Annotated in this window: 51 protein-coding genes (2 of these 51 cut by a window edge); 23 read left to right on the top strand and 28 right to left on the bottom strand. The window is 36.7% G+C overall.

The annotated features are described in order from the left end of the window. The 3 genes from recJ to BM361_RS07405 all read right to left on the bottom strand — a co-directional run. On the bottom strand, positions 1-942 hold the 5' portion of the coding sequence (gene recJ / locus BM361_RS07415) for a single-stranded-DNA-specific exonuclease RecJ (RefSeq protein ID WP_074977964.1). 765 nt of this gene lie to the left of the window's left edge; 942 of the gene's 1,707 nt are visible here — the first part of the coding sequence; its start codon is at positions 940-942; the stop codon falls past the left edge of the window. Between the two features lie 157 nt (positions 943-1,099). Next, positions 1,100-3,013 carry a peptide-N-glycosidase F-related protein gene (locus BM361_RS07410; RefSeq protein WP_074977963.1) on the bottom strand — a complete coding sequence of 638 codons (1,914 nt, stop codon included), beginning with the start codon at positions 3,011-3,013 and terminating at the stop codon, positions 1,100-1,102. A 144-nt stretch (positions 3,014-3,157) separates the two neighbouring features. Further along, complete coding sequence (locus BM361_RS07405) at positions 3,158-3,580, bottom strand: OsmC family protein (RefSeq protein ID WP_038267669.1); 423 nt, start codon at positions 3,578-3,580, stop codon at positions 3,158-3,160. A gap of 62 nt (positions 3,581-3,642) precedes the next feature. Here BM361_RS07405 and BM361_RS07400 point away from each other — a divergent pair, with 62 nt between their 5' ends. Next, positions 3,643-4,233 (top strand): carboxymuconolactone decarboxylase family protein, encoded by a 591-nt coding sequence (locus tag BM361_RS07400; RefSeq protein WP_074977961.1) that lies wholly within the window; start codon positions 3,643-3,645, stop codon positions 4,231-4,233. A gap of 1 nt (position 4,234) precedes the next feature. On the opposite strand, the gene BM361_RS07395 is transcribed toward BM361_RS07400, so the two are convergent. The 3 genes from BM361_RS07395 to BM361_RS07385 form a co-directional block, all read right to left on the bottom strand. Beyond that, positions 4,235-5,155 (bottom strand): alpha/beta hydrolase, encoded by a 921-nt coding sequence (locus BM361_RS07395; protein ID WP_074977960.1) that lies wholly within the window; start codon positions 5,153-5,155, stop codon positions 4,235-4,237. Positions 5,156-5,163: 8 nt separating this feature from the next. Next, positions 5,164-5,838: a 16S rRNA (cytidine(1402)-2'-O)-methyltransferase gene (gene rsmI, locus BM361_RS07390; RefSeq protein ID WP_038267675.1), complete on the bottom strand. Its 675-nt coding sequence runs from the start codon at positions 5,836-5,838 to the stop codon at positions 5,164-5,166. Between the two features lie 80 nt (positions 5,839-5,918). Further along, positions 5,919-6,614: a hypothetical protein gene (locus BM361_RS07385; RefSeq protein WP_038267677.1), complete on the bottom strand. Its 696-nt coding sequence runs from the start codon at positions 6,612-6,614 to the stop codon at positions 5,919-5,921. A 213-nt stretch (positions 6,615-6,827) separates the two neighbouring features. Here BM361_RS07385 and BM361_RS07380 point away from each other — a divergent pair, with 213 nt between their 5' ends. The 12 genes from BM361_RS07380 (at position 6,828) to BM361_RS07320 (ending at position 21,421) form a co-directional block, all read left to right on the top strand. After that, on the top strand, positions 6,828-7,484 hold the full coding sequence (locus BM361_RS07380) for a thymidine kinase (RefSeq protein WP_038267682.1): 657 nt from the start codon (positions 6,828-6,830) through the stop codon (positions 7,482-7,484). Next, complete coding sequence (alr, locus tag BM361_RS07375) at positions 7,477-8,586, top strand: alanine racemase (protein ID WP_074977958.1); 1,110 nt, start codon at positions 7,477-7,479, stop codon at positions 8,584-8,586. The genes BM361_RS07380 and alr overlap by 8 nt, the downstream gene beginning before the upstream one ends. Before the next feature lie 68 nt (positions 8,587-8,654). Continuing rightward, positions 8,655-9,071 (top strand): large-conductance mechanosensitive channel protein MscL, encoded by a 417-nt coding sequence (gene mscL, locus BM361_RS07370; RefSeq protein ID WP_074977957.1) that lies wholly within the window; start codon positions 8,655-8,657, stop codon positions 9,069-9,071. Between the two features lie 221 nt (positions 9,072-9,292). Further along, on the top strand, positions 9,293-10,279 hold the full coding sequence (locus tag BM361_RS07365; RefSeq protein WP_038267690.1) for an aspartate-semialdehyde dehydrogenase: 987 nt from the start codon (positions 9,293-9,295) through the stop codon (positions 10,277-10,279). Between the two features lie 154 nt (positions 10,280-10,433). Further along, positions 10,434-12,590 (top strand): prolyl oligopeptidase family serine peptidase, encoded by a 2,157-nt coding sequence (locus BM361_RS07360; protein WP_038267692.1) that lies wholly within the window; start codon positions 10,434-10,436, stop codon positions 12,588-12,590. An 897-nt stretch (positions 12,591-13,487) separates the two neighbouring features. After that, the gene (locus tag BM361_RS07350; protein WP_217643764.1) at positions 13,488-14,057 is read left to right on the top strand and encodes a dioxygenase family protein; all 570 of its coding nucleotides are present in this window, start codon (positions 13,488-13,490) and stop codon (positions 14,055-14,057) included. 337 nt (positions 14,058-14,394) lie between these two features. Further along, positions 14,395-16,575 carry a tetratricopeptide repeat protein gene (locus BM361_RS07345; protein WP_083425885.1) on the top strand — a complete coding sequence of 727 codons (2,181 nt, stop codon included), beginning with the start codon at positions 14,395-14,397 and terminating at the stop codon, positions 16,573-16,575. Between the two features lie 9 nt (positions 16,576-16,584). Next, the gene (locus BM361_RS07340; RefSeq protein ID WP_074977951.1) at positions 16,585-17,322 is read left to right on the top strand and encodes a LytR/AlgR family response regulator transcription factor; all 738 of its coding nucleotides are present in this window, start codon (positions 16,585-16,587) and stop codon (positions 17,320-17,322) included. Between the two features lie 131 nt (positions 17,323-17,453). Beyond that, entirely contained in the window at positions 17,454-18,020 is a 567-nt protein-coding gene (locus BM361_RS07335) for a hypothetical protein (RefSeq protein WP_074977949.1), read from the top strand. A gap of 204 nt (positions 18,021-18,224) precedes the next feature. Then, entirely contained in the window at positions 18,225-18,914 is a 690-nt protein-coding gene (locus tag BM361_RS07330; RefSeq protein WP_074977947.1) for a LipL32 family surface lipoprotein, read from the top strand. Between the two features lie 219 nt (positions 18,915-19,133). After that, on the top strand, positions 19,134-20,036 hold the full coding sequence (locus BM361_RS07325) for a hypothetical protein (RefSeq protein ID WP_074977946.1): 903 nt from the start codon (positions 19,134-19,136) through the stop codon (positions 20,034-20,036). A gap of 227 nt (positions 20,037-20,263) precedes the next feature. Next, on the top strand, positions 20,264-21,421 hold the full coding sequence (locus BM361_RS07320; RefSeq protein ID WP_083425884.1) for a serine hydrolase domain-containing protein: 1,158 nt from the start codon (positions 20,264-20,266) through the stop codon (positions 21,419-21,421). Between the two features lie 201 nt (positions 21,422-21,622). Here the strand turns inward: BM361_RS07320 and BM361_RS07315 are convergent, their stop codons facing one another. Further along, positions 21,623-22,576 (bottom strand): M20/M25/M40 family metallo-hydrolase, encoded by a 954-nt coding sequence (locus BM361_RS07315; RefSeq protein ID WP_074977942.1) that lies wholly within the window; start codon positions 22,574-22,576, stop codon positions 21,623-21,625. Positions 22,577-22,658: 82 nt separating this feature from the next. Between BM361_RS07315 and BM361_RS07310 the strand changes: the two genes are divergently transcribed. Together BM361_RS07310 and BM361_RS07305 are read left to right on the top strand one after the other, a co-directional pair. After that, entirely contained in the window at positions 22,659-23,195 is a 537-nt protein-coding gene (locus BM361_RS07310) for a DUF1697 domain-containing protein (protein WP_074977941.1), read from the top strand. 28 nt (positions 23,196-23,223) lie between these two features. Next, positions 23,224-24,189, top strand: coding sequence for an ABC transporter ATP-binding protein (locus tag BM361_RS07305; protein ID WP_074977939.1), 966 nt, complete (start codon positions 23,224-23,226; stop codon positions 24,187-24,189). Positions 24,190-24,254: 65 nt separating this feature from the next. Here the strand turns inward: BM361_RS07305 and BM361_RS07300 are convergent, their stop codons facing one another. From BM361_RS07300 to pdxA, 13 genes are all read right to left on the bottom strand, one after another. Next, a complete protein-coding gene (locus BM361_RS07300) occupies positions 24,255-24,782 on the bottom strand; it encodes a DUF5004 domain-containing protein (RefSeq protein ID WP_083425883.1) in 528 nt (175 codons plus the stop codon). 125 nt (positions 24,783-24,907) lie between these two features. Continuing rightward, the gene (locus BM361_RS07295) at positions 24,908-25,738 is read right to left on the bottom strand and encodes a hypothetical protein (protein ID WP_038267721.1); all 831 of its coding nucleotides are present in this window, start codon (positions 25,736-25,738) and stop codon (positions 24,908-24,910) included. Between the two features lie 126 nt (positions 25,739-25,864). Then, the gene (locus BM361_RS07290) at positions 25,865-26,638 is read right to left on the bottom strand and encodes a LytR/AlgR family response regulator transcription factor (RefSeq protein WP_074977935.1); all 774 of its coding nucleotides are present in this window, start codon (positions 26,636-26,638) and stop codon (positions 25,865-25,867) included. Then, on the bottom strand, positions 26,635-28,377 hold the full coding sequence (locus BM361_RS07285; RefSeq protein WP_074977933.1) for a tetratricopeptide repeat-containing sensor histidine kinase: 1,743 nt from the start codon (positions 28,375-28,377) through the stop codon (positions 26,635-26,637). The genes BM361_RS07290 and BM361_RS07285 overlap by 4 nt, the downstream gene beginning before the upstream one ends. A gap of 67 nt (positions 28,378-28,444) precedes the next feature. After that, the gene (gene mtgA, locus BM361_RS07280) at positions 28,445-29,152 is read right to left on the bottom strand and encodes a monofunctional biosynthetic peptidoglycan transglycosylase (RefSeq protein WP_074977932.1); all 708 of its coding nucleotides are present in this window, start codon (positions 29,150-29,152) and stop codon (positions 28,445-28,447) included. Continuing rightward, entirely contained in the window at positions 29,145-30,269 is a 1,125-nt protein-coding gene (locus BM361_RS07275; protein WP_074977930.1) for an NAD(P)/FAD-dependent oxidoreductase, read from the bottom strand. The genes mtgA and BM361_RS07275 overlap by 8 nt, the downstream gene beginning before the upstream one ends. Before the next feature lie 96 nt (positions 30,270-30,365). Further along, positions 30,366-30,755, bottom strand: a complete 390-nt coding sequence (locus tag BM361_RS07270) for a GreA/GreB family elongation factor (RefSeq protein WP_235444290.1) — start codon at positions 30,753-30,755, stop codon at positions 30,366-30,368. Positions 30,756-30,895: 140 nt separating this feature from the next. Continuing rightward, on the bottom strand, positions 30,896-32,245 hold the full coding sequence (gene accC, locus BM361_RS07265; protein WP_074977926.1) for an acetyl-CoA carboxylase biotin carboxylase subunit: 1,350 nt from the start codon (positions 32,243-32,245) through the stop codon (positions 30,896-30,898). Positions 32,246-32,321: 76 nt separating this feature from the next. Beyond that, a complete protein-coding gene (accB, locus tag BM361_RS07260; protein WP_074977924.1) occupies positions 32,322-32,822 on the bottom strand; it encodes an acetyl-CoA carboxylase biotin carboxyl carrier protein in 501 nt (166 codons plus the stop codon). Between the two features lie 36 nt (positions 32,823-32,858). Continuing rightward, positions 32,859-33,848 carry a beta-ketoacyl-ACP synthase III gene (locus BM361_RS07255; RefSeq protein WP_074977922.1) on the bottom strand — a complete coding sequence of 330 codons (990 nt, stop codon included), beginning with the start codon at positions 33,846-33,848 and terminating at the stop codon, positions 32,859-32,861. Between the two features lie 172 nt (positions 33,849-34,020). Continuing rightward, the gene (gene rpmF / locus BM361_RS07250; protein WP_038267752.1) at positions 34,021-34,218 is read right to left on the bottom strand and encodes a 50S ribosomal protein L32; all 198 of its coding nucleotides are present in this window, start codon (positions 34,216-34,218) and stop codon (positions 34,021-34,023) included. A 9-nt stretch (positions 34,219-34,227) separates the two neighbouring features. Beyond that, the gene (locus BM361_RS07245) at positions 34,228-34,764 is read right to left on the bottom strand and encodes a YceD family protein (RefSeq protein ID WP_038268013.1); all 537 of its coding nucleotides are present in this window, start codon (positions 34,762-34,764) and stop codon (positions 34,228-34,230) included. Between the two features lie 89 nt (positions 34,765-34,853). Beyond that, positions 34,854-35,900, bottom strand: a complete 1,047-nt coding sequence (gene pdxA / locus BM361_RS07240; protein WP_038267755.1) for a 4-hydroxythreonine-4-phosphate dehydrogenase PdxA — start codon at positions 35,898-35,900, stop codon at positions 34,854-34,856. Positions 35,901-36,019: 119 nt separating this feature from the next. Here pdxA and BM361_RS07235 point away from each other — a divergent pair, with 119 nt between their 5' ends. Beyond that, complete coding sequence (locus BM361_RS07235) at positions 36,020-36,607, top strand: riboflavin synthase (RefSeq protein ID WP_038267757.1); 588 nt, start codon at positions 36,020-36,022, stop codon at positions 36,605-36,607. A 4-nt stretch (positions 36,608-36,611) separates the two neighbouring features. Here the strand turns inward: BM361_RS07235 and BM361_RS07230 are convergent, their stop codons facing one another. Further along, positions 36,612-37,937 (bottom strand): S28 family serine protease, encoded by a 1,326-nt coding sequence (locus tag BM361_RS07230; RefSeq protein ID WP_074977920.1) that lies wholly within the window; start codon positions 37,935-37,937, stop codon positions 36,612-36,614. Between the two features lie 82 nt (positions 37,938-38,019). After that, on the bottom strand, positions 38,020-38,988 hold the full coding sequence (locus tag BM361_RS07225; RefSeq protein ID WP_074977919.1) for a GlxA family transcriptional regulator: 969 nt from the start codon (positions 38,986-38,988) through the stop codon (positions 38,020-38,022). A gap of 119 nt (positions 38,989-39,107) precedes the next feature. On the opposite strand from BM361_RS07225, the gene BM361_RS07220 reads away from it, so the two are divergent. Further along, on the top strand, positions 39,108-39,614 hold the full coding sequence (locus tag BM361_RS07220) for a DinB family protein (protein ID WP_074977917.1): 507 nt from the start codon (positions 39,108-39,110) through the stop codon (positions 39,612-39,614). A gap of 21 nt (positions 39,615-39,635) precedes the next feature. Here BM361_RS07220 and BM361_RS07215 read toward each other — a convergent pair whose 3' ends face one another. Then, on the bottom strand, positions 39,636-40,103 hold the full coding sequence (locus tag BM361_RS07215) for an Lrp/AsnC family transcriptional regulator (RefSeq protein WP_038267767.1): 468 nt from the start codon (positions 40,101-40,103) through the stop codon (positions 39,636-39,638). Between the two features lie 150 nt (positions 40,104-40,253). Here BM361_RS07215 and BM361_RS07210 point away from each other — a divergent pair, with 150 nt between their 5' ends. Then, a complete protein-coding gene (locus BM361_RS07210) occupies positions 40,254-41,378 on the top strand; it encodes a histidine decarboxylase (RefSeq protein WP_038267770.1) in 1,125 nt (374 codons plus the stop codon). Between the two features lie 89 nt (positions 41,379-41,467). Here BM361_RS07210 and BM361_RS07205 read toward each other — a convergent pair whose 3' ends face one another. Continuing rightward, a complete protein-coding gene (locus tag BM361_RS07205) occupies positions 41,468-41,995 on the bottom strand; it encodes a YceI family protein (RefSeq protein WP_038267773.1) in 528 nt (175 codons plus the stop codon). Positions 41,996-42,198: 203 nt separating this feature from the next. Continuing rightward, positions 42,199-44,016 carry an endonuclease/exonuclease/phosphatase family protein gene (locus BM361_RS07200; RefSeq protein ID WP_074977915.1) on the bottom strand — a complete coding sequence of 606 codons (1,818 nt, stop codon included), beginning with the start codon at positions 44,014-44,016 and terminating at the stop codon, positions 42,199-42,201. Positions 44,017-44,140: 124 nt separating this feature from the next. Here BM361_RS07200 and BM361_RS07195 point away from each other — a divergent pair, with 124 nt between their 5' ends. The 4 genes from BM361_RS07195 (at position 44,141) to BM361_RS07180 (ending at position 48,717) form a co-directional block, all read left to right on the top strand. Further along, positions 44,141-45,151 (top strand): Gfo/Idh/MocA family protein, encoded by a 1,011-nt coding sequence (locus BM361_RS07195; protein ID WP_074977914.1) that lies wholly within the window; start codon positions 44,141-44,143, stop codon positions 45,149-45,151. Next, entirely contained in the window at positions 45,151-46,608 is a 1,458-nt protein-coding gene (locus BM361_RS07190) for an SLC13 family permease (protein ID WP_074977912.1), read from the top strand. The genes BM361_RS07195 and BM361_RS07190 overlap by 1 nt, the downstream gene beginning before the upstream one ends. Before the next feature lie 52 nt (positions 46,609-46,660). Then, positions 46,661-48,346, top strand: coding sequence for an AraC family transcriptional regulator (locus tag BM361_RS07185; protein WP_074977911.1), 1,686 nt, complete (start codon positions 46,661-46,663; stop codon positions 48,344-48,346). A gap of 119 nt (positions 48,347-48,465) precedes the next feature. Continuing rightward, a complete protein-coding gene (locus BM361_RS07180) occupies positions 48,466-48,717 on the top strand; it encodes a hypothetical protein (protein ID WP_074977910.1) in 252 nt (83 codons plus the stop codon). A 39-nt stretch (positions 48,718-48,756) separates the two neighbouring features. Here the strand turns inward: BM361_RS07180 and BM361_RS07175 are convergent, their stop codons facing one another. The 3 genes from BM361_RS07175 to BM361_RS07165 form a co-directional block, all read right to left on the bottom strand. Then, positions 48,757-51,888 (bottom strand): glycoside hydrolase family 2 TIM barrel-domain containing protein, encoded by a 3,132-nt coding sequence (locus tag BM361_RS07175; protein ID WP_074977908.1) that lies wholly within the window; start codon positions 51,886-51,888, stop codon positions 48,757-48,759. 162 nt (positions 51,889-52,050) lie between these two features. Then, on the bottom strand, positions 52,051-55,089 hold the full coding sequence (locus tag BM361_RS07170) for an aminotransferase class III-fold pyridoxal phosphate-dependent enzyme (RefSeq protein ID WP_254785759.1): 3,039 nt from the start codon (positions 55,087-55,089) through the stop codon (positions 52,051-52,053). 20 nt (positions 55,090-55,109) lie between these two features. Next, positions 55,110-57,140 carry an MGH1-like glycoside hydrolase domain-containing protein gene (locus BM361_RS07165; RefSeq protein ID WP_254785757.1) on the bottom strand — a complete coding sequence of 677 codons (2,031 nt, stop codon included), beginning with the start codon at positions 57,138-57,140 and terminating at the stop codon, positions 55,110-55,112. A gap of 239 nt (positions 57,141-57,379) precedes the next feature. Here BM361_RS07165 and BM361_RS07160 point away from each other — a divergent pair, with 239 nt between their 5' ends. Continuing rightward, on the top strand, positions 57,380-57,671 hold the 5' portion of the coding sequence (locus BM361_RS07160; RefSeq protein ID WP_038267784.1) for an RNA polymerase sigma-70 factor. 275 nt of this gene lie beyond the right edge of the window; 292 of the gene's 567 nt are visible here — the first part of the coding sequence; it begins with the start codon at positions 57,380-57,382; the stop codon falls past the right edge of the window.

Raw genomic sequence — 57,671 nt, 5'->3', positions numbered from 1 at the left:
TATCTCTGATGCAAATCCGATGGCAACATTAAGATCTTTTTCTGTAAGCAAATTTACTGCGTGCTGTCCGTGTTTCATTCTACCCGCGGCGTTGATACGTGGGGCTACAATGAATACAACATCTGTAATGGTTAATTTCTTTTTATTAAGCTGATGGGTTATTGCTTTTATTCCTGGTCTTGGATTGGTATTGATCACTTTCATGCCGTGGTAAGCCAACACCCTGTTTTCTCCTGTAACGGGCACTATATCTGCTCCGATGGCGGTTGCTACCAAATCAAGATAAGGAATTAAATCGTTTATTGTCTGTCCTCTCCCTGATGCCAGTGCCTGAATAAGCTTAAAGCCAACACCACAACCACAAAGTTCATCATAGGGGTAATGGCAATCAATTTGTTTGGGATCTAAAACGGCAATGGCTTGAGGTATTTCATCACCAGGCCTGTGATGATCGCATATAACAAAATCGATTCCTTTTTCACTGGCATACGCTACTTTATCAATTGCCTTAATACCACAGTCGAGCGCAACTATTAATGAGAAGTCATTATCTTCTGCAAAATCAATTCCCTGATAAGAAACTCCATAACCTTCATTATATCGATCGGGAATGTATGTAGCCACATTAGGATAGATTGACAAAAGATATGAACTCATGAGAGAAACCGCAGTCGTTCCATCTACATCATAATCTCCATACACCAGAATGTTCTCATTATTAGTAATCGCGGCCTCGATACGACTTACCGCCTTATCCATATTCTTCATCAGAAAAGGATCATGCAAATCATTAAGTGAAGGTCGGAAAAACCTTTTTGCATCGTCGAACGTTTCAATACCGCGCTGCAATAGCAGTGTGGCTATAAATGTATCAACATTTAATTGTTGAGCCAGTTCTTTTATTTTAGCTATTTCCGGTTTGGGCTTCAGCGTCCAACGCATAGGTTTAACTTATTTATTTTTAAAGCTATTTTCAGCCTCTTTTTTATAAAAATCTAATAAAAAAATCAATAATTCTGTAGTGATATGTCACTTTCGGTTATAGGTTTACATATTTTATTGCCTACCCGTTTGAAACGGGCAGGCAACTCAACCTATATTATTCTTTGAGGCGGATTCTATTTTTAAATATTGTTTCTCCGTTTACCACTACCATAATGGTATATCTCATTTTTGGCAGGTATGACAAATCATATTCCAGAATACCTTCTTTAAAGTTTTGGTACATATGCGCCTGAACAATGTTTTTTGGATTCTCCTGTTCAGTAATATAGATCTTTACCTCTTGCGCTTTGTTGGCAAAATAATCAACAATAACCGGTCCATCGGTGCGCGCTCCAAACATGCTTACTGATGGATTAGGATCGAGTGAGTATTCTTCTCCATTTCTTACTACAAAGTTATAGGTGATGTTTTTACCGAAGTCTGATTTAAATTGTTTTATGGCCTGTCCGAGGGTATCCAGTATTTTAACATTTCCTGCGCCTTCTTTAGCATTAAACCAAAATTCCAGTCCGTTGTTACCTGTGTCATCAACGATAAAGCTATAGCTGCCGTCTTTCAACTTTAAAGTATCCATATGAAGATGATCCGGCATTAAATCGGTGCTATCCTTTTTAAACACCACATTACCAAAGCTATCTTCAACCCGATAAGTGTTTTGTCGAGGTTTTTTATTTGTTTTAAAACGCAATACAATATCCTGAGGTAAAATATCAGGCTTTTGATAGGTTGATGAAAGTGTATTATCAGCTTCAAAACCATCGCGCTTTCCATTTGGTCTTTCCAGTTCTACTGTGAATTTAAGGTCATCTTCAGCAGCATATACTTCCTCCGGAAGAGTGATTTGAGCTTCCTGACCGAAGGCTATATTACCAGTCCATTTATATTTTTTCGCTTTTTGACCTTCCAGATAATATTTGATTGTCATTTTGGTCAATGGCTTGCTCCCGTTATTTTTGACTTTGATTACGGGCAAGCCTCCTGTTGGATTAATTCTGCTATAATTTAATTTAGCAGATGGTTTGATAATATCAAGCAGGGTTACATCATTTGCCGAAGCAATCTCTCCATATTCTATTACGTAGGCCACCAGAAGTTCCTTCGCACTTGGTTTCTCAGTTTCATAAGACTGCATATTGATGTCTACGGTATACTCTTCTCCGTTTTTAGCAGCTATAAGCACTTCATCCGGTTGTAATAAATACCCAGGGCACCAGTTTGCACGATCGAAAATCCAGGTTCCCGCTTGTGGATAAAGCGGGTTATCTCCACACTTCATCCATATATCTTTATGGTTTACCACCTCTCCGTTAAAAAGGATATCGCGCCATTTATCGCAGAATTCACCACAGCCATTTTTATCCATTCCATGACCTGTCTGGTGTACTTTAACTTTTGAAAAGGCAGTTGCAGCATTCGCTTTTAAGCTGATGGGTTTCAAATGGCTTTCTATTGGATCGTTTTTATCTCCATAGGAATAATTTCCATCATATATTTTATGAATGGCGAGAGGTTTTGCGACTGGAGTTCCATAGGTGATTTCAAAATCTACCGTTACTTTCCACCCTCTTGTTTTATTATCCTCATACCCGGTATGTATGTAATCAACTACCACTTCATCGCGGAGAATTTCACTAAAATCGGTTACATCAACCTCCCATTTAAAAATCCAGTCTTTCTGAAAACGACCTCCATAAGGCGTTAACATCCTTGCGATCTCGTAGGTCGTCGTATCGTTTTTTGGGATCACATTAATATGATCCACATAATCCCAATCGGCACATCTCATTTTATCTTTATCCGGACACTCGAAAGTCAACAATAACTTAATCTGACGAATGTCTTTATCAGAAGATGGAAACGTAGTGGTTCGTTTGTAACTGTTAGCTCCTTTTGAGGGATCGGTAACAATTATTTCTTCATTATGGGAAATAACATGCTCTTTGGTTTGAGCATTAGAGAATAGTACTGCAAAAATTGCAGCATAAAAAAACAGGCTAACTTTACTCATGTGTTTAATTTTTTTGTTTGCACGAATCCTGCAAAACATCATAATAGATTCCGGAAGGTTCATGCTATTTTACATCATATTCCAGGGATGGTATATGAATTATAAATCTCATGACCGCTTCACTTTACTAGTTAATTTTAAGGGTTACTTATTGAAAAATATATTGATTTTAACCTCGGCGAATTTCTGAAACATCGCCATTACTCCGCAGTATTTTTCAACGGAAAGATCTACCGCTTTGGTAAGTTTTGTCTCATCCAGATTATCGCCTTTAAAATGAAAGTCCATAGTTACTTTATCGTAATATTTTGGATGTTCTTCCGTAAGTTGAGCGTCTATCTTGATTTCAAAATCATCGACATCCAGGCGCATTTTTTTTATCAGGGAGGCTACATCGAGACCCGAACAACCTGCCAACGCAGAAAGCATTAATGCTTTTGGCCTGTAGCCATCACCTTTTCCTCCACTCTCTTCACCGGCATCTATAAATAAATTATGCCCAGAAGGGTTATCGCTTTCGAATTTCATATCGCCTTTCCAGGTAGTTGTAATATGATTATTTGCCATGATTTTAAATTTTCGTTAATTGTAAATTCAAAAATACAGATTAATTAACGAATAGAAATATTATGCCTTTAGTAAATCCACTGCCTCCTAAACACGATCCTGAGACCAAAGAATTGGCGGATTTTTTTAATGAAACCTTAGGGTTTTGTCCGAACTCGGTTTTAACCATGCAAATCAGGCCTGAAATCGCCAGGGCTTTTATTAATTTGAACAAGGCTGTCATGAATAATAAAGGCAGGGTCACCTCCTCGCTTAAAAGAATGATTGCCTGGGTTAGTAGCAACGCAACGGGGTGTCGATATTGTCAGGCACATGCAATCAGAGCTGCAGAACGTTATGGAGCGGAACAGGAAAAGCTGGATCATATATGGGATTATAAAACTCATCCGGCCTTTTCGGATGGTGAACGTGCAGCTTTAGACTTTTCGCTGGCTGCTTCCGTTATTCCAAATGCTGTTGATGAATCGATTAAAAAAGAGCTTCATCGCCATTGGGATGAAGGCGAAATTGTAGAAATGTTAGGAGTAATTTCATTATTTGGCTATTTAAACCGCTGGAATGACAGTATGGGTACTACGCTAGAGGAAGGGGCTATTGAAAGCGGGAATCAATATTTAGGAAAACACGGTTGGGAAGTAGGAAAACATCAGTAGGTTATTGAGTTTGAATCCATTCATAGAAACGCTCTATCCAGGTTCTCAAATGCGGATTTTTTTGGGCTAATCCAAATCCATGACCTCCCTTGGGGTAGATATGCATTTCGGCAAGTACCTCCTTTGCTATCAGGGATTCATAAAAAACAAGACTGTTTTCTACGGGCACAGCCTTATCATCTGAAGCATGTACTATAAAGGAAGGAGGCGTATCTTTGGTTACCTGTAATTCGGGCGAATAGAAATCAATTGTCAGTTTGCCTGGTGATTCCCCCAACAGATTCCTGACAGAACCGGCATGTTTAAATGATGATTGCATAGTGATAACCGGATAAATCAAAGCTACAAAGTTTGGTTTTGCGCTCTGGGTATCCGTTGCATCCTGAGGTTCATAGAAATTCGTATCATGGTGTACCGCCAAGGTCGCTGTAAGGTGTCCGCCTGCCGAAAACCCAATTACCCCTACGCCATTTTCATTGATATTCCATTTTTTAGCATTAGCACGAACCATTCTGACAGTTCTTTGAAGATCTTGTATTGCTACTTTTTCGTTCTCTTTTACTGATTTTGAAGTGGGTAGTCTGTATTTCAGCACAAAAGCTGCTACTCCTCTTTTTTGAAGCCATTTTGCTACTTTGGTTCCTTCGAGATCATAAGCAACTCCTTTATAGCCTCCTCCCGGACAAATAACAACAGCATCAGTAGCATCATAGGTGTTTTCGGGCAAGAATACTTCTACAGTAGGCACCTGAACTTTCTCAATCCACCTATCAGGTCTGCGCTCTACCAGTTCTTCTTCGTTGGTTGCAATTTTATTTGGTATGGGATCTCCCCAAATCGGCATACCTCTCTCCTGAGCATTCAATAGACATGTTCCGAATATGATCGCATAAAGGCTAAAAATAAAGAAGCTACTTCTCATTGAGTTATTTATTTACCATTCCCGCCAACCACCATTACAATTTCTCCTTTAGGAGGTTTGGCTTCATAATGTTTTAATACTTCTGTTATCGTTCCGCGAATTGTTTCTTCATGAAGTTTGGTTATTTCACGTGAAACTGAAACGGACCTGTCTTCTCCGAAATATTGAGCGAATTCTTTTAAGGTTTTAAGGAGTTTATAGGGAGACACATAAAAAATCATGGTTCGGGTTTCGTCTGCCAGTAACTTTAACCGTGTCTGTCGGCCTTTTTTGTCAGGCAGGAATCCTTCAAAAACAAATTTATCATTAGGGAGTCCGCTATTCACCAAAGCAGGCACAAAAGCTGTCGCACCCGGAAGGCAATCTACTTCTACATTGTTTTCAATACACGCTCTACTCAGTAAAAATCCGGGATCTGAAATAGCAGGAGTACCTGCATCACTGATAAGGGCAATCGTTTCTCCTGCCAACATTCTTTTGACCAAGGCATCAACCGTTTTATGCTCGTTATGCATATGGTGGCTTTGCATTGGAGTGTTGATATCAAAATGCTTAAGGAGTTTACCACTGGTACGGGTATCTTCTGCAAGAATTGTATCTACCTCTTTTAACACCTTTATAGCTCTGAGGGTGATGTCTTCTAGATTCCCTATTGGTGTTGGAACCAGGTATAGTTTTCCCATAGTAATTAATTATTCCTGTAAAAATAAAGAGCCGAAAGCTGGGATACAACTTTCGGCCAAGTATAAATATATTTTATCGTTTATGAAAACTTGCTTTCGACGATTTCAATGAATCGATCGGCAAAAACTTCTTTCCCTTCCCAGTTATTATAATCAGGCTTGACCATGTTTTCAACGAAATTTTGTGCTTCACTCCACTCTTGTATGGTGCTTAGCTGTGAAACCACTCTGTTGTAGTCTTCTGTACTTCCACCGAACAGGTGTTTAACAAAGGCCAATTTATCGTTTAGACCGATGTTCAGGCTGTTTGCTTTCAAGCGGTCGTTTAGGGACCTGCTTCTTGTTTCAGTTTTCTTTTTTACTTCTATGTCGGGGGAAATATGATCGGCTTCTGCCTTTATAAAGGTGGGTTGTGGAAAGACTCCTGAAAGGATATCATCTAATGATTCTTTTTCCGGCATTTCCTGTACCATCCCTTTTATGGTTTCGATACCCGGGATCATGAGGTCGTCTTCTCCTTCATGAGGGTTTGACTCAGGAACATGTCTGTTTTCATCGAGTACTGAGTTTGCTAAACCTTCAAATTTGTCAGCAACTTCTTGTCGGCTTGATGTTGGCTGAAATGAGCCTAGTTGCTCTTCCACAAATTTCAAAATGGTTAGTTTCTCGTAGATTTTGAGGACTTCATTGTGCAACGCACTTATATCTTGTTTTCCTTCGAGCTTTAAGATTCTTTGAGCTATGTTTACTAACTCAGCTTCCAATTTCTTCTTCATAACTTTTGCAATTTAAGCCTGACGGCTCGTTGGTTTTTTGATAAATTTGCCGTGAATAAATTAATTTATTATTTGTTAATTTGAACACAGATAATTGCCATATAATTTTAGTCTTTCAATTTATGTATTTTTGAATCATAAAATTATGATGGTTTATCTAATTTTATATCCTAAGGAAACAGGATTACTTGTTTCCGTTCTGAAAAATACAAAATGTTTCTCGAAAATACGGTAAATCATAAAGAGCAATTTGGGTGGATTGAGGTAATTTGTGGTTCAATGTTCTCTGGAAAAACGGAGGAATTGATTCGCAGACTCAAACGAGCGAAGTTTGCAAAGCAAAAGGTAGAAATCTTCAAACCTGCGGTAGACGTAAGGTACGATGATGAAATGGTGGTGTCTCATGATGAAAATGAAATACGATCTACTCCCGTTCCTGCTGCGGCAAATATCAGATTGCTTGCCGATGGATGCGATGTTATTGGAATCGATGAAGCGCAATTTTTCGACGATGAAATAGTTTCTGTTTGCAATGACCTCGCCAATAAAGGCGTTCGTGTCATTGTTGCCGGCCTGGATATGGACTTTAAAGGCAACCCTTTTGGCCCGATGCCATATTTAATGGCCACAGCAGAATATGTGACTAAAGTACATGCTATTTGTACTCGCACCGGGAATCTGGCCAACTACAGTTTTAGAAAATCGAACAATGACAATCTAGTCTTATTGGGTGAAACTGAAGAATATGAACCTTTAAGCAGAGCAGCTTACTTTAAAGCAATGCTACAGGATAAGGTGAACCGCCTTGATGTTCGAGAGGCGGAAAACCTAACAACCGAAAAAGATACAGACAAAGAATCTAATGCATAAAGCTAATGAAACTGTTCTGGAGATCAACTTAACATCGCTGGAACATAATTTACGTTATCTGCGTTCTAAAATAGAACCAAGCACAAAGCTCATGGCTGTGGTAAAGGCCTATGCATATGGTAATGATTCTTGTGAGATAGCAAAATTCCTGGAATCCAAGGGTGTTGAATATTTTGCGGTGGCGTATGCTTATGAAGGAGTTGCCCTCAGAAAAGCAGGAATCACTACTCCTATTTTGGTTTTACATTCTATTCCAGCGCAATTTGAAGAAATTATTGAATTCCATTTAGAACCGAACCTTTACAACAAAAAAGTGTTGGAAGAATTCATGTCATTGATGAAGCATAAAGGAATTCAAAACTACCCTATTCATCTTAAATTCAATACAGGCCTGAATAGACTGGGATTTGAAGCAAGAGACCTGAACTACCTCTATGATCAATTAGGACAGCAAAATCAACTTAACATAGTATCATTATTTTCTCATTTGGCTGCCTCTGAGGATTTGAGCGTAAAAGACTTTACCTTAAAACAGATTTCTAAATTCAAGGATATTACCGATAGGTTTATTAACCAATTTGGGTTTCATCCTTTATTACACATACTAAATACTTCAGGGATTCTCAACTATGCTGATATCGGACAATTCGATATGGTTCGTAGTGGCATAGGGCTATATGGCTATGGTAACGACCCCGATTATGACCAGGAACTAAAACCCATAGGAACCTTAAAAAGCATAATTTCACAAATACATACTGTTAACGAAGGTGATAGCGTTGGTTACAATATGGGATTCACCGCTACAAATACCACACGTATCGGGATCATTCCTGTAGGTCATGCTGATGGAATCGGAAGGCATTTTGGAAAACAAAAGGGCTACCTTACCATCGGTTCAAAAAGAGCTCCTATAATCGGAAATGTTTGTATGGATATGTTGATGGTTGACTTAAACGGTATCAATTGTGAGGAAGGTGATGAAGTAATTGTTTTTGGCGGACCGGTGAGCGCTGAAGATTTTGCAAAAACAGGCAATACCATTTCTTATGAATTGATAACCGGGATCTCTCAACGAATCAAAAGAGTGATCATCAAATAAATGGTAGCTTTCGGAGTATCAAAAAAATTACTAAATTGATACTCATTATTAACCTAACCGATTTATATATGGGATTCTTTAAAGACTTTAAGTCGTTCTTGCTAAAGGGCGATATTGTTAATCTTGCTACTGCTGTTATTGTGGCCGGCGCCTTTGGGAAAATTGTTTCATCTTTCACCAAAGATATCTTAATGCCTCCAATTGGTCTTTTACTGGGCAACGTTAATTTTTCAGATCTTAAGTATGTAATTAAAGAGGCCGTTGTCGATGCCTCAGGGGAAGTTACCCAAGCGGCCGTTAGTATTAATTATGGATCTTTTATTCAGTTTATCATTGATTTTATAATCATTGGATTTGCCATATTCATAGTATTAAAGGCCTATGAGAAAACTAAAAAGAAGAAAGAAGAAGCACCCGTGGCTCCAAAAGGACCAACCCAGGAAGAGTTACTAACAGAAATCAGAGATTTATTAAAAGCTAAATAAGACGCGTAGCCGCTATGCTACTTATTCTAATGTTTCACTAAACCACCTTGGCATGAGGTGGTTCTTTTTTACTGTTTGTTATATTTATAACATTCTGTTATTTTTAATTTAAAGTTAATCAAGGGGTCTTGTACAGGTAAATTTTATATGTACATTTGCTGTATCATAATAAGCATATATATAAACAATATTAGTCTAAACAGACTTAAAGAGATTAACAAATGAAAGTAGCAGTAGTAGGCGCAACCGGTATGGTTGGTGAAGTTATGTTGAGGGTATTAGAAGAGCGTAACTTCCCATTTACAGAATTATTATTAGTAGCTTCTGAGCGTTCTGTTGGAAAAGAAATGGAATTTAAAGGTAAGACATATAGCATAATTGGATTACAAACTGCTGTAGAAGCGAAACCGGATATTGCTATTTTTTCTGCAGGTGGAGACACTTCTTTAGATTGGGCTCCGAAATTTGCCGAAGTAGGCACAACTGTTATCGACAATTCGTCAGCATGGCGTATGGACCCTACCAAAAAACTTGTGGTTCCTGAGATCAACGCAGAAAGCTTAACTAAAGAAGATAAAATTATTGCTAATCCGAATTGTTCTACTATTCAGATGGTATTGGCCCTATCCCCTCTCCATAAAACCTATGGTATTAACCGTGTGGTTGTTTCAACTTACCAATCTATTACAGGTACAGGTGTAAAAGCAGTTCGTCAGTTAGAAAATGAATATGCAGGTGTTAAAGACGAAATGGCTTATCCTTATCCAATTCACAGAAATGCTTTACCTCACTGTGATGTATTTGAAGATAATGGGTACACCAAAGAAGAAATGAAGTTAACAAGAGAAACTAAGAAAATACTTGATAACAATATTAATGTAACTGCTACCGCTGTTCGTATTCCAGTTGTAGGTGGACACAGTGAAGCCGTTAATATTGAGTTTGACAATGATTTCGAACTAGGAGAAGTGCGTCGTCTTTTAAGTGAAACTCCTGGAGTGACTGTACAAGACAACCCTGACACGAACACATATCCAATGCCGATTTATGCTGAAGGAAAAAATGATGTTTTTGTCGGTAGAATCAGAAGAGATGAATCTCAGCCAAACACATTAAATATGTGGATTGTTGCTGATAACTTACGTAAAGGAGCAGCTACCAATGCTGTTCAGATAGCTGAATATCTTATTGCCAATGATCTGATATAATCATATCAGCGACATTAAGTTGTTTTTTGTTTTAAACCCTTTCATCAGAAAGGGTTTTTTATTTCAGAGGGAATCGTTAAAACTATCTTAACACTAAAATCTTAAAATTGACATTTTTGTATATTCCCTTCGCAAAAACAACCTATTAACACATATGAAAAAGTCGCTCATTTTATTTGCATCTTCTTGTATGCTAATTTCCTGCAGCTCAGGAGAAAAGAAAGAAATATTGAAATATCCAATTACAAAAAAAGTAGATACCACTGATACATACTTCGGTACTGACGTGAAAGATCCTTACCGTTGGCTGGAAGACGACCGTTCTGAAGAAACGGCACAGTGGGTACAGGCAGAAAATGAAGTAACCTTTGGTTACCTTGAAAACATTCCCTATCGTGAAGCCTTAAAGCAACGTCTTGAGAAATTATGGAACTATGAAAGAGTATCAGCTCCTTTTAAAGAAGGTGATTATACGTACTTCTACAAAAACAATGGTTTACAAAATCAATCTGTCATATACCGTGAAAAGGATGGTGAGGAAGCAGAAGTGTTCCTGGACCCAAACACCTTTTCAGAAGATGGTACTACTTCCTTAGGAGGATTGAGCTTTTCTAAAGATGGTTCTTTAGCAGCTTACTCTATTTCTGAAGGAGGTAGCGACTGGAGAAAAATCATTGTGATCGATGCCGTTAAAAAGGAAATTATTGAAGACACACTCGTTGATGTGAAGTTCAGTGGTGTTTCGTGGAAAGGAAACGAAGGCTTTTACTACTCTAGTTACGACAAGCCTAAAGGCAGCGAATTATCGGCAAAAACCGATCAACATAAATTATATTATCACAAGCTAGGAACAGCTCAAAAAGACGACCAGGTAATCTTCGGGGCTACTCCGGAAGAGAAAAACAGGTATGTCGGTGGTTATGTAACTGAAGACGATCACTATTTGGTAATTTCTGCCTCTGTAGCCACATCGGGAAATAAATTATTTATCAAAGATCTTATGGATCCTGATGCGGAATTAATTACTATAACCGATAATTATGATTCAGATAGTGGCATCATAGAGAATGTTGGTTCTAAACTCTATATTTCTACCAACCTCGATGCCCCTAATAAGCGTATCGTTACAGTAGACGCTTCGAATCCTACTCCGGACAACTGGGAAGATTTTATACCTGAAACAGAAAACGTATTAAGCGTTTCTACCGGTAGTGGTTATTTCTTTGCAAAATATATGGTAGATGCTTTATCTAAAGTATTGCAATACGACTATGACGGTAAGCTAGTTCGTGAAATTGAACTACCAGGCCTTGGTACTGCAGGTGGTTTTGGTGGTAAGAAGGAAGACACTACACTTTATTACTCATTCACGAACTACAGCACTCCAGGTAAGATATTAAAGTTTGATCCTGAAACAGGTGTTTCAGAAAACTATTGGAGTCCGAATATCGATTTTAACAGTGATGCTTATACTTCGGAGCAAGTGTTTTACACCTCTAAAGATGGCACTAAGGTTCCGATGATCATAACTTATAAAAAAGGTTTAGAAAAGAACGGAAAGAACCCAACAATGCTGTATGGTTACGGTGGATTTAACATTAGCCTTACCCCTTCCTTCAGTACTGCTATGGCAGTTTGGTTAGAGCAAGGTGGTATCTATGCGGTTCCTAACCTAAGAGGTGGTGGAGAGTACGGTAAAAAATGGCATGATGCGGGAACTAAAATGCAAAAGCAGAATGTTTTTGACGATTTTATCAGTGCCGGAGAGTTCTTAATTGAGCAAGGTTATACTTCTCCAGATTATCTATCTGTTCGTGGTGGATCTAACGGTGGGCTTTTAGTAGGAGCTACAATGACTCAGCGTCCTGACCTGATGAAGGTTGCCTTACCTGCTGTTGGGGTATTAGACATGTTACGTTACCATACATTTACTGCTGGTGCAGGATGGGCTTATGACTATGGAACTGCAGAAGACAACAAAGAAATGTTCGAATATCTGAAAGGGTATTCTCCGGTGCATAATGTAAAAGAGGGTACACAGTATCCTGCCACTATGATAACCACGGGAGACCATGATGATCGTGTGGTACCGGCACATAGCTTTAAGTTTGCTGCTGAACTACAAGAGAAGCAAAGCGGTGACAACCCGGTATTGATAAGAATTAATACTAATGCCGGGCACGGTGCAGGGAAGCCTACTTCAATGGTGATCGATGAGTATGCTGATATCTTCGGATTTACCTTGTATAATATGGGTTACAAGGAGCTTCCTAATCAAGCTATCCTTGACGAGGTAAAAGATACTATGTAATAATCAGATAGGTATACTATCTTATTTACAAAACAAAAAACCCCGCTGCCAATGGCAGCGGGGTTTTTTTGATCCTGTATTGATCAGCATGTCTTCAAATAATAATTCGCCAGAGGGGATAAATTCCGTAACAGGTCCGTAATAAAAAGGGTGAAGTTCAAATTCACTCCACGATGGATTCCGTAATAAATACGGAATGACAATTGGAATGACACTTTCCGGTTACACTCCACATTACATAGATTCTGCAATTAATTCGGAATGGCAAGGAGGTGGGATGATAAAGATTGAATTTGATTTCCTACATTGTAGGATTAAAAAATTTCGATTATTTTCGGAGTTTTCTATTTAAGAACCTAAATTAAAACTTAAGCAATGGGAAATATTTGGATCATAGCCATACCTCTTTTTTTAATTATCACTTTTCTTTTTTGGAGATTTACCCACACATATTTTAAAAATGAGGTTTACGGAGAAAAAATGTGGAAAAAGTTTGGATCCAAAGCCATTTATTGGCAAGGCACCCTATTTGTCAGCGGTGGAATTACATCCCTCATTCTATACCTTCTAAAAGTAAACGCTATTTTGACTTTTTAAGCAATGAAATCAAGAAGTGACTTTAATCTTCAAATTTCAACTTACTAAGAACAATTGATTCTGCAATAAATGCGGAATGACCATTGGAATGACACTTCCTGTTTGCACTCCACATTACATAGATTCCGCAACAGGTGCGGAATGACAGGGAGGTGGGATGACAGGCCATAGACTCTATTAATTCGTATCTTTTTCATTCCCTATAAATTTGTAACTTTATGTGAATAAAACCATTAGATTATCAGAAAGTTACTTTATATATTGTTTTTCATTTCTACTGTTGGTTGTTCGCAAGATAAAATGACGCCACAACTTATCGGCGGCCCTTGCGAAGGGTGTGAAGCTGTATTTGAATATGCTGGCACTCGTCTTAATGCTACAGATACACTTCCTGATTTTAATAATGACGGCCCACGGTTAAGAGTATCGGGAACGGTTTACCTGCCCGATGGAAAATCCCCTGCTAAAGATGTTATTTTATATGTTTACCATACTGATCAGGATGGTGTTTATCCTGCCAAGGGCACTGAAACAGGTTGGGGTAAAAGACATGGTTATATCCGCAGTTGGATTAAAACCAACAACAAAGGACAGTATACATTTTACACTTTAAAACCTGGGGTCTATCCAAATCGCTCAGCGGCTGCTCATATTCATTTAACTATTTTAGAACCTAATGGAAAATACTACTGGGTTGAAAGCTACCTTTTCGAAGGTGATTCACTTTTAACAGCAGCTGAAAAGGAACAATTAAATCCTCGGGGTGGTGGCTCAGGCATCCTTACATTTACCAAAGAAGGTGACCTACTCGTTGGTAAAAGAGATCTTATACTAGGCAGAAATGTACCGGGATATAGCGATAAAGATTGATCTTACCTTATAAAAAAAGTGTTTTTTGCACTTCCTTTCTTTACTACAACTTTACAATTATACGCACATATTTTCTTACATTGCACAATTAATTATTCACTATTACAACAGAAGGATACTTTTAAAATAAAATTAGGGCTTTAAGGTAGAAAATTAGAGGAAATTATATATACACTTATTGTCTTTTCATGGAAATGTAAACAATCGGAAATGAACAAAACCTATTATAAGACTATAACTATATAATTAATCAGAAAATATAAAGTAGTTCTAACCTATTCTAAAAAATCGGTAGATTCGCGCGTATTATTTCCAATGCCAAAGATCAAAAAATTGTATGATTTCAATTAACAAGTACATCTTCTATTTATTTGTTTACATATTTTTCGTAATTAATCTACAAGCTCAATCCAAAAAAATAGATAGTCTTAAAATTGAATTAGAAAATCACAAGACCAAAGATACTACACGGGCAAACATTTTATTCGATTTGGCATATGCTCACTTTCAAAGAGACATCAAGAAAACCAAATTATATCTTCAAGAATCTGAAGACTTGAATAACGCTTTAAATTACATAAAGGGCAAAGCACGTGTATTTTATTTGAAAGGAATACTGGAAAACTCAAGATTAAATTATTCAGAAAGTTTAAACTATTTTAAAAAATCACTAGACCATTATCAATCTATTCAATACAAAAAAGGAATCGCAGATATCTACATTGCTTTTGGCATCACAAATTATGATTTATCTCAATATGAAGAAGCCTTAGATAATTATAAAAAAGCTATTGATATTTATAAGGTTTTGGATAATAAAAAAGGGCTTGTGACCAGCCTGATCAACACGGCAAATATATATTCTGAAACGGGAAGGTACAAAAAAGCTATTGCTAGCTATAAAGAAGCATTAATTTTAAGTGAAGTTATTGATGACGAAGACGGTATTTCATTTGTTCACAGAAACTTAGGCGTTCTATATTCAAGACAAGGCAACTACCCCTTAGCTATAGAATATTATAACAAAAGTTTAGCCTATGATAAAAAAACAGGCGACACTTTAGGCATGGCAAAAAGACTTGATAATCTAGGAGAATCCTACACTTCAATAGGAAGACCTGACAAAGCTTTAGAATATCATGAAAAGGCCTCAACCTTTTTATCAAAAACAGGACACAAGACCCTTATAGCTGCAAACAATAGTAATGTTGGCAACATCTACCTAAAAAAAAGAGAATATACAAAGGCTCTTGAATATTTCGAAATGTCATTAAAAGCCAGCGAGGAGATAAATAATCTAAAACAAATTGCTATTTGCTATGCACAAATTGGAAATATTTTTTTACTACAAAACGAACTGTTAATTGCACGAGACAACTATATAAAAGCGAAAGACATTAGTAAAAAAATAAATGACAACCGTATTTTATCCGCTAGTCTTTTAGGAATTGCTGAAACCTATCTATTTGTAAAACAGTATCAAAAAGCACTGTCATATGCCATAAAGGGTGAAAAAATAGCAGAAGAACTTAAACTGTTAGAAAATCAAAAAAAAGCCTCAGGAATTCTCTCTGAAATTTATAAAAACCTAGGTGATTACAAAAAGGCTCTCGTAAACTTTCAACAATACAAAATACTGAACGATAGTATTTTTAATAAAGAAAACATTCAAAAAATTGCCCAATTAGAATACGAATACAAGTATAAACAAGCCTTAGATTCTGCCAGTATTCGAGAATTAAAGCTCACAAAGACAGTGATGGACACTTCTCAAAACTTAAAAAGGTCACAACGTAATTTACTACTTGGCATTATCGGTTTTTTGGTTACGACATTAATATTAGTCGCGATCATTTTCTTTTTAAAACTTAGAAATGCGAAATCGAAAACCCAAAATATAGTCATAGAACAAAAACTTTTGCGCTCGCAAATGACACCTCATTTTATATTTAATTCGCTTTCCGTTTTGCAAGGTATGATCTTGAATAGAGAACAGAAAAAATCGGTTTCCTATTTATCAAAATTTTCAAAATTGCTTCGCATTATTTTAGAAAATTCCAGAGACAGAACCGTGTTGCTCTCTCAAGAATTAATTGCTATTGAAAACTATTTAGCTCTTCAAAATTTAGAAAATGAAACCTATGTTTATACCATTTCTGTAGAAGAAACTATAGATACCTCTCTATTTAAAATCCCTCCAATGCTTATTCAACCTTTTGTAGAAAACACCATAGAACACGCTTTTGTTAATAAGAAAGAAGGTAGAATAATCAAGATAAAACTTATCCTCTCTAACCAAGAATTAATTTGTATTATTACCGATAATGGTATTGGCATTGACTCTTTAAAGGTGAATAAAAATCAAAATAAAAAATCATTATCAACCACCATCACCTCCGAACGATTAAAAATACTATCAAAAGATTTTAAAAAGAAAGGTTCATTTACCGTCGAAGACAGAAAAAAATATAATGAGCAAGGCTCCATTGTTACATTGGTAATTCCTTATATAAAATAATATAACCCGGTGAAAGCATTATTAGTAGAAGACAAAGAATACATTAGAAAAGGTTTGCGCAATCTACTGCAACTACTAGATACTGAAATAACGGTACTGGGAGAATGCGAATCGGTAAAAGATGCAGTTATCGTTGCCAATGCTTGTGATCCTGAGTTGGTTTTTTTGGATATTAACCTCACCGATGGTACTGGTTTTGATTTTTTAGACCAAACAGAAAACCTCAACTTTAAAGTAATTTTTATAACCGCTTATGAAGAACATGCGCTACGCGCTTTAAAAATTGGGGCGATAGACTATTTGCTAAAACCTGTTGATGTAGATGAATTGCAGAAAGCACTCCAAAAAGTAGTCCAACTCCCCTTAAATCAACAAAAAAATCAGCTGCGAGTTACTAAACAGGCATGGAATAATGATGATTCAAAGTTAATTTTATCATTGCATGACAGTTTCCAGGTGATTGATTTAAACGAATTACTTTTCTGCGAATCAGATAAAGGATATACCACTTTTTACTGTAATGACGACAAAAAACACGTAGTTTCAAAAACCTTAAAAGAATTTGAAGAACGTCTTTCTAACACTGATTTTATACGTACGCATCAATCGTTTATTGTCAACTTAAGGTTTATAGACAAGTATGATAAATCAGGAGTTATTTACCTGAAAAACGGTAAAAAAATACCAGTATCTTCCCGAAAAAAAGAACAGTTTTTAACTACTTTTTTAAGTTGGACTAACAGTTAAACCATTACTCTTACGGATGTTTCATAAAACTCCTCACTTATTTGCTGTAAAGCTTCGGAAATAGATTCTCTATTTCTAGGCATTTTTTTCCTATTTATTTTTGGTGGTATAAAACATAAAAAAACACCAACGTGAAAATATTTAAATTCATTGTAGGCGTAACAGAAGTTGTTTTGTTGATTTCCTGTGGAGGCTCAACTGGTAAAAAATTGCCAGACCAAAAAGGGTTTACCGTTATAGAAAAAGAACTTAAGAGCAAGTTTGGTGAAAACGCTTTTTATACAGATCTAACGATTACCTATGACGAATCGATAGGCAATATTATTAGTGTTGTCGTTTCAAAGAACCCCGAATCATTAAAAATGGAAGAATGGGATTCAACAGAAGGTAACTGGTTGCAAAGCTCAGAGATCTCAATAGAAGTGCCTAAGGGAAGTGAAGCTGCGGATTTTATGTTTCAGTTAAACAATACTATCTCCCTTTCAAAATTAGGTGAACTAGTGGAAAAATCAAGTAAGCAATTAACTGCCGAAAAGGCCATCAACGACCCTGTCTTAAGCATGGCATTTATCAAATTTCCAGAAAACGGTGATTCTAATAAAACTAAATATGTTGTGATATTGACTCCTCCAAACGGTGGCACAACTTTCACTTTTAGTTATAAGTTAAATGGAGATCTTATTGTAATGGATAATTAATCCCTACCCAATAATATACTCCATTTCTACACAAACATTAGAGCATTTAAATCTCAATTATAGAATAAAGAACAACTTAAATATAGTTTTAACAATAAGTATAATGGTATTGATAATAATTGTTATGGGTGAATTTTAAGATTATCAAGTACTAACCATCTATTATGAAAAAACAATTCAATTAATTATAAAAAAAGAAACACTATGAATAAATTATTTAAAGGAATAGCAATCTTAGTCATTACTATTTTTTCAATTTCACATGCAGAGGCTCAAAAGCTTAAAAAATTTGGTAGCTCTACTGAGAAAAAAATAGGCCCGAAAACAATTAGAGTACCTTACACAGATGTCGTGAGCTATTTAGGATATGCAGCCCAAGGCAATGAAGATGAGGTAAAGGATGGAAAAAAATTCTATTATATCTATATTTGGATTCCAGCGGCTGCACCTGAACTAGGTGTTCGTATGATATCGCCAGTTGATAAGATGAAAATTAAAGATGCCATTGAGTCGCAAGAATACCTTGATAATAAAGACTCAAAAGATTATTTTGATACTTACATTACACTTGAGCGTTCAAGCATTCTTAAAAAAGAGGATATTTCTACCGATGCAGTAGCAAATGCTGAATGGGTTACTTTAGAAAAAAATGATGATAGCAGTGAGCTACCAAAAGACCCGAGAGGAAGAAAGTATAATTCTTTATTAAGATATAAGAGTAACGTAAGTGATCCATTAAAAGCACTAACAGTTGGTTTATACCGTGTAGGGTTTACAACTTATAAAAAAGGTGAGGTTTCGGGTACTTTCCTAGCTGAAGTAGCCGCTCCGATTAAATTGCCCGGTGTACAAATGGCGAAAACAATTGATGCATTATTAGAGCAAATGAAATAGATAGTATAATTTACCCATAACATTTTGTATAAGCAATAGCAGGTGATGTATAAAATATCAAGGACTGTAGACAGTTTAATTTGAATTTTTACGTTACCTGCTATTACTCATTTAATTTACCCACTAGCAAAAGAAATAAACCCAATAGATTATTTGAAAAGACAAAACTGAAATCTATCAATAGTCATAAGCAAGACCGCTAAGCCTGACTTTAAAGAAATGAAAAACAATAAAAAAATTGATTGGAGATACTACCTTATTGTCTTTTGCCTGGTAACTTTCACACTCTCCGTTTACCTGTTTCAATGGTTTGGCCCGGGCATAATAAGTTACTACAAACAGAAAAAAGAAAAGGAGCAAATCTTCTATGGAGGTAGTAAAGAAGAAGCTGAAGCTTCTATAGAGCTTTATAACAATAAAGTTATTACACTTAAAAAAGCAGTTGACAGCACTGTTAAGGCTAATCAAAATATTTATGTCTTTACAAACGATACAACCAATAGTATTAACAGTTTTTCATTATCTCCAAATATAAAGTTCAGCAAGTATCAGTCATCAATCTCTCCAGGCAATCCTCTTATAACTCGCAATAAAGATATCATTGAAAAGATCAGTACGTTCTTAAAACATGAAGATAGTCTGGGATATTCCGGGAGTATCAAAAAGGGAAATCATACGTTAACAATAAAACATTACAGAGGCTTAAACGACTCTTTGGTTTTTAAATTAATCACATACTTTAAGCCTACTCCGGAATACAATGACCGTCCAATAATAAAAAGTGCTTTTAAGATATCCTCCGTGAAGGTAGATAGTTTTAAAACACGTAGTTTTAAATACAAAGAAAAACATCTTAAAAATTTAAAAGAAAACAGCGGGTTCAGTGCTGCAATACTAAGGCCATACTATAAAAGCTTCTACGACAATTCCTTCAAGTTTTACTTTGTTTGCTTAAACCAGAACATTCCTAAAGATGCGTTTCAGAAATATATTGACTACCTTTTAGAAGGTTCTTTAAAAGAATTGGATTGTAGTAATTGTCATATCAAAACACTTAAAGCTAAAATTAATGACGGACTAAAAACAGTAAAAGACACTGAAAATACAACAACGGTTAATTAGCCGAAGTAAGCTATCAAGTCATTAATACGGGATAAACTAAAAAACATTTCGACGCAAGTCACGTGAAGTCCCTTGGAAATGTTTCACAAGGGCAAGCGGCGAATCTCCCGCTAGTTGTCGAGGTTCACTGGGTGAGTAAAAAAAATTACCCTCAAATATCTGGATTAGTCTTATTTCTTTTCTCCCGTAACATTTGACCTTCTGTATAGACTGATAAAGAAAAACCAATCTCAACATTTTTAATATTACTATTTACAATACCAAATACATACTCACAATCATTAGAAAAACAATTTGACAAACTATTTCATCAAGAATATCCGGATACCGGAACAGCAGCTTCAGCTCTTGTTGCCATCGATGGAAAAATCATCTATCAAAAATCATTCGGCAAAGTTAGTTTAGAATTAAACGCTGACGCCACTATTAATAGTGTATTTGAAAAAGGTAAATTAGAACTTGATGACGATATAACTACCTACTTTAAGGATTATCCTACTCATGGCCATCCCATAACAATAGATCAAATATTATCACACACTTCAGGCTTAGCCAGTTTTACTGCCTCTGACGAATGGTATAATAACAGATATAATGAAATGACTCAAGAGGAGTTCATGAACCTGTTTAAAAAAATGCCGATGCTTTTTGCCCCCGGTGAAAAGTACCATTACAGTAATACAGGATATTACCTTTTAGGAATTTTAATAGAAAAATTATCAAATAAATCATATAGCGAATTCATTGAAGATAAAATCTTCAAGAAGGTAGATATGAAAAATTCATCATTTATGTCCAGACATAAAATCATACCGAACAGAGCTACCGGACACGATAAAATTAAAGGCAAATTCGTAAAAGCAGATGAAATGTTATACACACATGCGTATAGCGCTGGAGCTATTTTATCTACAACGTATGACTTATTTCTTTGGAACAGAGCCATACGAAACAATACGCTTATAAGTGAAGGAAGTAAAAAAAGAGCCTTTACGAATTATAAACTGTCAAACGGAAAGCATGCTAACTATGGCTTTGGATGGGCTATTGACGAAGTAAATGGGATTCCTTCAATAGAACACAACTGCGGATCTTTTAGTTTTTTAAGTAATACTATTTATCTGCCTGAAGAAGATGTTTTTGTTGTGGTTCTATCTAATTGCGTTTGTAGTGCCACTGATTTTGTATCAACTAAAATGGCAGTAATCGCACTTAATAAACCCTATCCGGATACAGCTTCAAAAGCGGCTAAAATTAGTCCGGATTTCGCAGAAAAATATACCGGAACTTACAGGTTTGATGATGGTTCAACCAGAACTATATCATTTGAAAGCGAGGCTCTTTATAGTCAACTGGGCAACAGGGGTAAGCTAAAGTTATTATAGCTTGATAAAAACACCTATCAATTCGAAAATATGTTTGCCCGAATAATCTTTAAAAAGACTAAAAACAACACTCCTACTATCCTATTCAAAAATAGAATCTATGAAACAGTTGGGAAAAAGGTGAAATAAATACCAGCTCATACAAGCCAAAAATCTTTATGGACACCTCAAAAAAAAGCCCTTAAAAAAGGGCTTTTTTGATTAATCCTGACGGATAAACTCCATTTTATAATCTGTTGTTGCCACTTTCATTAATGCGCTGTAGATATAGTTACACACTTTCTCTTGTCCAGGAAAGTTAATTAAATCTACGGTATCCTCGGTGGTATGATATTGCGGATGCCCCCCTGTATGAATTCCCATCACAGAAATATCTTTTTTATAGAAGGAAACATGGTCTGAACCTCCTATTGAACCAGGATGGGCAAACACGGTAAGCCCTAGTGGCTCTCCAAGGTTTTTCATGAGTTCTACTCCACCTGGAAAGGTTCCAGCTCCACCCATGTATACATGGTTTTCGTTATTAAGTCGTCCGACCATATCCATATTCACCATCAACTTGACTTGTGACAACGGCACTACAGGGTTCTCAGTAAAATTCTTACTCCCTAATAATCCTTGTTCTTCGGCTCCAAAAGCAAGTAACAATACACTGCGTTTTAGCAAATGTTTATTGGCGGCGATTCTCTCTCCTATTTCTAACAAGGCAGCGGTTCCGCTGGCGTTATCATCGGCTCCATTGTGAATTCCTTCATGATCAGACTTCGATGAGGGACCGCCCATTCCCAAATGATCGTAATGGGCCCCTAATATTATAAACTCATCCTTCAGGACCGGATCATTTCCTTCAATATATCCGATTACATTCCAGGTTGTAGCCTCTGGTTTAGGTGCTTCGCCTTTTTTTACTCTGATCTTCGCCTGAAATTCTTGTTTATATGATTTTCCATAGGCCTCAATCCCAGCTTTCTTAAATGATTTTATAATATACTTTACGACTCTTTTATTGGCTTTGGTTCCGGGAAATCTCCCAGCATTCTTATCGGAACTCAAAAATTCTATATGCTCACGTAATTCCTCCTGGGTAACCTCACTTTGTGCAATCATTACATTTGAAACCAATAAGATGGTTGCGGTAAAAAGTATCTTTTTCATATATGGGTATTTTTTTAACTCAAGGTTTCAAAAATAACAATCTCAAGGCAATTGGTCCTTATAATTTTCTTAATTTCAACCCATGAAAACATATATTTTACTCTTGCGCGGAATTAACGTGGGAGGTCACCGAAAAATTAAAATGGCAGATCTGAAATTGCTATTATCTTCATTAGATCTTAAAGAAATATGCACCTATATTCAAAGTGGTAATGTTGTTTTTAAATCAAGAGAAACTGCTGACGCTTTAAAAGGAAAAATTGAAAATAAGATAGAGGATCATTTTGGATTTGAGGTTAAAATCTACCTGACTGATTTTGAGCGGTTCGCTAAAATATATACTAAAAATCCGTTTATCAATAAAAACGAAGAAATAAATAAGCTCTATTGCACCCTGCTTTTCGAGTCACCCGAGGATTCAAAAATACAAGCCCTTGAAGCTGTTGAAAGCAAAGATGATGTTTTTATAGTACAGGACGAAGTTCTTTATTTCTGTTATCACAACGGTTACGGTAAGGCTAAAATAACCAATCCGTTCATCGAGCAAAAATTAAAAGTGAATGCTACTACCCGTAACTGGAAAACGATGGGTAAACTGATGGAGATGGCTTCCGAATAATATTCGATACCTTTGCAAAAAAATTTCAATGCTGGCAGTCAAGAATATCTCTTTTGCTTACGAAAACAAAAAAGTCCTTAAGCGTATTAAACTATTCGCGGATCAAGGTGAAAACATTGCTATTGTGGGTGAAAGTGGCTGTGGCAAAAGTACTTTACTAAAAATAATTTACGGATTGCTGGCTCCAGAAAATGGAGAAATATATTGGAATGATCAAAGGCTTTTAGGTCCTGATTACAACCTGGTACCCGGTGAATCTTTTATGAAATATGTTGCACAGGATTTTGACCTGATGCCTTCTATAACCGTAGAAGAAAACATCGGGAAATTTTTATCAAATTTCTATCCGGGAAAGAAAAAAAAGCGGACCCGCGAGTTATTGCAGTTGGTTGAAATGACTGCTTTTGCCAAAACGAAGGCACGCTTACTCAGCGGCGGACAAATGCAGCGGGTAGCTTTGGCTCAGGCAATAGCAAAAGAACCAGAGATTATTTTGCTGGACGAGCCTTTTAGCAATATTGATAATTTCAGAAAGAACAACCTTCGCAGGAATTTATTCAATTACTTTAAACAAAATAACATTACCTGCATTGTTGCCACCCATGACAATGCTGATTCCTTAAGTTTTGCTGATAAAACGGTAATTTTAAAGGAAGGAAAAATTGTTGATCAGGGAAGTCCCGAAACACTCTATGAAAACCCGAAGAACTATTATGTAGCATCCTTATTTGGAGAAGTTAATGAACTTCCGCTATCGTTATTTGACTCCAATAGCAATGGAGAAACGATTTTAGTCTATCCCCATGAGATAGGAATTGATAAAAAGTCGCGCCTAAAAGCAACTATAGAGAGCAGTTTCTTTAAGGGCTCCTCTTACATGATGAAAGCCACCTTGGATGAGGTGACGTTGTACTTTGAGCACCAACATAAAATTGAGAATGGTGAAAAGGTATGTTTATCAATTTCGGAAGACCTTATCGAAAAACGCTCGTAAAAAAAAGCTGCCGAAGAATCGGCAGCCTCTAACTTTACACATGTTTTTGCTAATTATAACCTCAACTAATTTTCAAGTTGTTTTGTATATGTGTAAGTTACCGTTGTTTCAATAATCTGACCGTTAATATCCTGGATATTTTCAATACCGGTAAAAGAAAACGTAGTTCCTTCTGCATGGATATCGATTCCTGTTGACAATCTTGAACAAGCATACACTAAATTCAAGGCTTCACCATTTAACATCCAGGTCCCTGCCAACTGACCTTTTTCTGCACAGTCAGCCACATTATATGATTGCTCGATTGTAAAATTTCTTTCGGCATCAAAAATGTAAGCCACATCTTTTTGACAAGCTGTATACTGAGACAATAAATTGGTAGTTGGGTTTTCTACTTCATCATCAGAAAGGTCAATTTCATCTTCAGCAACCACAGCTGAAAGATTCCATTCACCGACAAGAACTTCTTCCGACGTTGTTAAATCACCTGTAAAATCTTCTGCACAACTAATGTCGTCATTAGAATCACAGCTTAACATAACACCGCCAAGCATAAGTAGTACGGGTAAAGATACTCTTTTTAAATTCATCATTGCAACTTTTAATATTTGTTATTCATCTACAAGACCAGTGAATCGGTAAAAGGTTGCGTATTGTAAATAAAAAAATCAATAAAAAATCACCTATTGAACCCTATTACCCTGATTTTGAACGCTCTTTAATTTTTATAAATTTTCACGTTTCCAATAAATATTTTTGCGCCGTTATCGTATTCCCAAGGAGCACTAATGTAAAGATGTTTTGGTGTTTTGACAGCGAACATTTTTGCATCTAATATTTTAGATTTATCCAGGTATACCCTCATCTGCTGGCCTTCTACTGCAATGGACACATGTATGGTTTCATTGGAAAACCTACTAAAAGGGAAATCTAAATAACTGTTACTTTCAGTATCGCTGCTTGATGCTGAAACTTTTTGTGATGATAAATGTAATTCTATATCCGTAATGGAACCACGGTTATAAGCATCACTTATATATTTTGACGCACTGTTATCCCGGGCAAAACCAAAGTGCATTGGACTTATATCCCTGGCTTTTTCACTTCGAGTAACTATATCAAATTCTACAGTGAAATTCTCAGGCATTATTAATAAAGTATCCAACTTAATCGTTGATCGTTCTCTCAATTTGAGCCATTTTCCCTCAATACCAGAAATGGTAGTTACCGAACCGCTTCCGTTTGTTTTCCATTTAGAGGGCATTATCCCTTCTCGTTCATTTTCAAAATTATCCTCAAACGCCAAGTCTTTTCCAGGAATATAGGAAAACACCTCTTCTACATATGGCACCGTACTGTCATCATTAGTTTTGTTCGCTGAGGTCCCCGGAGCGTTGTTTTTACCATTTAGAATATCATCGGCCGTATCTTCTACCTTCTTTTCTACTTTATTCTTGATTTTTTTCCAAAGTTGAGCATGGGTTTGTTGAATTGATAACGCACTAATAACCATCAGCATACCAAGGCTTAAAAAAGTAGTTTTTTTCATTGTTGTTTGAATTTATATTACGGCAAAATTAAAGCATAAAGCATGCCTCAGGCTTGCTAAATCCGATCCTTTTAGAATCTGCTATTGCTTTTCGAGCATGTGCCCATGGTTACCGTGAAAGCGGGGTCAAAGCTCGTTAAAATACGCTAGTAATTGTGATCGTTTTCGACCTGATACAGGGATTTTTTTATCGTTATCCAACAATAAACAGTCTTGATTTTTTCTAAAGGTCTTTACATACTGAAGGTTAACCAAATACGACTGGTGTACTCTTAAAAAGCCGGTTAAAGCATTATTTTCTTCAAACTTTTTTAATGGTTGTGCTACCACGATACTTTTCTCTTCAACCAGATGAAATTCGGTATAATTATTATCAGACTTAAGGTATAGGATCTCTTTATGCCTTAGTACATGTATGGCTTCCTGGGTTTTTAAAACAATTTTCTTTTCTTGTCCATTTACTCCAATAGCCGTTTGCTTAAAAAAGGATTCCAATTTTTTAAAATACTGCTGTTCTTCGATTTGCTCTACTACCCTGCTCACTGTTTCACAGAGTTGCTTGGGCATAAATGGTTTTAAAATAAAATCGAGGGCATTATATTTAAATGCACTAATTGCATAATGAGTATGTGCCGTTATAAAGATCACTTTAAATCCTTTTTTGCGATTCTTATGAAAGTCTTCTAAAAGTTCAAAGGAATTACCATCAGGTAAGTTGATATCAAATAAAAGTAATTCCGGTTGATATTTATAGAAACACAATGCTGCTTCCTTTAGATTACACGCCAGGTGGAGTGTTATTTCAGGGTATTGCTCACGTAAGATTTGCTTTATTCCCGCTTGTAAAACAGCATCGTCTTCAAGTAATAAGCAGGAAATAGATGTATTATGCGTTTTCATGAATTCAAGACTGGTATTTCGATTGACACGCGAACTCCCGGATATTGCTTATCCCTGGAATAATTTTCAATTTTCAGAAACAATTTCTTTTTATGGGTTTGATTGAAAGTTTGTATACGCTTTTGAATTATATTCATTCCCATAGAAGTATATAAACCGTTTTTAGCGGATGTATTACTTTCTGATATTCCTCTTCCGTTGTCTATAACGGTTATATTGAGATAATCGTTAGCGTATGCAAATTTCACCAACACCCTTGCATTTTCTATATCTTTCACTCCATGAATAACCGCGTTTTCAACAAAAGGCTGAATGAGCATCCCGGGCAATCGGATCTGCTGAATTTTCTCGGAAGATATGGACTCAGTAACGATATCATATTTTAAATGGTTCTGCGATCCCGCTTGTTGCAACAACAGGTAGTTTTCGAGGATGTCTATTTCCTGTGCCAAGGTAATACATTCCTTGTCGGAACTTTCCAAAACTCCTCTTATCAATGAACCAAAACCATGCAGGTATTCCATAGCGCTTTCGGTTTTACTTAAAAAAAGGTAGCTCTGAATGCTTTGCAGTGCATTGAATATAAAATGGGGACTTAATTGACTTAATAATAACTTCTGTTGCAAGGAAGCCCTTTGGAGCTCTTGCCTGGTATTTTTTTGTTTGAACCATACATACACAATCGCAGCCACTAAAAATGAGAGCAGCAATACAAAGACTCCGATATAGTTTTGTTGTTTGATGAGTTGTTTCTGCAAGTTATTTTCTTCTTCCAGTGCTTCAATGGCTTGCTGCTTTTGAGCTGATTCATATTGCTGCTCCAACTCAGCAATTTTATTGCTGAACTCTTCAGCCTGAAGAACTTCTTTAATACTGTCGTATTTTTCAAAATACAACAAGGCTTCATGGTCATTACCCCTATCCACCATAAGTGTTTTAAGGTTTTTATATAATTGCACCTTTTCCTGCAAAGAAGCTCGATGCAAGCCTTTTTGGTAATACTGTAGTGCTTTGGTTAATTCACCTAACTGATGATAAGCATATCCAATATTATTAAGCACCACAACATTGTCTTTGTTTTGAATCTCTTCCTTAAGCTTCAGTCCTTTGAATCCCGCATTCAGAGCTTCTTCCCACTGCTTCCGGCGAATATAAAAATCTGCTTGATTGGTATAAAGTACTGATTTCACATAGGGATTCTGCAATTTATCGGCCAGGTAAATGGCCTCTTTCAAGGTTCGTTCAGCATTATGGAGTTCTTTAAGTTGAAGGTACACCCCATAACTATTACTCAGGATACTTAGTCTTAAGTTCCCTTCTGAATGCGGAAGGGCCTCTTGAAAAAAACTTTTGGCTTTTTGATATTGTCTAAGATGTGTATGTACAATAGCCAGATTATTCAATATCTTAACCCGCTCTATCTTATTGGGTTGAACTGAAACATAGGGTAGCCCTTTAAAATAGAAGTGCACTGCCGAATCTAGCTCTTTTTGATACAAATGAACACTTCCAATTCCGTTAAAAGCCAAGGCTATACTAAGAGAATCATTGTTTTTTAGTGCGTATTTATGAACCGTATTAAAACATGCAATGGCTTTATCAAACTGCCCCGCTCTCATTAAACTGTCACCCTGATTTTGAATACTTTTCAGGTCTGCTTCCATTGGCTTTTGAGAAGCTAAGGTTGACAACCCATGAACAAGCAGTAGGAGAAAGGTACATTTTTTGGCAATCGACATAGGAAAAACCTCTTAATCAGGCCGTCAAAATTAACCTATTTTAGCTTTGAAAACAATGTTAATGCTACTACTTTTCTCCAATAGGAATTTTCTTTTTTAAATCGAAAGGTCCGTAATTTCGCATTTGACGAAGGATCCACTCCTTTCGCGATTGAATGTAGGTTGTTGCCGGACTTGCCTTGTATTTCTTTGGATTTGGAAGGATGGCTGCCAAGGCAGCGGCTTCGTATTTAGTGAGTGTTCCAGCCGATTTATTGAACCAATACCAACTAGCGGCTTCAGCACCATAAACACCATTACCCATTTCAATACTATTTAAATACACCTCCAGGATGCGTTCTTTAGACCAGAACAGCTCGATCAAAAAAGTAAAGTATACCTCAAAGCCTTTCCGGACCCAACTCCGTTTTGGCCATAAAAAAACATTTTTAGCTGTTTGCTGACTAATGGTACTTCCACCTTTTAACCTTTTTCCTTCTTTATTGGTTTCAATAGCATCTTCTATGGCTTCCAGATCAAAACCATGATGGGACAAGAACTTCTGGTCTTCACTACAAATAACAGCAAGTTGGAGATCTTCGGAAATTGACTCTATTGGGACCCATTCGTGTTTCCACACCACCTTCTGCCCATCCTGTTTCTGCTCAATATTCCTGATAACCATCAAAGGGGTTACGGGTACCGGCAACCATTTATAGGCCAGCACAAAGAATATGGACACAACGAGAAACCAAAAAAGTGTTTTGAATAATAGCCTAAAGATCTTTTTAATCATTACCAGCGGTTAAATTTGCTAAGTCTGCACCTATTTGAGACCCTATGGCAACTCCCATTCCTCCTAACCTAACCCCGCAATAAACATTCTCTGAAAGTTGTTGTACGATCGGTTTTTTTACCGATCCGACCCCCATGATACCACTCCAACGGTGCTCTATTTCATGTGGTGTATTTGGCAAGATAGTAGTTTTAAGGAGTTCTTCCAATTTATTTTGAATAAGTGGTGTCTGGGCCAAGTCGGTGGTGTTTTCGCCTTCAATATCCAGATTCCGCCCCCCACCCAGTAGGATCCTGCCATTAATATTTCTAAAATAATAAAACCCTTTATCAAGATGAAAGGTACCTTTAAACGGTAGTTTTTTAACTGGTTTGGTGATAAGCACCTGAGCTCTGGCGGGCTCTACATCAATATTGAGTAAATTTTGAGCAAAACCATTATTGGCTATTAAGAGATTTTTGGTTTTAAACTGAAAGTGATCGGTGGTTACGTGTACTCCATTCCGGAGATCTTCAAAACCTGATACAGAGGTAGCATTGAGAATGTGAATGTTCTTTTTAATACACCTTTTCAGTAATTGATCCATCATTTTTCCGGTATCAATCTGACCTTCAAATTGATTAAAAATCAAATGATCTTGAATATGGTTAAAGCCAAATTCATTCTTTTTAACTTTAAACACATTCTTTTTAAAATAGGGTTTTAACAATTCATTAATACGCTCTCTATTTTCCAGGCATGACTCAAAGAACTCTCCTTTAGTTTTTAAAAACAACTCATAACCTCCTCTATTTTTATATTTAATATTTTTTGCGCCGAGGTTGTTTTTCAACAGTTTAAGTCCTTTATACCGGAGTTGAACCAATTCGATCATTTCATCTTCGGTATGCAGGTTCAGGTCATCCAAAAGCTCCGAAAGACTCCCAAAACACGCAAAACCAGCATTCTTAGTACTTGCGCCTTGCGGGAGCACTCCTTTTTCCAAAACCAGGATGGAAGCCTTGGGATGGTTCTCCCTGAGTTTCAAAGCACAGTTTAAACCAACCAAACCACTTCCGACAATGGTGTAATCGGTGTTTGAAATCCACTGTTTTATTTCCCAATAGCTAAAATTCATACTATTATACGTGAAAGATGATACCTGACTCTTTTTTAAATTTAGGGATTAGATTTTTATCATACACCTAACCGTTAGTAAAATTACACAGAAGTATCATTCAATTTTTTGAATGGTAAAATGATTTCCATTAAAGGAAAGTTGATCACCGACAACCTTATTAAGCAATAATTGTCCGACAGGTGTTTGAAGTGAAATGGCAAAAAAGGAAATTGAATCAACCATAAAAGTTCCGGCGCTGATACTTAAAAAGTAATTGGCTTTATCTGTATAAACAATACTACCCAGGCAGGCACTCGTCGTTTTATGAAGGGGGTCTATTTTGGCAAGAATGGTTTTTAGTTTTTCCAGTTCAGCATACTGTTTTCCTAATTTTTCACGCTCCAGATGCATCATTGCACGCCCAGTTTCATGCTTATCTCCAGCACTGCTTTTAGTTTCAGACAACAACCCTTCTTCCAGCTCATCCATTTGAATTTTGAGCATGCTAAGCTTATTATTGATGTATGAGGAACATTGTTTGTATAATTCTTCTTTAACCATGGAATAAAGATATTTGGAAACCGCTTAAAAACAAACAAGGAGCTTAAAAAGCTCCTTGTTTAATATCATCAGTCCCTTCTGAATTAATCTTCAATAGGTTTTATTTTAAAACCTTCCATAAACGCAGTGGTATAATTACCTGCAATAAAATCAGGATCATCCATTAATTGTCTGTGGAACGGTATTGTGGTTTTGATTCCTTCTATTACAAATTCATCAAGGGCGCGCTTCATTTTATTGATCGCTTCTTCTCTGGTTTGCGCAGTTGTTATTAACTTGGCAATCATTGAATCGTAATTTGGCGGAATTGCATAACCTCCATAAACATGGGTGTCTAATCTTACTCCATGACCTCCCGGAGCATGTAATGTGGTTATTCTACCCGGAGAAGGACGGAAATCATTGTATGGGTCTTCCGCATTGATACGACATTCGATAGAGTGTAATTTAGGCGTATAGTTTTTACCCGAAATAGGCACACCTGCAGCCACTAAAATTTGCTCCCTGATTAAATCATAATCAATTACCTGTTCCGTAATCGGGTGTTCTACCTGAATACGGGTGTTCATTTCCATGAAATAAAAATTGCGGTGTTTATCTACCAAAAACTCTACAGTTCCAGCGCCCTCATACTTGATGTATTCCGCGGCTTTTACTGCAGCCTCTCCCATGGCATCACGTAATTCATCTGTCATGAAAGGAGAAGGTGTTTCTTCCGTTAATTTTTGGTGACGTCTTTGGATTGAGCAATCTCTTTCAGAAAGGTGACATGCTTTACCATACTGGTCACCGATAATCTGAATTTCAATATGGCGAGGTTCTTCAATAAGCTTCTCCATATACATTCCATCATTACCGAAGGCTGCAGCTGCTTCCTGCTTGGCACTTTCGAATGCTTTTTCGATATCTTCTTCTTTCCAAACAGCGCGCATTCCTTTACCTCCACCACCAGCGGTAGCTTTCAGCATCACAGGGTACCCCACTTCTTTGGCTAATTTTTTGGTGTCTTCTAAGGAACCTAATAATCCTTCAGAACCAGGCACAACCGGAACTCCGGCTTCTATCATGGTTTCTTTGGCCGTGGCCTTATCCCCCATACGGTCTATTTGTTCTGCTGAGGCTCCGATAAATTTAATATCGTGCTCCTCACAAATTTTAGAAAATCTAGAATTTTCAGAAAGGAATCCGTATCCGGGGTGGATAGCATCAGCATTTGTGATCTCTGCGGCTGCTATTATATTAGGTATCTTTAAATAAGAATCTTTACTTGGTGCCGGCCCTATACAAACAGCCTCATCGGCAAAACGAACATGCAAGCTCTCGGCATCAGCGGTAGAATAAACAGCTACGGTTTTAATCCCCATTTCTCTACAGGTTCTTATAACGCGTAGTGCAATTTCACCTCGGTTTGCTATTAGTATCTTTTTAAACATAGTGTTCAAATTTTAAATCTCAAAAATCAAATTCCAAAAATTTGGGATCTGGAGTTTGGGAATTGTGATTTAACTATTATGAAGGGTCTACTAAAAACAATGGTTGATCAAATTCTACAGGTGAAGAATCGTCAACCAATACTTTTACAATCTTTCCAGACACTTCAGATTCGATTTCGTTGAAAAGTTTCATTGCTTCAATCACACAAAGCACATCTCCTTTACCAATTGAATCTCCAACCTCTACGAAAGCTGGTTTATCTGGAGAAGGTTTTCTGTAGAAAGTTCCGATAATCGGTGATTTCACGGTAATATACTTACTATTCTCTTCTTCCTTTTTATCCGTTGCAGCTGGTGCTGGTACAGCTGGTGCTGTTGCAGCCGGCTGAGCTACAGGCGCATGTGGTTGTGGCACATGATGAGCTCCCATTGGAACTTGCTGAACGATGGTAGTCTCTCCTTTTTCTTCAGATCCTGTTTTAATAGTAATCTTAACATCGTCCATCTCAAGTTTTACTTCACTTGCACCGGACTTGGCTACGAATTTAATTAAGTTTTGAATATCTTTTAACTCCATGACGTAGGTTTTGTTAGTTTCTAGTTGTTATTAGAATTAATATGCCCATTTTAAATAAATCGATCCCCAGGTAAATCCACCACCAAAGGCAGCAAAAACCAGGTTATCTCCTTTTTTCAATTGATTCTCATAATCATTGAGTAATAACGGAAGGGTTGCGGAAGTAGTATTTCCATACTTATCGATATTTATCATCACCTTTGATTCATCGACTCCCATTCGGCTGGCTGTAGCATTAATAATACGCATATTCGCCTGATGTGGCACCAACCATTGAACATCCTCTTTCGTAAGGTTGTTTCGTTCCATTATTTTAGCAGATACATCAGCCATATTAGAAACAGCAAATTTAAACACTGTCTTTCCGTCCTGAAAAACGTAGTGTTGCTTATTCTTAACGGTTTCTTCCGATGCGGGTAGGATTGATCCTCCTGCCTCAATTCTCAAGAAGTCGCGACCCTGGCCGTCACTTCTTAAATATTCATCCTGTAATCCGAGACCTTCTTCGTTTGGTTCGAACAAAACAGCTCCCGCACCATCACCAAAAATGATACATGTTGCGCGGTCTGTATAGTCAATAATAGAAGACATTTTATCGGCTCCTATTAATAGTACTTTTTTATATCTTCCTGCTTCAATATAGCTAGCTGCCGTAGACATTCCATAAAGGAAACTTGAACAAGCGGCTTGCAAATCGTATGCAAAAGCATTAGTAGCACCTATATTAGAGGCTACATATGCAGCAGTTGAAGCTACTGGAAGATCTGGTGTAGCTGTAGCTACTAAAACTAAATCAATTTCTTCGGGGTTTAAGCCTTTTTTCTGAATAAGGTCTTCAGCGGCTTTAATGGCTAGAAAAGAGGTTCCTTTACCTTCTTCCTTAAGTATGCGCCTTTCTTTAATACCGGTTCTGGTGGTTATCCATTCGTCATTTGTGTCAACCATCTCTTCTAACATCTTGTTAGTTAACACGTGCTCCGGCAAATATGCTCCTACAGCTGTAATGGCTGCTGTTATTTTACTCATAACACAGTTTTATATTACTAAACGTGCAAAAATGTGCAAAAATTGGTTTAAAATACTAATTTTTGCTCAATTTTTATTGCAAAATAGGTTGATTTTAACTTTTAGAAAAGTTTTTCAACAAAAAAAACTCTCACCTTTAGAGTGAGAGTTCGTAGTTCTCTATGAAATTGCCTTATGCAACTTCTTCAGTTGTATTGTCGATTAACACTTTTCCTCTGTAGTAAAGCTTACCTTCATGCCAGTGAGCTCTGTGGTATAGGTGAGATTCACCAGTTGTTTTATCTACAGCAATCTGAGGAGCTGTCGCTTTATAGTGCGTTCTTCTCTTATCTCTTCTAGTGCTTGACTGTCTTCTTTTAGGATGTGCCATTTTTCAATCTTATTTATCCGTTAATAGCTTTTTTAAAGTATCCCAACGAGGATCCGTTTCGTTATTATTGTTACTTTTTTCTTCTTTAGGCTTTAATTCTTCCAGCTTTTCAATTATATCCGATGATAATGTTCCATCCTCAATACCCGGATGCACCCTTTTAGCAGGGACAGCTAACACAATCATCTCATATATATATTGAGCCACATTTATTTGATGTTCCCCATGAGGAATAATCAACAACTCTTCATCTTCATCATTGTATTCTTCTCCATGCTTCACAACCAAATGTAATTTCCCTTTTACGGGAAGATCAAATGGCTCATTTGACAAATCACAATTTACATTCACTGTACCTTTTGCTTTAAAGTCCAGCTCCAGCATATTGCTTTTTTTGTCAAGTACAATATCTACCTTTATATCGGCATTATTGAACTCATCATAATTAAAAGCTTCAAAGAACGCATTTTCAATTTTATAATCGAACTGATGCTTAGCCTCCTTTAATCCAACAAATGGAATATCAAACTCCTTGAACTTCTTCATTTTAGACATCAGTTTACCTCCGACAATTTTCGGGAGTGCAAAGATATAAATTTTTATTTACGACAATAATGTTATCAACATTTTTTTGTTTATAATTTAGAAGATAGCTTTTTTAGAGGGTTTGAAGTTATCTCTTTATATTCCAACCGATTCTTAAAAATATGTATCGCAGTAAACAATGCTTCTTTGAACGAGGCTGGGTCTGCCTCACCTTTTCCGGCAATATCGTAACCTGTTCCATGATCGGGAGATGTTCTCACTTTACTAAGTCCTGCAGTGTAATTAACTCCATGACCGAAAGCCAGGGTTTTAAATGGAATTAAGCCTTGATCGTGATACGAAGCAAGTACGGCATCAAACTTTTTATGAGCCCCAGTAGCGAAAAAGCTATCTGCAGCATAGGGTCCGTATACCAATATTCCGCTTTCGTGGATTTCTTTTATAGTTGGCCTTAACACCGCATCATCTTCCTTCCCGATAACCCCATGATCTCCAGCATGTGGATTGATTCCCAAAACAGCAATTTTAGGTTTTCTGATTTTAAAATCCTGTATCAAAGATTCATTAATTTTAAATACTTTCTTTTTAATCAGTTCAGGGGTTATATGCTTACTCACCTCTGTTACCGGCACATGATCTGTTAGCAGACCCACTTTTAATTCATCCGAAACCATAAACATCAAAGAGTCACCTTCCAGTTCTTTAGCAAGATAATCGGTATGCCCTGGAAATTTAAAATCCTTTGACTGGATATTATGTTTATTGATAGGAGCCGTAACCAATACATCTATTTTATCGGCTTTAAGTGCAGCGGTTGCAGCTTTCAAAGAAAGAAAAGCGTATTTCCCTCCTTCTTTGGTCTCCTTACCATATTCAACATTTGGAGAATCTTTCCAGACATTCACTACATTGAGCTTTCCTTCTACCGCCTGATCTACATTATCAACCCCATTATAATTAGCCTGGATCTTAAAGTATTTACGCTGGAATGACAAGCTTTTAGTCGACCCAAAAATAATTGGGGTGCAAAACTCAAGCATTCTTGCATCTTCAAAGGTTTTTAATATTATTTCAACTCCTATTCCGTTAAGATCTCCGACAGAGATCCCTACTTTTATTAAAGATTCTTTCTTCATCATAAATTCATTTTATACAGCACGCTGCGCTTTCTTTTCTTTTTAGCGACACATTATAGTACCTTTGCCTTAGAAAAAGCACGAGCTATAGAAAACAAAATTAATTAATTCGTTCTAATATGTTTACTGGAATTGTAGAAGAATTGGGAGTAATTAAAAACTTACGTAAAGAAAACGACAACTTACACATTACTGTGAGCAGTAAAATGACTCCTGAATTGAAGATAGATCAAAGCGTTTCACACAACGGTGTTTGCCTGACGGTAGTTGCCATAGACCATGATGAGTATACGGTAACAGCGATAAAAGAAACGCTTGACAAAAGCAACTTAGGCACCCTGGGGGTCGGGCATTCGGTTAATTTGGAACGCGCAATGAAACTTGGGGATCGACTCGATGGCCATATTGTCCAGGGACATGTTGACCAAACGGGCACTTGTGTAGATATAGTTAATGAAAATGGTAGTTGGCGTTTTACTTTTGAATATGACCCTAAAACCAATAATGTGACGATCGAAAAAGGCTCTATCACTATTGACGGCACCAGTTTAACAGTTGTTGATTCGGGAAAAAACAGTTTTAGCGTTGCAATCATTCCTTATACCTACGAACACACCAACTTTAAAAACTATCAAAAAGGCAGTACGGTGAACCTGGAATTTGATGTGATAGGGAAATACGTTAAGCGTTTACATGAAATAAGTTAATCGATTAAAGTTTTGACAGGTCTGCTTTAAGACCTGTCCATTCTTCCATTAAGGCTGCAAACTTCAACTTCATTTCAGGACTCATATTTTTAACCCTTGCCCCATAATGATCTTCGTTAGGAATAACAAACGATTTTGCATTTACCTTTCCAGAAGGAATTACCATATTAGCACTCCAGGTATCAGAACCTCCATAGATATAAATAATATTACTCCCTTCTTTAGACAACCACTTTAGCAGTTTCTTATTAAGTTCGTTTGAGAAGACTATATTTTTTAACTTTTTAGGCACAAAAACTGCAGAGGGGTCATCTTCAAAATAGTCCAAGTACTCTTTAAAAGGCTTAACATCGTAACCATAATACCCCAACTGTGTAGCTGACTGATAATAATGTGGGGCAAATTTTTCCATTGTTTTATCGCTATAGAACCCGATGTTTGAAACTGCCAAAAAATGCTCGGTTACCCTCTCCAGATTATCATAAACCGGAATAGTATTGCAAGTAAACCCCGATTGCCAAAAGGAAAAGGAATATTCTAACACTGCATATTCGTATGCCAAATCCAGCGATCCCAAATAATCGTAAGTTAACTGAGCTCCCATCGAATACCACCTTAACCGTTCAAGAATAGGTGCCTTATTTTTCAACAAAAAAAGTTGAAAATCTTTTATTTTATTCCTGCACTCTTTGGTTCCGATGGTGTCTAAGAATTTATATATTCGTTCATCCTTCAGACCATTATTGATAGGCGTAACATAAGGTATCGAGACATCGACATCTTCAGGATAAAAATACCTGTAGAAAAGTGTTAATTGCCCCCCTTTACTAATTCCTGTGCTAATCCATGTATTATTGTAAACTTTCTTAAACAACTGCCTGATGGCATGTAAATCTGCTACGGCTTGTTCAACTGTTAAATACTGCCAAGGCTTTTCGGAAGGCACAGAGGCTCCATAAAAACGATGCTCTACATTTATATGATTCGCATCGTAAATTTTTTCCAACTCATTAGACTCCCTGTATAGGCCATATCCCTGTGTACTCATTAGGGTGGGATTATCGAAACCACGATGACGTACTATTACCTTTTGCTCAAAAAAACCTTTAAGGGTATCATTATGATCCAGGGGTTGCCTTATTTTAAGCTCATAAACCTGAACAGAAGGATCCTTTTCTGTAACTTTTTCAAAATGAATCCCCGGAAGTTTATTCAAGGCATTTTCAAATGTGGTCACCCCGGCTTGAGATCTTACTGAAGTAACAAGTACAAACCCTATTATAATAAGTACAACATTTTGGACATCAATATTTAAGAGCTTATTCTGCATATGGCTTTTTTGATAAAGGGCTTTTAAATCTGAGATTTAAAATACTGATTTTTGTTCATTTTTTTAAACAAGAGTTAGCTTTTTACATTTTACTATATTTATTTCTGTAGGCAATTGGAGTTAACCCGGTTAACCTTTTAAACACCGTTCTGAAGGCCTTGCTATCTGTATACCCTACATCGTACATTACATCGTTTACATTTTTTCTAGTGCTTTCAAAATCACGTTTAGCGGCTTCTATTTTAACCCTTTGAAGGTATTCTATCGCTGTGTTTTTTGTAGCCTTCTTAAACCGCCGTTCGAAACTTCGTCTGCTCATCGCCCCCAGGTCGGCCAATTCATCTATAGTAATTTTATCCTTGTAATTTTTTTCCAAATACTCTTGAATTCTCAAGACATCGTTGTCATTATGCTCTTTTTGTCCTTTAAAAATTGTAAATGCCGATTGACTATTTCTATCGATATCAATTGCAAAATATTTAGAAGCTAATATTGCTGTATCTCTATCCGTATATTTTTCCAAGAGGTACAACAATAAATTCCACAAAGAATTTGCGCCACCACTTGAGTAAATCCCTGCATCTTCTGTTATCACACATCCTTCGGCCAACTCCACCTGAGGAAAGGCATGTTGAAACTCGTTATAATACGCCCAATGGGTAGAACATTTTTTACCATCCAGGAGTCCTGAGGCAGCTAATAGAAATGCGCCAACACAGAGAGAAGCAATCTCAGCCCCATTGGTGTGCTGCTCAACAATCCATGGAATAGCATCTTTATTGAGTGCGACCGCCTTCTTCATATCGCCAAAAAGAGCTGGGATTATTACAAGATCTGTTGAAGTAACCTGGTCTATCGTTTGATCTACAGATACGGTAAAGACTCCTTCCTGTAATTTTACTTCTTTCTTACAACCGACCAATTTCACATCAAAAAGCGGTGGCTTGCCAGAGGCCCTCAAAAATTGATTGGCCGTGGTAAAAACATATCGAGGTCCTGATACCGCTGAAGGAACGGCAGTTTCCGGGGTAAAGATGCTAACTCTTTTCATTTCATGGTATTAAGACTATAAATATAGTATTAATTACTGGCGAGAACAACCCTAAAACAGGCATTTACCCCCTCCTTATTTCTACTCATTTCTTTACACTTTTACTTAAAAGAAGAATCATGACTATTTTAAACCTAAAAAGCAATTTACAGACACAGTTTGACAATTTTATTGAAACGGTACAAAGCTTTGATAATGCCTCCCTGAATAAAATTCCTTTTAAAGGAAGTTGGACAGCCGGCCAGGTAGCGCAGCATATCATAAAAAGCACTGATCAACTTCCAGATAAGAATGTTGCAGCAACCAATCGTAAAGAGGACGAAAAGGTATTGGATCTAAAGAATCTATTCTTGGACTATACGCTAAAAATGGAAGCGCCTGATTTTATAGTACCATCATTAAAGGAGTACAAGATTGACATTATTACCCAGCAACTGGAAGACATCAAAGAAAAACATTTGAATTCGATAAAATCCAAGGATTTAAAACTGTTATGCCTGGAAATGGAATTACCAACCTTTGGATATCTAACAAGGTATGAGTGGCTCTATTTCATAAGTATTCATACCCAACGGCACTCACATCAATTAGAAAACATAATGCGACATTTAAAGAACAGGAACTAATTATTACTAATAAATCCCTACTTATTTTCGAATTTTAATGGCTGAATTATTTTTAAAACTTTTAATTACGAATGAGCTCTGTATATTTGATATAACCTCCAGTTTAGACAATTTATGAAGGATGAAGTATTGAAACTCATCCATATCCCTTAAAAGCACCTTGATTAAAAAATCGTAATTTCCTGCTACATAGGAAACCTCCATCACTTCATCGAGGGTATTCATATAGGCTTCAAATTCCTGGAACTGTTCTTCTTTATGTCGCACCAGTGTCACCTGGCAATAAGCGACCAAATTTTTCCCTAAAAGATCGGGGTCAATGACAGCTACATATTCTTTTATAAGTCCACTGTTTTCCATTTTTTTAATTCGCTCATGAACGGGAGTTACCGATAAGTTTACTTGTTCGGCCAGTTGTTTCACGGACTGTTTAGCGTCTTTTTGTAAGGCTTCTAGGAGCTGAATATCTATAGCGTCTAATGAAATCATAGTGTTTTTTTCTAAGGATGGCTTTTAGAATCATATGCAACAGAATAATATTCTGTATATACATCAAATATAGGTTTATTTTCCTTATTAAAGCATATATTTTAAAATATATTTTTATATAAGTACTTTTGTATCAGAAAACAACAACATATGAAAAGCGAAAATATTCAAAAGATTTACCAGAGACTCCAGGAACGTTCCGATAACGTACTTGGGTATCCGTTAGCACGGGATTTTTCTTATAGTGAATTTGCTCCCTTCTTAGATATTTGTGTTAACAATGTAGGTGACCCGGAAAATTTATCCACTTTAGCCATTGACACCAAAGACATTGAAATGGAGTGTGTTAATTTCTTCGCCAACATGTTATCTACAAGCACCAAGGAAGCATGGGGTTATGTTACTAATGGTGGTACAGAAGGAAATTTGTATGGTTTATATGTTGCCAGAGAGAGCTTTCCAAATGCAATGGTCTATTATAGTGAGAGCACACATTACAGTGTTAAAAAGAATCTTCATTTACTAAATATACCAAATATTGTTATCAGGAGTCAGGATAATGGCGAGATGGATTATGAGGATCTTGAACAAACCATCATGTTACGTCGTGACAAACCTGCTATTTTCTTTTTGAATATAGGCACTACAATGACTGAGGCTATCGATAAGGTAGATGAAATTAAGCGTATTATTAAAAAATATGCTATAAAAGATTACTATATCCACTGTGATGCGGCCTTTTTAGGAACGGTTGCTCCTTTTTTACAACCAAAGCCTAAGTTTGATTTTGCTGAGGGGGTTGACAGTATATCTGTATCAGGACATAAATTTATCGGGGGGCCGATTCCATGTGGTATTGTACTGGTAAAAAGAAAGCACAGGGATAGAATTGCTAATTCTATTTCATATGTAGGTACTATGGACACCACTATTACCGGATCAAGAAATGGATTAACACCTTTATTCATATGGTCTTTTATTCAAAAACACGGGTTAGAGGGGCTAAGAAAACGAGTTGAAATGGCTCTTGATCTTGCTGCTTACACAGAAAAAGAGCTTCAAAAAATAGGTATAAAAGCATGGAGAAACCCTAATGCATTAACGGTTGTCATGCCTAAGTTATCTGAGGCCTTACGCGTTAAACATCAGTTAGCTTCTGAGGAAACAATTTCTCATGTTATATGCACCCCAGGTATTAGTAAAGAAAAAATAGACCGATTATTAATCGATATTAAAAAAGAACAGGAAGTAAACAATCCACTTCTTGTAGCATAGGTAAACTATGCAATACTTTTTCTCATTTAAATTTTAGGTTAGTTAGTCAGTAAAAAAGCCCCGAATTCGGGGCTTTTTTATATTTATTATCAGGCTTGCTTAGTAAACTGCACAGCTACTATAAGCTTTACCTTATCGCTTACTACGATATTTCCGGCTTCCGTTACAGCACTCCAGCTTAGGTTAAAATCTTTACGGTTAATTTGTCCTTCAATTTCAAAACCTGCTTTAGTTTGACCGTAAGGGTCTACTGCCACACCGTTAAAATCGACATCTAAATTCACTTCTTTTGTCGTTCCTCTAATTGTAAGATCTCCGGTAAGTGTTTCTCCATCAAATGATTTGGAGACAAAGTTTATGGTTGGATGATTTTCAGCATCAAAAAAATCTTCAGATTTTAAATGAGTATCGCGATCTCCATTTCTAGTATTTATGGATGCAACTTTAGCGGTAAACGCAAATTCTCCATCTTCAAATGAGCCATTGGATGCTTTTACACTACCTTCGAATTCATCGAATTGTCCTGTAACTGTAGAAATCATCATATGTTTTACCTTAAATAATACTTCAGAATGTGTTGGGTCAATAACCCAAGTGTTTTTGTTTGTGCTAGTCATATTATTTTTTTTTATAATTGTTTGAGTTTCAATGCATAGCAAATATACCCCATCACATTCTGCTACACATTGATCTATGATAAGAAATGATGGAAGCAGTGTTACAAGCACGTATGTCCATGGAATTCAGCCTTGATATTTTAAAAGGTTATTAACCCGAATAAATAAAAAAAAGCCCCAAATTCGGGGCTTTTCTTAATCGATTATTTTATGGTAAAATCAGACAGTATCATATAGTGATCTGACGGAAAGCCTTCGGGCCAACTTGAAATGATCTGCGTATTTGTATTTTTCAACTTTTTCCCCAGATAATACAACTGGTCTATTCTCCTCCCATCCTGAAAGGTATACCCCGGATGCGTCTGAACATTTGGATATAAACTCCTGTAAGCATCAGTAAATCCATATTTCAAAAGAGTTTCAGCAGCTATACTTTCTCCTCCATCGGTATTTGGTATGGCATTAAAATCACCACCGAACAACACTGGTATTTCATCAGCCGTTTCAAAACGATTTTTATGAAAATCGAATACTATTGGAAAAGAACTCATACCATACCAATTGGACATTACATAAATATCCTGTGAATCTGTTAAGGCTATTTTTGCACAAAGGTTCATAAAAGATGCTTTCTCAGGAACACTTATCTCATCGATTGGATATCTGCTTAGGACGGAAATATTCGTACCCTGATTTAAATAATCCCAATCTACGGTGGTCGCAAAATAATATCCTAATTCCGCTGCTATAAAATCTCCTGAAGAATAGGTTTCCTGCATCATAATAACGTCGGCATTCTTCGCTTTTAACATTTCCACAATTCTTTTTCTCGAATCCCAACCATCCTCTTCGAGGGTGTTATGAACCCCCCCATGATGTATATTCCAGACCGCCGCTGTAATTGTCTCTATTTTATTCGATTTATTCAGTTTCTTAAGTTCTTTAAATTTAGTGTACTCTTCAACGACCTCCTTCGGGGTAAAAACCATTTGGGACAAGCTAATTTGATCAATAGCAAAATTTGGTGACGAGAATAATTCTTTATTCACAAAACGCAAAGCTTCCTTTTTATCTATTTTGACGCTTTTCCCTTTTAAATAATACAATGTTTTCAGGGGAGCTACTTGCATGAAATCCTTAACCTGGTATACCGTATATGGATTCTTTTTCAATTCCTTTCTTTTACCTTCGATTCTTTCAAGGTCTTCTTCGCCAGCCCCGTTAACACCTTTTTGCTGTAATAACATTTCAGGATCTACCACCAGGTCAATCAAATCATCAGAACTTAAGCTACTACCTCCATTTTTCACACTGACTTCAAGAAATACATCAACTAGTTTTTGTAATCTTTCAGCTCCCTGATCAATATGGTCCAGCCTGTCTTTTTTTGATTCAGCTCTATCAATCAATTGACCTATACTTAGCATGTAATCATTTTCAAACTTTAACCCTTTTTGATCGCTTAAATTATAGATAGCGCGATTAATTCCATCATAATATAATCTTATCTCCCCTTTTGATGCATCATAGGTCATTCCTAACAAATGCCATGCACCATCATTAAGAGGCATTATACTTCCATTATCCCTTTCATAGGTAATTCTTCTTGAACCTGATCCTACATTCCATGCCCAGGTCCCATCAGACATATAAAAGACCCACCCCGGGATTTTTTGCGACTCTAAATCTGACGTAACAAATGGCTTTTGACTGAGCAATACGGCTCGCTCTGAAGAAGACACTTCTGTTTTCACCCAAAACATAACGGAAAAATCATTCTTGAAATCAAAATCAAACTGATCACTTTGAGGAAGTTGAAATGGCACTTCGTCTGCTTTTACAAGCAAACCTTTACCACTTACTCCGTTAAGACTTTGATGCTTATTACTTTTAAGAGTTTCAAAATCGACGATAACATTATTCTGTGCTCCTAGAAACTGAACATGCAACATCGTTATCAGGGCTCCTATTCCAATTAATTTCTTTCTACGAAAGGATTTAAACGAATTTATACGAAACATTTTTTCTTTCTTTTTATTTCTTTTTTAAATATACACATTTTATTCAAATAGCATCATCAGCTTTCATTCTGCCCAATTAATTTTGTATTTTCGAAACGCTTAATTCATCTATTGTATACTAACTATGTCTCAAACCATTAAAACAGGTCTTTTATCTTATGGTACCTCCGGAAAAATTTTTCATGCTCCTTTTATTGACACCCACCTCAATTTTGAATTAACAGCTGTGGTTGAGCGATCGGTTAAAAAAGCTCATTTAGATTATCCTAGAGTTAAAAGCTACGACAAGGTTGAGGACATGATTAGGGATGAAAAAATTGAGCTGATTATTGTAAACACGCCTAATTCCACACATTTTGATTTTGCTCTTCAAGCCCTTAAACATGGCAAACATGTCTTAGTTGAGAAGGCTTTCACATGCACCTCCATTGAAGCACAACAACTATTTAATGAAGCTCAAAAGAGAAAATTATATGTGCTCCCATATCAGAACAGACGTTATGATGGGGATTTTTTATCTGTAAAAAACATTTTGGAATCTGGAGTATTGGGACAAGTAGTCGAAGTACATTTACATTTTGACCGTTATCGTAATACAATAAGTCCAAAAGCAAAAGAAAAGCCGGGATTAGGAGGTGGTATCCAATACGACCTAGGTCCACATATTATAGATGCTGCATTGGCCCTATTCGGTACTCCTCATCGTTATACCAAAACACTCGGATATTTCAGACCAAATACCATGGTAGATGATTATGCCCATTTTCATTTGTCTTACGCGGATGGCAAGCAGGTCTTTGTTAGCACAAGTATGCTTGTTGCCGATCCCCAGCCCGGGTTTATTATTCACGGCACCAAAGGATCTTTTGTAAAACCTCGTGTCAATGTACAGGAAGAACAACTTTTGGAAGGGATAAAGCTTACCGCTCCCGAATATGGATATGAAGAAGATTTTACCGCAGGACAATTGACGTTAATTAACGAGGATGGTGCTAAAACAAAACAAATGATTAAAGCCGAGCGCGGCAATTATCTCAAGGTATTTGATGATGTTTACCATACTATAAAGTTTGATAAACCATATCCGGTTTCTAAGGATGAAATCATAAAACAACTTGAAATTTTAGAAAGTTAATGAGAAGAAAAATAGCCCTGATATTAGGTCCGCTTATCTTTATTTGCTTTCAGTTTTTTGAGGCTCCGGCGGATATGTCTTCAGGGGCCTATCAATTATTAGGTATCACCTTTTGGATGGCTACCTGGTGGATAACCGAGGTAATCCCAATTGCTGTAACTGCCTTACTTCCCATTCTGTTATTTCCCCTTAGTGGTGCTATGGATATTCAATCAACCACTGCTGCTTTTGGTCACAAATACATTTTCTTATACATGGGTGGTTTTATATTAGCCATCGCCATAGAGAAATGGAAGCTACATAAACGAATTGCTTTACATATCATTAAGTTAATTGGCACCAATGTTTCCAAAATTATTCTTGGGTTTATGGTGGCCACGGCTTTTTTATCGATGTGGATTTCGAACACAGCTACTTCGGTAATGATGCTACCGATTGCCATGTCTATTGTTTCTCAATTGAAAGACAATCCGCTTACTGAAACCGATGAGAATCTCATTTTCGGGAAAGCCTTAATGCTCAGTATTGCTTATAGCGCCTCAATTGGAGGGATTGCCACTTTAATTGGAACCCCTCCCAACCTGGTCCTGGCTGGTTTTGTACAGGAAACCTACAATATTGAGATTAGTTTTTGGAATTGGGCCAGGTTTGGCTTCCCGATTGCTATTATACTTTTAATTATTGCCTGGATTTACCTTACCAGAGTAGCTTTTAAATTTAATCAAAAAGAATTTCCGGGAGGCAAAGAAGAGATTGATACATTACTTAAAGCATTAGGCCCTATGAAAAGGGAAGAAAAAACCGTTCTTGCTATCTTTTCTCTCACTGCCGTCTGTTGGATCTCACGTTCATATCTGTTAGAACCACTGATTCCTAATATTGATGATACGATCATTGCCATGGCTGCAGGATTCATCTTGTTTATCATTCCATCCCAAAAGAAAAATGAAGCCATCATTAGCTGGAAAGAGGCAGTTAAACTACCCTGGGGAATTATATTATTATTTGGCGGTGGAATGGCCTTGGCCTCAGGCTTTCAGGTTACAGGCCTTGCCATCTGGATCGGTAATCAGATGACCTCACTACAAGGGCTTTCACTTATTGTACTGGTTCTCATTATAATCACCTGCGTTAATTTTTTAACCGAGATCACCTCGAATTTAGCAACAACGGCTATGCTGTTGCCCATTCTCTCTCCAGTCGCGTACACTCTAGATATTAACCCTTATATGCTCATGGTTTCCACTACGGTTGCGGCTTCATGCGCCTTCATGCTCCCTGTAGCAACACCCCCTAATGCAGTTGTTTTTGGTTCCGGTTATTTAAAAATATCTGATATGACCAGGACAGGCATTTGGATGAACCTGCTCTCTATAATCTTATTAACATTAATGGTATATTTTTTACTGCCCGCACTATGGAATTTCGATCCTAAAGAATTTAACTTTATAAAATAAGTTTAATACTTAACTTTGTATCACCCACTAATCAACCCAAACATACCCTACTATGCTTTTCTATAAAGGTTCTATTAATAAAAATCGCTATTTACGCATTATAGCTTATATCTTGATTTTTTCAGGTTTCAACTTTTTAGATTCTCTTCAAGCTCAGGAAAAAATCTTAGACAGTCAAAAGGGGGCCAAAGATCTCAATTTCCCTACCAGAAATTGCGAGGCATATCTCAATGCTTCCGGCGAATCCTATAATAAAGGAGATTATGAAAATTTTAAAAAATATAATGATTCCGCCTTAATGGTAGCCAAGGATTTCAATCTTCCTAAACTGCAAATAAAGGCACTTATTAATTTGGGCATCTATTACAATATAACAGACACTTATAAGCAGTCTCTTTCATTATATCACGAGGCGCTAAGTATCTGCAAAACGCTACCTGAAAATAAAAACATCAGGGTTTCCATCCTGGTTAATATGGCCAACGTTTACAATAAAATCGATGCTCACGATAAGGCTATAAAAGCTGCAGAGGAGGTGCTTGAGTTATCAGAAACTAATAACACCTCTGACCTGAATATTGTTGGAGCATATAATGTACTTAGTATCTGTCATTCGAATCTGGGGGATCAGGAAAAGTCGCTTGAATATTTATTCAAGATGAAATTGTTAGGGGAAAAAATATCACATTATGGTGTTATTCTTACCGCCCTGGATAATATTGCAAACACCTATTACAAACAAAGCAAATATGACCAGGTAATTGAGACCGAAATGGAGGCCTTGGAATATCTTGAAAAGCATTCATTACCTGAAAGGCCTACCAGCCTCCTAAATCTGGGGATGGCCTATGTTAAAAAAGAACAGGGATCTAAGGCTATTCCTTATTTAAATAGGGCAAAAGAGATAGCAAATTCACAAAAGGATCTGGAGCTTGAAAAAGCCTGTTACCTGCATCTTGCCCGAGCCTATGAGTTATTGGGAGATTACAAACAATCATTCGAGGCACAAGAGCTATATTCAGAAATGAATGAAACCTTATTAGAGGAAAAGTCGAGTGCTGCCAAACTGGATGTTAAACACGATGCGGAGCATGAAAAGCAAATGGTCGAATCTCAGCTCGAAACCTTAGAAATTACAGATGGCAAAAAAACCCAGGTACTTATTGGTAGTTGTGTAATTTTTCTTTTGTTAGGTGGTATGCTTTTTATTTATATAAGAAAAAAGAAGGATCTGGAAAAAGATAAAGAGCACTATAAAGAGAGTAACAAATTACTTTCGAATGAAAATAAGATGCTAAAAACTAAAATGAAAGAATTGGCAGTTGAAAAGCATCAACGTCAAAAAACGCGTGCACAATACAAAAACTCATCTTTAACGAAGGAGGATCGGGATGGTTATATGAACCTAATTTTGGATTTTATGGAAAAAGAAAAGCCATTTCTTGATTTTGATATAAATCAGGCAGAAATGGCTGCTAAACTTTCTATGAGCACACACCATCTTTCTGAGGTTTTAAATTTGTGTTTTGATCAAAATTTTTATCAATTTATAAATCTTTACAGGGTTAATGAGGCTCAAAAGTTAATGAAGAATCCGAATTACAATGAATACAAGATATTGGCTATTGGTTACGAAGCCGGATTCAAGAGCAAAACTTCTTTTAATCGGGTTTTTAAAAACCACACCGGATTGACTCCTTCAGCCTACAGGCAGGATAACACTACTATAACAAATTAATACTTTTTCAATTCCTCCTGATAAAGTGGTGCCATTCTATTGGGTGGAACATTTCCGACTCATGTACTAACTATTATTGCATTAATAAAAAGGATTTCACCCCATTTAATTAATGTTTTATGAAGCCTGTACTTTTCTTATCCGGATTAATTTCTTTGGCCATTCTGCTGAAGATTTCTACCCTATTTCAGAACGACCCAATTCATGTGTATCAAGATTTAAAGGTAAACCAGTCTAACTCTTTCGACAAACCTGTTTCAAGTATTGTACTGTCAAACGACCTTAGTTATAACTCTCTTATCTACCTAAAACAGCATACCCGAGAAGTCTCTTATCATCAGGAAAACACAAATACAATAAAGTCGAGATAATATATCCCGACTTTATTTCCGCTTTTAAATATTTTTATTCTAATTAGGGATTATGGTAAAAGAATACTTATACATGTTTGGTTCAATAAGGTATTCATCATGTACTTTGGCCCCCCATGAATTATCACCTCCGACACCCATCTGTCTGTAATCTATATTCCATTGATACTTTTTACCAATTTTAATATCTGCTCCATGTTTGCTGGTTACAGGAACCAGCCCGGATGCTGAAGCAGCTCCATCCTTACCTTCAATAAAATCAAGTTCTTTCATTTGGAAGGGCCATATACTGGCATTTAACCATTCTCGAGAAGTTACTTTTAGTTTAACTTCTGAGGCTATAAGTTCAATCCAGCGAACATCTGTTTTATTCCCTGTTTCCTGCGGTCGCATATATCTATGAAACCCTTCTTTTATGTCGGATTTATACAGGCCTGTTTTCACTCCTGTTTTTCGATCTTCGTAACTTTCTATTGGCCCATTACCATACCAATGGACCTCATTAAATGTATCGGGAAGCAGTAGATACATCCCTATTCTAGGCAACTCCGGGAGGTCTTTTTTATTTGGAGTAAAGCTATAATTAACCTTAAGAGCACCTGAGTTTTTTAAATGATATGATACTGTTACTTCTGCTTCATCGTTTGGCAAAATATACTCTACCTTAAACTTCACACCTTCCTCTGCAACTCTTGGTTTCTCTAGTAGCTTAGCTGTATAACTATAGCTTGCATTTTGCCAGGCTTTTGCTCTGGCCTGTAAACCATTACCAAGATCGTTATCTGTAGGTGGACGCCAAAAATTCAGGTGAATTGGATCTGCAGTAATCAATGACTTATTATATGACCAATTTTTAATTTCGCCGGTATTTGCATCAATTCTAAACGAGTTAGTCGCATTTTCCATCACAAACTCACCATTGATTTCAATAATTGAAATCGTCTCTTCCGGATTCTTTTCAACTGTTTGAACACCTCCCTTTTGAAGCAAGAACTGATCCCATGCTACTTCAAATCCTGCAGGAACCAATCCTGTCTCTTCTTTTTGAAGCAAGTTAACTTCCAGAATATACTCTTTTCCACGCTCCAAGACTGTTGGAAAGTTATTAAGTATCAGCTTCTCTTTTTGTTGTGGTAAAATCCGAACAACTCCTACTGAGTCTTTATGTATCGGATGACCATCTAACAGAATGGACCAGACTATTAATTTATCTGATAAATCGGTGAAGAAGTTTTTATTCTTAATTTCAATTACTCCGTTTCCATTATAATTAAAGTGTACCGGTTCATATACCTTTTTAACCTCGGTTAAATGAGGGTGTGGATTACGGAAAGGATCGACCAATCCATTATTTAAAAAATTACCATCGGTTGGTAAGTCGGGGTGAAAATCATGACCGTAAGCAAAATACTTTTCCCCTTCATCATTGGTATATTCCAGGCTTTGATCTACCCAATCCCAAATATATCCTCCCTGAAGGTTTGGATATTTTTCAATGATTTCCCAATATTCCTGCAAGTTACCCACAGAATTACCCATGGCGTGGGCGTACTCAATCATCACCGAAGGTTTATCTGAAGTAGATTTACCATGTTCTATTAAATAATTAAATCGTGGATACATCGGGCAATAGATGTCTGTATAATCTTCCTTTCCTGCCGGCTCATATTGCACGATCCTGTTATCATCATTTTCTTTCAGCCACTTATACGTGGTTCTAAACACCTCTCCTTCGCCAGCTTCATTCCCCAAAGACCATGAATAAATACTTACATGGTTTCTATCTCTAAAATACATACGTTGGGTACGCATCATATGTGCCGGAAGCCAACTCATTTCGTTACCAATCTGGGTTTTCTCATCTATAGCCAAAGGATGACTTTCAATGTTTGCCTCATCAATAACATAAAGCCCATACTTGTCGCATAGCGATAACCAATAAGGGTCGTTGGGATAATGGGAACTTCGCACCGCATTAATGTTATGCTGTTTCATTAGTTTAATATCCTGCTCCATACTTTCCTTCGAAACTACATGCCCCGTAATTGGATCTGTTTCATGTCGGTCTACCCCTTTAAAATAAATTGGCTTACCATTAATTAAAAGCTGACTATCTTCGATTTCTACCCGTTTAAACCCAGTATACCTATTAATATATTGATTGTTTTCCGAATTCACTTCATCTTCCAATGCGATCTTAAATTCATACAGATTTGGAGTTTCAGCTGACCATGTCTTAATCTCAGGAATCAGTTTTTCTACCTGGAATTCTAAAGTGTCTTTAGGAGCTATTGTTAGAAATTCAGAAGCAGAAAATATGATTGAATCCTTCTCCATTATCAGGACACTCACTTTTCTTTTAACTTCTTGCTCAAGGGTATTATTAATACTAATTGTTCCCTTAAAAACTCCATTGGCATAGGTGTTATCCAGATTGGTGTATGACTCATAGTCCGCTAAAAAAACCTTCGGTCGGGTGTATATGTAAACATCTCGTTCTATACCGCTCATTCTAAGCATATCTTGACTTTCGAGATAACTCGCATCACTCCAGCGAAACATTTGAAGCGCAATTAGGTTTTCTCCTTTTTGAACAAATGATGAAATATTAAATTCTGCAGGTGTCTTACTTCCTTGAGAATATCCAACATATTTTCCATTCACATACAAGTACATTGCTGATTTTGCCGCAGCAAAATGTAAAATAACTTCCTCATCCAGCATCTTCTGATCTAAAACAACCATATTTCTATAGGTTCCAACAGGATTATAATCGGTTGGAGCGTCCGGCCAATTGGTAGTGAAAGGATAGCGTTCGTCAAGATAAATTGGATTTCCATATCCTTCTGTTTCCCAATTTGCGGGCACCTTAACCTTTCCCCAATCGCTATCATCGTATTGAATGTTTTGAAAAGTAAGGGGTCGATGCAGAGGGTTCTTTACATAGTGAAATTTCCACTCTCCATTTAAATTTAAATACCTCTTAGAATGTTCTATTTGATTTATCTCGGCATTTTCAAAACCAAAAAAAGTTGCTCTTGGAGGTAACTTATTCTCTTCAAACACCTTGTGGTTGTAATGGTTGGTTTGCTCAGGCACTTCTTCTAACTTTTCCTTATGACAAGCAGTCATGGCAAAAGCTAACAGTGCAACAATATATATTTTGTTCATTGTAATCTTTTGAAATTAAACACTTTTTAGGATTTGTATACATATCTTTTAACCATCGAATATGAGATGGATCGCCTTTGTCACGGAACTGATAAAGCCAAATATTTTTAGTTCTCCTGACCACAAAGTCGAACCATCATCTCTTTACACAACTCCTGATCATTAATAAGCATTCATAAAATCTTCTTTAAGGACTTTCCTGAGGTAAAAAATCAACTCAGAAGCGTTGGTTTCCGTAAAGACCATTGGAGGCTTTATTTTAAGAACATTATTATCCGGGCCGTCGGTACTCATTAGAATTCCATAGTCTTTCATACGGTTTATAACATAATCGGCTTGAGCTTTTAATGGTTTTAGCTTTTTATCTACGAATTCTATTCCCAGAAATAAACCCTGACCGCGAACATCTCCAATAATTGGAAACTCATGAGCAAGTTGACGAAGTTCTTGTTTAAGATACTCTCCAACCTGAAGTGCATTCTGTTGTAATTTTTCCTCTTTCACCACCTTTAAAACTGCGGCTCCTATAGCACAAGACACGGGGTTACCACCAAACGTATTAAAGTACTCCATACCATTTGCGAACTTTTCAGCGATTTCCTGAGTACAGGCTACCGCTGCCAAGGGGTGTCCATTACCCAAAGGTTTTCCAATAGTTACTATGTCCGGAATAACATTATATAGCTGAAACCCCCAAAAGGATTTTCCCACACGACCACAGCCTACCTGAACTTCATCTGAAATACAAACCCCTCCTGCTTCTCTAACATAAGCATAGGCCTGATTTAAAAATCCTTCAGGGAGTTCAATTTGTCCACCGCAACTGATAATAGGTTCTACAATTAAAGCTCCGACATTTCTGCCCTTTTTATGTACTTTATCAATAAGTTTCTTTACTTCCAGAGCATATAATGGTCCGGTGTTTGTCCCGGTAAACTTTCCTCTGAACTTATCCGGTAATGGAAAAATATGAGTGTGCTCTGGCGCTCCCTGTCCTCCTTTACCATCAAATTTATAAGAGCTGATATCTATACATGCGTTGGAGTTTCCGTGATATCCTACTTCTGAAGCAATAACATCTTTAGCTCCAGTTGCTGCTTTCATCATTCTAAGTGCCAATTCATTTGCTTCACTCCCTGAATTGACAAAATGCAATACACTTAATTCGGGAGGTAGGGTTTCGATAATTTCCCTGGCAAGCTCATTTATATTTTCATGAAGGTATCTGGAGTTGGTATTGATGAGTCCCATTTGATCTTGCCCTGCCTGAACCACTTGAGCATGCTCGTGACCTACATGAGCTACATTATTTACCGTGTCGAGGTATTTTTTACCAAATTGATCTATTAAATACTGACCCTTACCGCGCACCATTTTTATTGGTATGTCATACTGTAAACTCAAACTTTTACCGAGATGTTGCTTTCGGTAGGCGATAATCTGATGATCCGGAATTTTCATTTGAGGATTTAATCCGTTTCTTTTGAATAACGCATTTGGATCAGGACAAAGGCTTCTCCAGACAGGAAGTTCACTATGAAATGTTACTCCTGGAAAGTCATTTTTATAGTCCAGCATTGATAACATTACCTGAAAATGCAGATGGGGAACCCATCCTCCGTTCTCATTATGTTCTCCTAATTTTCCAATAAGATCACCACAATTTACTATGCTCCTTTCTTTAAGATGCCGGATACTTTCTATCGATAAATGACCATAAAGCGTAAAGAATTCGAAATCATCGGCACGATGTTTTAGAATAACCAATCCGCCATAACCTTTTTCTCCTTTATCTTCAGTTACTGAATACACCTCTCCCTCCATAAATGCATGTACCGGAGTATTTGCAGGTAACCAAAAATCAATTCCCAGGTGGATGGTTCTATACTCTATTCCAAGGTTTCCTTCTCTTTCATACATATTACTTGTATAAAATGGTCGGGGTTCCATGTACCCACCGGCAATTAATGTTCCCGGATTTCGTTTTTGAATTTGATTTAGCTTAAATTTAAAGTAATCCTGATCCTCATAATCTTTTTCGTGACCGAGAAAGGTACTGGAAACACTAAGGTCTATAGGGTAAATGATCCTGGATGCCTCTGTAGGAAACAAAGCTTCAATTGTTAACTGTTGATTCTCTGTCCAATCCATAAATTTGGACGCCATTGGATGGGGTGCATAACCACATGCCTCTCTAAAACTGTAATGTGCAAAATCTTCACTTACATCATACCATTTATGAAGTAAATCCCAAGCTGGTTTTTCACTGATCAACAAATATTCATTTTCAGGTTCTTTAATTTTATTGATGGCTGATTTGGTAACCGATATTACAAGTCGCATCCCGATAGCCACATATAGTACTTTTAACTCCTCTGGTTCTAACTTAAATGATTTGTGATATCCGGAAATAATTGGCAAAACCGCTTGCAGAGGATTATTACAATTCATTATGGCATAAGCCGATGCAATGGCAAGATCGTTAATTGACTGCGTATAAACAGCATCTCCATAATCGATACATGAAATCACCTTTGGGTTTTGTAAATCTTCTGAAACGATCACATTATTATCATTGGCATCGTTATGAACTATAGTTTTTCTCAATTGGGAGTAGACACCCTGGAGGTCTTTAAACCTTTTTTGATAGTACTCCAGAACTTCCCTCTCTTTTTCCCCAAAATATAAAAGGTAGTTTTCTGTCCATAATGATTGTGCTACATCCCATTCAAATTTTCGATTCGCATATGAATGATCGAAATCACAAAGTTCCTGAGTCAATTTTCCACATTCTTCACCGAGGCTATATAAAAGTTCATTTGATTTTGGATTTACAGAGCTCCAAACTCTTCCTGAAATCCAGGTTAACAATCTAACTTTTCTTTTATTTCCATGATGATCTGTTATTTCGGAGATCCCTTCACCTTCTATATCTTTAATTACTTTTGGAGCAATCAAAGATTTTTTAGCATGTGCAAGGTGTTCTAATAATTGTTGTTGAAAATTTAAATAGTCTATATTTTCTTCAGGTCTTGATACCTTTAAAATGAAGGATTTTCCATTTTGATCATCGATTTTAAAATTGAAGTCAATTTCTCCCGGTAACCGTTTTGCCTTACCATTAATTTGAAAACGTTCCTTTATAATAGTTTCAGCTTCCGTGGCGGTTATTTCTATTTTGTTATAATCCATATTGATCATGAATCTATTATTTATAATCACTACTCTTCGGTTAACATCATTATAATATGGGCTGCACTCCAGCTGAAATTCTGCGCATTCAGCCCTTTCCCGGTAATTGGATGATAATTCTCTCTGATCGAAGCTCCTTTTCCCAGCAGTCCTTCGGCTCCTTTTAGAACTTGCTCTGTGGCTTTATTGGCTTCTTCCTCATACCCATACATTCTTAACCCTTCAATTCCGAAGTATGCCTGATCTATCCAATTGGGCCCTCTCCAATAACCGTTCATCGGATCAAACTTTGAATGATCTTTAGACATTGTTTGAAAAGGGACTTTGGTGTAAAACTTCGATGGATCCATCATCCGATCTCTCACTTTATCGGCTTGTTCTTGTTTAGCAACACCTGCCCATAGCGGAATCCAACCTTCACTTCCTTCTCCCTTGATAAAACTTTCACCATCTAATGATGTATCATAAAACCAGCCATCTTCACGGCTGTAAAACTGATCTTGAATTTTAACTTTGAGTGCTTTAGCTTCTGACAAAAAGGTTTTTAAATCAGCTTCATTATTGGTAATATTAGCAAGATAGGCCAGAAATTTTTTATCTGCGTAGAGGTAAGCATTTAAGTCAACACTTTCCTGATCGAGGGAGTACGCTCCATCATCATTTTTCAGAATTTTTGAATCGTCAAACCGGATGGCATTGTCCATCCCGCTTTCCCATTTTGCTGCTATTAATGTTCCATCGGTTGACCCATATTCACAAAGCCCATCCTGATCGTGATCTCTTTTTTGATACCACCAATAATGATACTTTTTTAACTTAGGGTACATCTCTTTTGCAAAACTTGTATCGTTGGTGCGTCGAACTATGCTAGCTACAGACCAGGCGGCCAAAGGAGGTTTGGTGTCTCGGTAATTGTGAGCTTCGATCGTGGTATCTCTGTAAACACAGTCTACAATAAATCCATCATCCGATTGGAAATCAAACATCGCTCTCACCTGATCTTTTGCCAATTGAGGATCGTACATGGCTATTCCGACAGCATGTTTCCATGAGTCCCACGACCAAAATCCATGAAACCATTTATAATGGTAGCTGGGAAATAAACCTGCATGTTTCAATTCTCCGGCAGGAACACGCCAATTATTTTGCAAGGTCAGCAACGTCTTAGCAAGGAGGATCTCATACTGTTGATTTTTGAAGGCTTTTTGTTGTCTGCTAATCAATTTTTCCAATTGATTTTCTTTCTCTAACATTCTTTTCAGAAGAAGCTCATCAAAATTAACTTCTTTTATTGTAGACTGTTCTTTACTCCAGCTGTAACCAGGGAATATAAACGTCTGTGACACTAACACCTCTTTGGTTTCTCTGGATTTTAACAACATCGGTTTTTGATAAACTTCAAAAGAAAGGGAATCTTCAACCCTTATTTTACTATTGTCTGATACAATGCCAACATATCCTATAGCATCTGTTCTGTCGGAGGTAATCTTCACATATTCCGCCTCTCTCTCCAAATGAATCCCCAAATCTTCAAATAAATTTGAATTCAACCTGAAACCAAGATCAATCTCCTGGTTAGAGAGATTTGTAACCCGTGTTCTTTGAAGGGCTGTATGAGCAGAAACAAACACCAGTTCTTGCTGCACTCTTAAGTTTTCATTTTCGTACGTTTGTTCTAAATGGCTGTGGTAGCTACTTTGGTCTATCAGATCTTGATTCCAATCTACAAGTGATATGTTTTTTTCATTTAACAAATCAATTCTGGATAGGGATGGGCCAATCCACACCCCATTTTCCTGGGTCATCAAAAACGGTCCTGTAAACCCTCCATAATCATCCGAGTTGTTCCGAAGTCCATATGAAAACCATGCTCCCTGATCTGAAAACATTAACATGTTTCTATCGACTTTATGTTCCGGCACTCCCTTGTAGTTTAACGTATTACTGGCTTCATAAAGATAGGTAAACTCAGGCTTTACATTCACCTCATCCTTTTGTTTACATGCAATAAAAGTCAGTAAACAGCACGTAAGCGCAATTACTTTATTTTTCTTCATCATAAAACTATATTTCTATTGTTGTAAATAGAATTTTAAAGAAGATCACTCTTCTTTTTTTAAAGAAAAATCATTGTGAAGTAACAACAAAGAAACTTGTTGTCGTGTTGGACGCAGCTAAAGTACAAAAAAAAACGAATTTTCAACTTTGAGTAGATAATTACATAAAAAAAAATATATTTGCGAATAACCCAGCCTAAGTTTTGAGAAATTAATAGTAATCAACCATATTAGCTATTTCCTTGAACCAACGATTCATTTTAGCCGAGATAAAGAATAAGAATCAGAAGGTTTTTAAAAAACTCTTCAGTGATCTTTATGCTGAGTTAGTTGTTTATGCCAATGGATATCTTTTTGACAAAAACGCCAGCGAAGATATTGTTCAGGAGGTGTTCATCTATTTATGGGAGCAAGCCGAATCATTGCAAATAAGAGATTCTTTAAAGTCTTATTTATACGTAATGGTTCGCAACAAATGTCTTAACTATCTAAAGTCAATAAAAATTCAAGATTCATTACACCTGCTTGATCTCA

Source organism: Zhouia amylolytica (genome assembly GCF_900116365.1).
Lineage (GTDB): Bacteria > Bacteroidota > Bacteroidia > Flavobacteriales > Flavobacteriaceae > Zhouia > Zhouia amylolytica.
This window is presented reverse-complemented; position numbering and strand designations above follow the sequence as displayed.

What these genes read in the sequence shown, in the direction of transcription:
- BM361_RS07410 (WP_074977963.1), bottom strand. Translation starts at nt 3,013, where the DNA reads ATGAGTAAAGTTAGCCTGTTTTTTTATGCTGCAATTTTTGCAGTACTA.
- BM361_RS07405 (WP_038267669.1), bottom strand. Translation starts at nt 3,580, where the DNA reads ATGGCAAATAATCATATTACAACTACCTGGAAAGGCGATATGAAATTC.
- BM361_RS07400 (WP_074977961.1), top strand. Translation starts at nt 3,643, where the DNA reads ATGCCTTTAGTAAATCCACTGCCTCCTAAACACGATCCTGAGACCAAA.
- BM361_RS07395 (WP_074977960.1), bottom strand. Translation starts at nt 5,155, where the DNA reads ATGAGAAGTAGCTTCTTTATTTTTAGCCTTTATGCGATCATATTCGGA.
- rsmI (WP_038267675.1), bottom strand. Translation starts at nt 5,838, where the DNA reads ATGGGAAAACTATACCTGGTTCCAACACCAATAGGGAATCTAGAAGAC.
- BM361_RS07385 (WP_038267677.1), bottom strand. Translation starts at nt 6,614, where the DNA reads ATGAAGAAGAAATTGGAAGCTGAGTTAGTAAACATAGCTCAAAGAATC.
- BM361_RS07380 (WP_038267682.1), top strand. Translation starts at nt 6,828, where the DNA reads ATGTTTCTCGAAAATACGGTAAATCATAAAGAGCAATTTGGGTGGATT.
- alr (WP_074977958.1), top strand. Translation starts at nt 7,477, where the DNA reads ATGCATAAAGCTAATGAAACTGTTCTGGAGATCAACTTAACATCGCTG.
- mscL (WP_074977957.1), top strand. Translation starts at nt 8,655, where the DNA reads ATGGGATTCTTTAAAGACTTTAAGTCGTTCTTGCTAAAGGGCGATATT.
- BM361_RS07365 (WP_038267690.1), top strand. Translation starts at nt 9,293, where the DNA reads ATGAAAGTAGCAGTAGTAGGCGCAACCGGTATGGTTGGTGAAGTTATG.
- BM361_RS07360 (WP_038267692.1), top strand. Translation starts at nt 10,434, where the DNA reads ATGAAAAAGTCGCTCATTTTATTTGCATCTTCTTGTATGCTAATTTCC.
- BM361_RS07350 (WP_217643764.1), top strand. Translation starts at nt 13,488, where the DNA reads ATGACGCCACAACTTATCGGCGGCCCTTGCGAAGGGTGTGAAGCTGTA.
- BM361_RS07345 (WP_083425885.1), top strand. Translation starts at nt 14,395, where the DNA reads ATGATTTCAATTAACAAGTACATCTTCTATTTATTTGTTTACATATTT.
- BM361_RS07330 (WP_074977947.1), top strand. Translation starts at nt 18,225, where the DNA reads ATGAATAAATTATTTAAAGGAATAGCAATCTTAGTCATTACTATTTTT.
- BM361_RS07325 (WP_074977946.1), top strand. Translation starts at nt 19,134, where the DNA reads ATGAAAAACAATAAAAAAATTGATTGGAGATACTACCTTATTGTCTTT.
- BM361_RS07315 (WP_074977942.1), bottom strand. Translation starts at nt 22,576, where the DNA reads ATGAAAAAGATACTTTTTACCGCAACCATCTTATTGGTTTCAAATGTA.
- BM361_RS07310 (WP_074977941.1), top strand. Translation starts at nt 22,659, where the DNA reads ATGAAAACATATATTTTACTCTTGCGCGGAATTAACGTGGGAGGTCAC.
- BM361_RS07305 (WP_074977939.1), top strand. Translation starts at nt 23,224, where the DNA reads ATGCTGGCAGTCAAGAATATCTCTTTTGCTTACGAAAACAAAAAAGTC.
- BM361_RS07300 (WP_083425883.1), bottom strand. Translation starts at nt 24,782, where the DNA reads ATGATGAATTTAAAAAGAGTATCTTTACCCGTACTACTTATGCTTGGC.
- BM361_RS07295 (WP_038267721.1), bottom strand. Translation starts at nt 25,738, where the DNA reads ATGAAAAAAACTACTTTTTTAAGCCTTGGTATGCTGATGGTTATTAGT.
- BM361_RS07290 (WP_074977935.1), bottom strand. Translation starts at nt 26,638, where the DNA reads ATGAAAACGCATAATACATCTATTTCCTGCTTATTACTTGAAGACGAT.
- BM361_RS07285 (WP_074977933.1), bottom strand. Translation starts at nt 28,377, where the DNA reads ATGTCGATTGCCAAAAAATGTACCTTTCTCCTACTGCTTGTTCATGGG.
- mtgA (WP_074977932.1), bottom strand. Translation starts at nt 29,152, where the DNA reads ATGATTAAAAAGATCTTTAGGCTATTATTCAAAACACTTTTTTGGTTT.
- BM361_RS07275 (WP_074977930.1), bottom strand. Translation starts at nt 30,269, where the DNA reads ATGAATTTTAGCTATTGGGAAATAAAACAGTGGATTTCAAACACCGAT.
- BM361_RS07270 (WP_235444290.1), bottom strand. Translation starts at nt 30,755, where the DNA reads ATGCTCAAAATTCAAATGGATGAGCTGGAAGAAGGGTTGTTGTCTGAA.
- accC (WP_074977926.1), bottom strand. Translation starts at nt 32,245, where the DNA reads ATGTTTAAAAAGATACTAATAGCAAACCGAGGTGAAATTGCACTACGC.
- accB (WP_074977924.1), bottom strand. Translation starts at nt 32,822, where the DNA reads ATGGAGTTAAAAGATATTCAAAACTTAATTAAATTCGTAGCCAAGTCC.
- BM361_RS07255 (WP_074977922.1), bottom strand. Translation starts at nt 33,848, where the DNA reads ATGAGTAAAATAACAGCAGCCATTACAGCTGTAGGAGCATATTTGCCG.
- rpmF (WP_038267752.1), bottom strand. Translation starts at nt 34,218, where the DNA reads ATGGCACATCCTAAAAGAAGACAGTCAAGCACTAGAAGAGATAAGAGA.
- BM361_RS07245 (WP_038268013.1), bottom strand. Translation starts at nt 34,764, where the DNA reads ATGAAGAAGTTCAAGGAGTTTGATATTCCATTTGTTGGATTAAAGGAG.
- pdxA (WP_038267755.1), bottom strand. Translation starts at nt 35,900, where the DNA reads ATGAAGAAAGAATCTTTAATAAAAGTAGGGATCTCTGTCGGAGATCTT.
- BM361_RS07235 (WP_038267757.1), top strand. Translation starts at nt 36,020, where the DNA reads ATGTTTACTGGAATTGTAGAAGAATTGGGAGTAATTAAAAACTTACGT.
- BM361_RS07230 (WP_074977920.1), bottom strand. Translation starts at nt 37,937, where the DNA reads ATGCAGAATAAGCTCTTAAATATTGATGTCCAAAATGTTGTACTTATT.
- BM361_RS07225 (WP_074977919.1), bottom strand. Translation starts at nt 38,988, where the DNA reads ATGAAAAGAGTTAGCATCTTTACCCCGGAAACTGCCGTTCCTTCAGCG.
- BM361_RS07220 (WP_074977917.1), top strand. Translation starts at nt 39,108, where the DNA reads ATGACTATTTTAAACCTAAAAAGCAATTTACAGACACAGTTTGACAAT.
- BM361_RS07215 (WP_038267767.1), bottom strand. Translation starts at nt 40,103, where the DNA reads ATGATTTCATTAGACGCTATAGATATTCAGCTCCTAGAAGCCTTACAA.
- BM361_RS07210 (WP_038267770.1), top strand. Translation starts at nt 40,254, where the DNA reads ATGAAAAGCGAAAATATTCAAAAGATTTACCAGAGACTCCAGGAACGT.
- BM361_RS07205 (WP_038267773.1), bottom strand. Translation starts at nt 41,995, where the DNA reads ATGACTAGCACAAACAAAAACACTTGGGTTATTGACCCAACACATTCT.
- BM361_RS07200 (WP_074977915.1), bottom strand. Translation starts at nt 44,016, where the DNA reads ATGTTTCGTATAAATTCGTTTAAATCCTTTCGTAGAAAGAAATTAATT.
- BM361_RS07195 (WP_074977914.1), top strand. Translation starts at nt 44,141, where the DNA reads ATGTCTCAAACCATTAAAACAGGTCTTTTATCTTATGGTACCTCCGGA.
- BM361_RS07190 (WP_074977912.1), top strand. Translation starts at nt 45,151, where the DNA reads ATGAGAAGAAAAATAGCCCTGATATTAGGTCCGCTTATCTTTATTTGC.
- BM361_RS07185 (WP_074977911.1), top strand. Translation starts at nt 46,661, where the DNA reads ATGCTTTTCTATAAAGGTTCTATTAATAAAAATCGCTATTTACGCATT.
- BM361_RS07180 (WP_074977910.1), top strand. Translation starts at nt 48,466, where the DNA reads ATGAAGCCTGTACTTTTCTTATCCGGATTAATTTCTTTGGCCATTCTG.
- BM361_RS07175 (WP_074977908.1), bottom strand. Translation starts at nt 51,888, where the DNA reads ATGAACAAAATATATATTGTTGCACTGTTAGCTTTTGCCATGACTGCT.
- BM361_RS07170 (WP_254785759.1), bottom strand. Translation starts at nt 55,089, where the DNA reads ATGATCAATATGGATTATAACAAAATAGAAATAACCGCCACGGAAGCT.
- BM361_RS07165 (WP_254785757.1), bottom strand. Translation starts at nt 57,140, where the DNA reads ATGATGAAGAAAAATAAAGTAATTGCGCTTACGTGCTGTTTACTGACT.